Annotated in this window: 54 protein-coding genes (1 of these 54 running past the window's edge); 29 read left to right on the top strand and 25 right to left on the bottom strand. The window is 68.2% G+C overall.

The window, feature by feature from the left end:
• The 10 genes from P3W75_RS03220 to P3W75_RS03175 form a co-directional block, all read left to right on the top strand.
• On the top strand, positions 1-664 hold the 3' portion of the coding sequence (locus tag P3W75_RS03220; RefSeq protein WP_276225934.1) for a DUF1513 domain-containing protein. Its footprint begins 434 nt before the window's first position; only the last 664 of its 1,098 coding nucleotides appear in the window; its start codon lies off the left edge, out of view; it ends in the stop codon at positions 662-664.
• Positions 665-1,341: 677 nt separating this feature from the next.
• Positions 1,342-2,430 (top strand): methyl-accepting chemotaxis protein, encoded by a 1,089-nt coding sequence (locus P3W75_RS03215; protein ID WP_430765333.1) that lies wholly within the window; start codon positions 1,342-1,344, stop codon positions 2,428-2,430.
• A 282-nt stretch (positions 2,431-2,712) separates the two neighbouring features.
• A complete protein-coding gene (locus tag P3W75_RS03210; protein ID WP_276225932.1) occupies positions 2,713-3,825 on the top strand; it encodes an efflux RND transporter periplasmic adaptor subunit in 1,113 nt (370 codons plus the stop codon).
• 89 nt (positions 3,826-3,914) lie between these two features.
• Positions 3,915-6,968, top strand: coding sequence for a multidrug efflux RND transporter permease subunit (locus tag P3W75_RS03205; protein ID WP_276225931.1), 3,054 nt, complete (start codon positions 3,915-3,917; stop codon positions 6,966-6,968).
• 212 nt (positions 6,969-7,180) lie between these two features.
• Positions 7,181-7,651: a GspH/FimT family pseudopilin gene (locus P3W75_RS03200; protein WP_276225930.1), complete on the top strand. Its 471-nt coding sequence runs from the start codon at positions 7,181-7,183 to the stop codon at positions 7,649-7,651.
• A 2-nt stretch (positions 7,652-7,653) separates the two neighbouring features.
• Positions 7,654-8,184, top strand: coding sequence for a type IV pilus modification protein PilV (gene pilV / locus P3W75_RS03195; RefSeq protein WP_276225929.1), 531 nt, complete (start codon positions 7,654-7,656; stop codon positions 8,182-8,184).
• 8 nt (positions 8,185-8,192) lie between these two features.
• A complete protein-coding gene (locus P3W75_RS03190) occupies positions 8,193-8,948 on the top strand; it encodes a PilW family protein (protein ID WP_276225928.1) in 756 nt (251 codons plus the stop codon).
• Positions 8,945-9,523: a pilus assembly PilX family protein gene (locus P3W75_RS03185; protein ID WP_276225927.1), complete on the top strand. Its 579-nt coding sequence runs from the start codon at positions 8,945-8,947 to the stop codon at positions 9,521-9,523. Before P3W75_RS03190 ends, P3W75_RS03185 begins: the two co-directional genes overlap by 4 nt.
• Positions 9,524-9,535: 12 nt before the next feature.
• Complete coding sequence (locus P3W75_RS03180; RefSeq protein WP_276225926.1) at positions 9,536-13,387, top strand: pilus assembly protein; 3,852 nt, start codon at positions 9,536-9,538, stop codon at positions 13,385-13,387.
• Entirely contained in the window at positions 13,384-13,821 is a 438-nt protein-coding gene (locus P3W75_RS03175) for a type IV pilin protein (RefSeq protein ID WP_276225925.1), read from the top strand. Before P3W75_RS03180 ends, P3W75_RS03175 begins: the two co-directional genes overlap by 4 nt.
• 9 nt (positions 13,822-13,830) lie before the next feature.
• Here the strand turns inward: P3W75_RS03175 and P3W75_RS03170 are convergent, their stop codons facing one another.
• From P3W75_RS03170 to P3W75_RS03155, 4 genes are all read right to left on the bottom strand, one after another.
• Positions 13,831-15,201, bottom strand: coding sequence for a spinster family MFS transporter (locus tag P3W75_RS03170; RefSeq protein ID WP_276225924.1), 1,371 nt, complete (start codon positions 15,199-15,201; stop codon positions 13,831-13,833).
• A 171-nt stretch (positions 15,202-15,372) separates the two neighbouring features.
• Positions 15,373-15,990, bottom strand: coding sequence for an SOS response-associated peptidase (locus tag P3W75_RS03165; protein WP_276225923.1), 618 nt, complete (start codon positions 15,988-15,990; stop codon positions 15,373-15,375).
• A gap of 18 nt (positions 15,991-16,008) precedes the next feature.
• On the bottom strand, positions 16,009-16,275 hold the full coding sequence (locus P3W75_RS03160) for a DUF2007 domain-containing protein (protein WP_276225922.1): 267 nt from the start codon (positions 16,273-16,275) through the stop codon (positions 16,009-16,011).
• Positions 16,275-16,457, bottom strand: a complete 183-nt coding sequence (locus P3W75_RS03155; protein WP_276225921.1) for a CPXCG motif-containing cysteine-rich protein — start codon at positions 16,455-16,457, stop codon at positions 16,275-16,277. Before P3W75_RS03155 ends, P3W75_RS03160 begins: the two co-directional genes overlap by 1 nt.
• A gap of 136 nt (positions 16,458-16,593) precedes the next feature.
• On the opposite strand from P3W75_RS03155, the gene P3W75_RS03150 reads away from it, so the two are divergent.
• On the top strand, positions 16,594-17,751 hold the full coding sequence (locus P3W75_RS03150; RefSeq protein ID WP_276225920.1) for a 1-acyl-sn-glycerol-3-phosphate acyltransferase: 1,158 nt from the start codon (positions 16,594-16,596) through the stop codon (positions 17,749-17,751).
• Between the two features lie 59 nt (positions 17,752-17,810).
• Here the strand turns inward: P3W75_RS03150 and P3W75_RS03145 are convergent, their stop codons facing one another.
• A complete protein-coding gene (locus P3W75_RS03145) occupies positions 17,811-18,098 on the bottom strand; it encodes a hypothetical protein (RefSeq protein WP_276225919.1) in 288 nt (95 codons plus the stop codon).
• A gap of 270 nt (positions 18,099-18,368) precedes the next feature.
• Between P3W75_RS03145 and P3W75_RS03140 the strand changes: the two genes are divergently transcribed.
• The gene (locus tag P3W75_RS03140; protein ID WP_276225918.1) at positions 18,369-18,578 is read left to right on the top strand and encodes a hypothetical protein; all 210 of its coding nucleotides are present in this window, start codon (positions 18,369-18,371) and stop codon (positions 18,576-18,578) included.
• A gap of 58 nt (positions 18,579-18,636) precedes the next feature.
• Here P3W75_RS03140 and P3W75_RS03135 read toward each other — a convergent pair whose 3' ends face one another.
• A complete protein-coding gene (locus tag P3W75_RS03135) occupies positions 18,637-19,224 on the bottom strand; it encodes a YajG family lipoprotein (RefSeq protein ID WP_276225917.1) in 588 nt (195 codons plus the stop codon).
• A gap of 501 nt (positions 19,225-19,725) precedes the next feature.
• Here P3W75_RS03135 and mqo point away from each other — a divergent pair.
• Entirely contained in the window at positions 19,726-21,228 is a 1,503-nt protein-coding gene (mqo, locus tag P3W75_RS03130; RefSeq protein ID WP_346429848.1) for a malate dehydrogenase (quinone), read from the top strand.
• 60 nt (positions 21,229-21,288) lie between these two features.
• On the opposite strand, the gene P3W75_RS03125 is transcribed toward mqo, so the two are convergent.
• From P3W75_RS03125 to P3W75_RS03115, 3 genes are all read right to left on the bottom strand, one after another.
• Positions 21,289-21,690 carry a glyoxalase/bleomycin resistance/extradiol dioxygenase family protein gene (locus P3W75_RS03125; RefSeq protein ID WP_276225915.1) on the bottom strand — a complete coding sequence of 134 codons (402 nt, stop codon included), beginning with the start codon at positions 21,688-21,690 and terminating at the stop codon, positions 21,289-21,291.
• A gap of 163 nt (positions 21,691-21,853) precedes the next feature.
• Positions 21,854-22,141, bottom strand: coding sequence for a PA4642 family protein (locus P3W75_RS03120; RefSeq protein WP_276225914.1), 288 nt, complete (start codon positions 22,139-22,141; stop codon positions 21,854-21,856).
• An 82-nt stretch (positions 22,142-22,223) separates the two neighbouring features.
• The gene (locus P3W75_RS03115) at positions 22,224-22,709 is read right to left on the bottom strand and encodes a hypothetical protein (protein ID WP_276225913.1); all 486 of its coding nucleotides are present in this window, start codon (positions 22,707-22,709) and stop codon (positions 22,224-22,226) included.
• 144 nt (positions 22,710-22,853) lie between these two features.
• On the opposite strand from P3W75_RS03115, the gene P3W75_RS03110 reads away from it, so the two are divergent.
• The gene (locus tag P3W75_RS03110) at positions 22,854-23,765 is read left to right on the top strand and encodes a LysR family transcriptional regulator (RefSeq protein WP_276225912.1); all 912 of its coding nucleotides are present in this window, start codon (positions 22,854-22,856) and stop codon (positions 23,763-23,765) included.
• A gap of 59 nt (positions 23,766-23,824) precedes the next feature.
• On the opposite strand, the gene P3W75_RS03105 is transcribed toward P3W75_RS03110, so the two are convergent.
• The 3 genes from P3W75_RS03105 to P3W75_RS03095 all read right to left on the bottom strand — a co-directional run bounded on the left by P3W75_RS03105 (position 23,825) and on the right by P3W75_RS03095 (position 26,471).
• Positions 23,825-25,249 (bottom strand): aldehyde dehydrogenase family protein, encoded by a 1,425-nt coding sequence (locus tag P3W75_RS03105; protein ID WP_276225911.1) that lies wholly within the window; start codon positions 25,247-25,249, stop codon positions 23,825-23,827.
• A gap of 187 nt (positions 25,250-25,436) precedes the next feature.
• The gene (locus P3W75_RS03100) at positions 25,437-25,910 is read right to left on the bottom strand and encodes a WbuC family cupin fold metalloprotein (RefSeq protein WP_276225910.1); all 474 of its coding nucleotides are present in this window, start codon (positions 25,908-25,910) and stop codon (positions 25,437-25,439) included.
• 3 nt (positions 25,911-25,913) lie between these two features.
• Positions 25,914-26,471 carry a hypoxanthine-guanine phosphoribosyltransferase gene (locus tag P3W75_RS03095; protein WP_276225909.1) on the bottom strand — a complete coding sequence of 186 codons (558 nt, stop codon included), beginning with the start codon at positions 26,469-26,471 and terminating at the stop codon, positions 25,914-25,916.
• Positions 26,472-26,685: 214 nt separating this feature from the next.
• Between P3W75_RS03095 and upp the strand changes: the two genes are divergently transcribed.
• The 3 genes from upp to P3W75_RS03080 all read left to right on the top strand — a co-directional run bounded on the left by upp (position 26,686) and on the right by P3W75_RS03080 (position 29,814).
• Positions 26,686-27,324 (top strand): uracil phosphoribosyltransferase, encoded by a 639-nt coding sequence (gene upp, locus P3W75_RS03090; RefSeq protein WP_276225908.1) that lies wholly within the window; start codon positions 26,686-26,688, stop codon positions 27,322-27,324.
• A 3-nt stretch (positions 27,325-27,327) separates the two neighbouring features.
• Entirely contained in the window at positions 27,328-28,617 is a 1,290-nt protein-coding gene (locus P3W75_RS03085) for a uracil-xanthine permease family protein (protein WP_276225907.1), read from the top strand.
• A 195-nt stretch (positions 28,618-28,812) separates the two neighbouring features.
• Positions 28,813-29,814, top strand: a complete 1,002-nt coding sequence (locus tag P3W75_RS03080) for a lysylphosphatidylglycerol synthase transmembrane domain-containing protein (protein ID WP_276225906.1) — start codon at positions 28,813-28,815, stop codon at positions 29,812-29,814.
• Between the two features lie 194 nt (positions 29,815-30,008).
• Here P3W75_RS03080 and P3W75_RS03075 read toward each other — a convergent pair whose 3' ends face one another.
• The 3 genes from P3W75_RS03075 to purU all read right to left on the bottom strand — a co-directional run bounded on the left by P3W75_RS03075 (position 30,009) and on the right by purU (position 32,241).
• On the bottom strand, positions 30,009-30,992 hold the full coding sequence (locus P3W75_RS03075; protein ID WP_276225905.1) for a zinc-dependent alcohol dehydrogenase family protein: 984 nt from the start codon (positions 30,990-30,992) through the stop codon (positions 30,009-30,011).
• 26 nt (positions 30,993-31,018) lie between these two features.
• Complete coding sequence (locus P3W75_RS03070; protein WP_276225904.1) at positions 31,019-31,204, bottom strand: hypothetical protein; 186 nt, start codon at positions 31,202-31,204, stop codon at positions 31,019-31,021.
• Positions 31,205-31,389: 185 nt separating this feature from the next.
• A complete protein-coding gene (purU, locus tag P3W75_RS03065; protein WP_089389731.1) occupies positions 31,390-32,241 on the bottom strand; it encodes a formyltetrahydrofolate deformylase in 852 nt (283 codons plus the stop codon).
• A 250-nt stretch (positions 32,242-32,491) separates the two neighbouring features.
• Between purU and mvaT the strand changes: the two genes are divergently transcribed.
• Positions 32,492-32,866, top strand: coding sequence for a histone-like nucleoid-structuring protein MvaT (gene mvaT, locus P3W75_RS03060; protein ID WP_276225903.1), 375 nt, complete (start codon positions 32,492-32,494; stop codon positions 32,864-32,866).
• Positions 32,867-32,947: 81 nt separating this feature from the next.
• Here the strand turns inward: mvaT and sbcB are convergent, their stop codons facing one another.
• The gene (gene sbcB, locus P3W75_RS03055; RefSeq protein WP_276225902.1) at positions 32,948-34,381 is read right to left on the bottom strand and encodes an exodeoxyribonuclease I; all 1,434 of its coding nucleotides are present in this window, start codon (positions 34,379-34,381) and stop codon (positions 32,948-32,950) included.
• Positions 34,382-34,500: 119 nt separating this feature from the next.
• Between sbcB and P3W75_RS03050 the strand changes: the two genes are divergently transcribed.
• The 7 genes from P3W75_RS03050 to P3W75_RS03020 all read left to right on the top strand — a co-directional run bounded on the left by P3W75_RS03050 (position 34,501) and on the right by P3W75_RS03020 (position 42,303).
• The gene (locus tag P3W75_RS03050) at positions 34,501-35,262 is read left to right on the top strand and encodes a hypothetical protein (protein ID WP_276225901.1); all 762 of its coding nucleotides are present in this window, start codon (positions 34,501-34,503) and stop codon (positions 35,260-35,262) included.
• A 144-nt stretch (positions 35,263-35,406) separates the two neighbouring features.
• Positions 35,407-36,162 carry an RDD family protein gene (locus P3W75_RS03045; RefSeq protein WP_276225937.1) on the top strand — a complete coding sequence of 252 codons (756 nt, stop codon included), beginning with the start codon at positions 35,407-35,409 and terminating at the stop codon, positions 36,160-36,162.
• The gene (locus P3W75_RS03040; protein WP_276225900.1) at positions 36,159-37,142 is read left to right on the top strand and encodes a stage II sporulation protein M; all 984 of its coding nucleotides are present in this window, start codon (positions 36,159-36,161) and stop codon (positions 37,140-37,142) included. The genes P3W75_RS03045 and P3W75_RS03040 overlap by 4 nt, the downstream gene beginning before the upstream one ends.
• Positions 37,129-38,700, top strand: a complete 1,572-nt coding sequence (locus P3W75_RS03035) for a DUF4129 domain-containing protein (RefSeq protein WP_276225899.1) — start codon at positions 37,129-37,131, stop codon at positions 38,698-38,700. The genes P3W75_RS03040 and P3W75_RS03035 overlap by 14 nt, the downstream gene beginning before the upstream one ends.
• On the top strand, positions 38,697-39,971 hold the full coding sequence (locus P3W75_RS03030; RefSeq protein WP_276225898.1) for a DUF4350 domain-containing protein: 1,275 nt from the start codon (positions 38,697-38,699) through the stop codon (positions 39,969-39,971). The genes P3W75_RS03035 and P3W75_RS03030 overlap by 4 nt, the downstream gene beginning before the upstream one ends.
• Positions 39,968-40,975, top strand: a complete 1,008-nt coding sequence (locus P3W75_RS03025) for an AAA family ATPase (protein ID WP_276225897.1) — start codon at positions 39,968-39,970, stop codon at positions 40,973-40,975. Before P3W75_RS03030 ends, P3W75_RS03025 begins: the two co-directional genes overlap by 4 nt.
• Entirely contained in the window at positions 40,972-42,303 is a 1,332-nt protein-coding gene (locus P3W75_RS03020; RefSeq protein ID WP_276225896.1) for a DUF58 domain-containing protein, read from the top strand. The genes P3W75_RS03025 and P3W75_RS03020 overlap by 4 nt, the downstream gene beginning before the upstream one ends.
• A gap of 272 nt (positions 42,304-42,575) precedes the next feature.
• On the opposite strand, the gene P3W75_RS03015 is transcribed toward P3W75_RS03020, so the two are convergent.
• The 3 genes from P3W75_RS03015 to P3W75_RS03005 form a co-directional block, all read right to left on the bottom strand.
• The gene (locus tag P3W75_RS03015; protein WP_276225895.1) at positions 42,576-42,935 is read right to left on the bottom strand and encodes a PilZ domain-containing protein; all 360 of its coding nucleotides are present in this window, start codon (positions 42,933-42,935) and stop codon (positions 42,576-42,578) included.
• Positions 42,936-42,994: 59 nt separating this feature from the next.
• A complete protein-coding gene (locus tag P3W75_RS03010) occupies positions 42,995-43,420 on the bottom strand; it encodes a DUF4124 domain-containing protein (RefSeq protein WP_276225894.1) in 426 nt (141 codons plus the stop codon).
• Between the two features lie 75 nt (positions 43,421-43,495).
• Positions 43,496-43,867 carry a hypothetical protein gene (locus P3W75_RS03005; protein ID WP_276225893.1) on the bottom strand — a complete coding sequence of 124 codons (372 nt, stop codon included), beginning with the start codon at positions 43,865-43,867 and terminating at the stop codon, positions 43,496-43,498.
• Between the two features lie 99 nt (positions 43,868-43,966).
• Here P3W75_RS03005 and P3W75_RS03000 point away from each other — a divergent pair, with 99 nt between their 5' ends.
• The 3 genes from P3W75_RS03000 to pyk all read left to right on the top strand — a co-directional run bounded on the left by P3W75_RS03000 (position 43,967) and on the right by pyk (position 47,275).
• Positions 43,967-44,773, top strand: a complete 807-nt coding sequence (locus P3W75_RS03000) for a tetratricopeptide repeat protein (RefSeq protein ID WP_276225892.1) — start codon at positions 43,967-43,969, stop codon at positions 44,771-44,773.
• A 66-nt stretch (positions 44,774-44,839) separates the two neighbouring features.
• The gene (locus P3W75_RS02995) at positions 44,840-45,769 is read left to right on the top strand and encodes a universal stress protein (RefSeq protein WP_276225891.1); all 930 of its coding nucleotides are present in this window, start codon (positions 44,840-44,842) and stop codon (positions 45,767-45,769) included.
• A gap of 54 nt (positions 45,770-45,823) precedes the next feature.
• Entirely contained in the window at positions 45,824-47,275 is a 1,452-nt protein-coding gene (pyk, locus tag P3W75_RS02990; RefSeq protein WP_276225890.1) for a pyruvate kinase, read from the top strand.
• A gap of 630 nt (positions 47,276-47,905) precedes the next feature.
• Here pyk and P3W75_RS02985 read toward each other — a convergent pair.
• Genes P3W75_RS02985 through P3W75_RS02975 form a run of 3 tightly spaced genes read right to left on the bottom strand, consistent with a single transcriptional unit; the run spans position 47,906 to position 50,780 of the window.
• A complete protein-coding gene (locus tag P3W75_RS02985; protein ID WP_276225889.1) occupies positions 47,906-48,679 on the bottom strand; it encodes an enoyl-CoA hydratase-related protein in 774 nt (257 codons plus the stop codon).
• Positions 48,680-48,727: 48 nt separating this feature from the next.
• Positions 48,728-49,660: an iron-sulfur-binding ferredoxin reductase gene (locus P3W75_RS02980; RefSeq protein WP_276225888.1), complete on the bottom strand. Its 933-nt coding sequence runs from the start codon at positions 49,658-49,660 to the stop codon at positions 48,728-48,730.
• Complete coding sequence (locus tag P3W75_RS02975; RefSeq protein WP_276225887.1) at positions 49,653-50,780, bottom strand: GGDEF domain-containing protein; 1,128 nt, start codon at positions 50,778-50,780, stop codon at positions 49,653-49,655. Before P3W75_RS02975 ends, P3W75_RS02980 begins: the two co-directional genes overlap by 8 nt.
• Positions 50,781-51,044: 264 nt before the next feature.
• On the opposite strand from P3W75_RS02975, the gene P3W75_RS02970 reads away from it, so the two are divergent.
• Complete coding sequence (locus tag P3W75_RS02970) at positions 51,045-52,568, top strand: fumarate hydratase (protein WP_276225886.1); 1,524 nt, start codon at positions 51,045-51,047, stop codon at positions 52,566-52,568.
• Between the two features lie 241 nt (positions 52,569-52,809).
• Here P3W75_RS02970 and P3W75_RS02965 read toward each other — a convergent pair whose 3' ends face one another.
• The 3 genes from P3W75_RS02965 to P3W75_RS02955 form a co-directional block, all read right to left on the bottom strand.
• Positions 52,810-53,112 carry a ribbon-helix-helix domain-containing protein gene (locus tag P3W75_RS02965; protein WP_276225885.1) on the bottom strand — a complete coding sequence of 101 codons (303 nt, stop codon included), beginning with the start codon at positions 53,110-53,112 and terminating at the stop codon, positions 52,810-52,812.
• Positions 53,113-53,144: 32 nt separating this feature from the next.
• Positions 53,145-53,726 (bottom strand): DJ-1/PfpI family protein, encoded by a 582-nt coding sequence (locus P3W75_RS02960; RefSeq protein WP_276225884.1) that lies wholly within the window; start codon positions 53,724-53,726, stop codon positions 53,145-53,147.
• 93 nt (positions 53,727-53,819) lie between these two features.
• Positions 53,820-55,475, bottom strand: a 1,656-nt coding sequence (locus tag P3W75_RS02955) for a GMC family oxidoreductase (protein WP_276225883.1), incomplete at its 5' end; no start/stop codon positions are given.

Below are 55,475 nucleotides of genomic sequence, written 5' to 3'. Positions count from 1 at the left end.
CGAGAAGCTGCTGCACAGTGGCGAAGTGCCGACCCACGGCCTGGGCCCCCACGAGGTGGCCTGGCTGCCCGACGGCGAGACCCTGGTGGTGGCCAACGGCGGTATCCGCACCGAAGCGGAGAGCCGGGTGGAGATGAACCTCGACGCCATGGAGCCGAGCCTGGTGCTGATGCGCCGCGACGGCGCGCTGGTCTCCAAGGAAACCCTGGCGCAGCAGATGAACAGCGTGCGCCACCTGGCCATCGCCGCCGACGGCACCATCGTCGCCTGCCAGCAGTACATGGGCGACGCCCATGAGCGCGCCGACCTGCTCGCGATCAAGCGCCCGGGCCAGGACTTCCAGCCCTTCCCGCTGGCCGACGAGCAGCGCCAGGCCATGCTCCAGTACACCGCCAGCGTGGCGGTGCACGACGAACTGCGCCTGGTGGCGCTGACCGCGCCGCGTGGCAACCGTTTCTTCATCTGGGACCTGGACAGCGGCGCCCTGCGCCTGGACGCGCCGCTGCCCGACTGCGCCGGCGTCGGCGCGGTGAAGGACGGCTTCGTGGTCACCTCCGGCCAGGGCCGCTGCCGTGTCTACGACTGCCGCGCGCAGGCGATCTCCATGCAGGCCCTGCAACTGCCCCCGGCCTTCTGGGACAACCATCTGCACCTGGCGTCCTGAATTCACGCCGGCTATCCACGCCAGCGTCATCCAGGCCCGCGACAATACTCCCGCCGCTCGTCCGTCGCCGCTCATGAAGCGGCGCGGGCGGCCGATTCCTGTTACGACCGATACCCACTCCGCGTCCACGAGGCGTTCCCACGATGTTCCGAACCTCCCTGCGCATGCAGATTCTCTCTCTGCTGGGCGGCAGCCTGCTGCTCGTCCTGCTGGTGGCCCTGGCCTGCTTCCAGTTCCTTTCCGGCGGCATCGGCGCCTACCAGCGTCTGCTCGACGGCCCGCTGCAATCCTCGCAACTGGTGGACCAGGCCAACCTGGCCTTCAAGGTCCAGGTGCAGGAATGGAAGAACGTGCTGCTGCGCGGCCAGACCCCGGCCGACCTGCAGAAATACTGGGGCCAGTTCGAGGACCAGGAACGCAACGTCCAGGACATCCTCCAGCGTCTGCAGCAACAGGCCGCCAGCGACCCGGCGCTGAGCCAGCAGGTCGCCCGCCTGCGCGACGAACACCGTCAGCTCGGCCAGGCCTACCGCAAGGGCCGCGACGCCTACCTGGCCGCCGGCAGCGAGCCGCGCGCCGGCGACGCCGCGGTCAAGGGCATCGACCGCGCCGCCAGCGAGCAGATGGCCGCGCTGGTCGGCAGCCTGCACCGCAGCAGCCAGGAACAATCGCGCAGTATCGCCGCAGAAGCGCAACGTACCGTCGTGGTCGGCAGCCTGGTGCTGGTGCTCGCCGGCGTGCTGCTCGGCCTGCTCAGCCTGTGGCTGGTCAACCGCAACCTGATCGGGCCGATCTCGCGGCTGATCGAACACATCGCCCAGCTCGCCCAGGGCAACTTCGGCGAGCGCGTCGACGCCAGCCGCCAGGACGAACTGGGCCGCCTGGCCCGCGCGGCGAACACCCTGCGCGACTTCCTCGCCGACACCTTCAACCGCCTCAAGCGCAGCACCAACGAACTGGACAGCGCCAGCGGCGAACTGAACGCCATCGCCACGCTGATGGCCGAAGGCACCCGCGAGCAGTTCTCGCGCACCGACCAGGTGGCCACGGCGATGCACGAGATGTCCGCCACCGCCCAGGAAGTCGCGCGCCACGCCGCCGACGCCGCGCACGCGGCCGACGACGCCGACCACCACGCCCAGGCCGGCGAGCAGGTCATGCAGTCGACCATCGACACCATCACCCGGGTCAGCACCGAGATCGCCAGCACCGCCGACGTCATCCGCCGCCTGGAGGCCGACAGCGGGCGCATCGGCAAGGTTCTCGAAGTGATCCGCGGCATCGCCGAGCAGACCAACCTGCTGGCGCTCAACGCCGCCATCGAGGCCGCCCGCGCCGGCGAGCAGGGCCGCGGCTTCGCCGTGGTCGCCGACGAGGTGCGCACGCTGGCCCAGCGCACCGCTGAGTCCACCGCCGAGATCCACCAGATCATCGACACCGTGCAGACCGGCGCGATCAACGCCGTGCGCGCCATCCAGGACGGCCAGACCCGCAGCGAGGAAGGCCTGGAGCAGGTGACCCAGGCCGGCAGCATGCTGCAGAACATCACCCAGGCGGTGGAAGCCATCCGCGACATGAATCGGCAGATCGCCACCGCCGCCGAGGAGCAGACCTCGGTGGCCGAGGATATCTCGCGCAACCTCACCGAAATCACCGCCATCGGCGCCACCAACGAAGAAAACGTGCAACGCACGCAGAAGGCCAGCCAGCGCCTGCACGGCCTGTCCGGCGAGCTCAGCGACGTGACCCACCGCCTGGGCGCCTGACCCCGGCCCGCCACAGGGACGTGGCGCCCTCCCCGCGATGAGCGCGCGAGGCCCGCTCTAACCCGATACTTCGCGACCGCTTCGCCGACGATGCGCAATCTCTTGCAACTCAGGCGCTTTGACGCGCCGGCCGTCTGCGTCTAATGTGCGCACTTCCGCCTCGCAACGAGGCGGTCCCGAAAGGCTCCGGGAATCGAAGCAGTCCCGCGCACGCAGGGTCGGCCGACCAGGAAGGGCCCCTCGCGGCGCCGAGCCGCCAGGCATTCACCAAGGAACAGGAACATGTTGCGCCGCATGCTGATCATGCTCGGCGCGGTCGCCGTCATAGTCGCGGTGCTCGCCGGCTCGAAATACCTCTCCATCCAGAAGCAGATCGCCCAGTTCAGCGCGCCGCGCCCGCCGGTCAGCGTCACCGCGGCGAAGGCCGAGGAACTCACCTGGCACAGCCGCCTGCCGGCCATCGGCACGCTGCGCGCCAACCAGGGCGTGGTGCTCACCGCCGAAGCCTCGGGCACCGTACGCGAAGTGCTGTTCCAGTCCGGCGAGAAGGTGCGCGTGGGCCAGCCCATCGTGCAGCTGGAAAGCGACGTCGAAACCGCCACCCTGCACACCGCCGAGGCCGACTTCGGCCTGGCCCAGGTGGAGTTCGAGCGCGGCCGCAGCCTGGTCGGCCGCCAGGCCATCTCCAAGAGCGAATACGACCGCCTGGCCGCGCAGCTGCAACGCTCCAGCGCCACGGTCGCGCAACTCAAGGCGGCGCTGGCGAAGAAACGCCTGCTGGCGCCCTTCGGCGGCACCATCGGCATCCGCCAGGTGGACGTCGGCGACTACGTCTCGCCGGGCACCCCGGTGGCCACCCTGCAGGACCTGTCGACGCTGCTGGTGGACTTCTTCCTGCCGGAACAGGACTTCCCGCGCCTGAAGGTCGGGCAGAGCGTGCTGGTCACCGTCGCCGCCTACCCCGGCCAGGTGTTCGAAGCGCGCATCCAGGCGCTGAACCCGCGGGTCGACAACGAGACGCGCAACCTGCAGGTACGCGCCGGCATGGCCAACCCCGACGGCAAGCTGCTGCCGGGGATGTTCGCCAACCTGGAAGTGCAGCTGCCGGATTCCGCGCAGCGCGTGGTGGTGCCGGAAACCTCGGTGGCCTTCACCCTGTACGGCAACTCGGTGTACGTGGTGGCCCCGAAACAGGACAAGGACGGCAAGCCGCAGGCCGACGCCAAGGGCGAGCCGCAGCTGGCCGTGGAGCGCCGCTTCGTCAAGGTCGGCGAGCGCCGCGAAGGCAAGGTGGTGATCCTCGACGGCCTGAAGGCCGGCGAACAGGTGGTGACCAGCGGCCAGCTCAAGCTGGACAACGGCACCCCGGTGGCCATCGTCGACGACGTACGCTGACCGGCAAGCGCAGCACGAGGGCGGCCCGCGCGGCCGCCGAACCCCGCCCGGCCACGGCCGCGCGGGCGCAATGACAAAGGACTGGAACCATGGCCTTTACCGATCCCTTCATCCGCCGCCCGGTACTGGCGACGGTGGTCAGCCTGCTGATCGTCCTGCTCGGCATGCAGGCCTTCAGCCGCCTGGTGATCCGCGAATACCCGCAGATGGAAAACGCGCTGATCACCGTCACCACCTTCTATGCCGGCGCCAACGCCGAGACCATCCAGGGCTACATCACCCAGCCGCTGCAGCAGAGCCTGGCCAGCGCCGAGGGCATCGACTACATGACCTCGGTGAGCCGGCAGAACTACTCGGTAATCTCGATCTACGCGCACATCGGCGCCAACACCGACCGTTTGGTAACGGAGCTGCTGTCGAAGATCGGCGAGGTGAAGACCCAGCTGCCGCCCGACGCCGAAGACCCGGTGCTGGACAAGGAAGCCGCCGACGCCTCGGCGCTGATGTACATCAGCTTCTTCAGCGAGCAGATGGACAACCCGCAGATCACCGATTACCTGTCGCGGGTGATCCAGCCCAAGCTCGCCACCCTGCCGGGCATCGCCGAGGCGGAGATCCTCGGCAACCAGGTATTCGCCATGCGCCTGTGGCTGGACCCGGTGAAGATGGCCGCCTACGGCATCACCGCCAGCGACATCGACGACGCCGTGCGCAAGTACAACTTCCTCTCCGCCGCCGGCGAGGTGAAGGGCGAGCTGGTGGTCACCAGCGTCAACGCCGCCACCGACCTGAAGTCGCCGGAAGCCTTCGCCGCCATCCCGCTGAAGACCCTGGGCGATCGCCGCGTGCTGATGAGCGACGTGGCGCGGGTGGAACTGGGCGCGGCCAGCTACGACGCGGTCAGCTCGTTCAACGGCATCCCCTCGGTGTACATCGGCATCAAGGGCACCCCCAGCTCGAACCCGCTGGACGTGATCAAGGAAGTGCGGGCGAAGATGCCCGAGCTGGAAGAACAGCTGCCGCCGAACCTCAAGGTGTCCATCGCCTACGACGCCACGCGCTTCATCCAGGCCTCCATCGACGAGGTGGTGAAGACCCTCGGCGAGGCCATCCTCATCGTCATAGTGGTGGTGTTCCTGTTCCTCGGCGCGTTCCGCTCGGTGCTGATCCCGGTGGTGACCATCCCGCTGTCGATGATCGGCGTGCTGTTCTTCATGCAGCTGATGGGCTACTCGATCAACCTGCTGACGCTGCTGGCGATGGTCCTGGCCATCGGCCTGGTGGTGGACGACGCCATCGTGGTGGTGGAGAACATCCACCGCCACATCGAGGAGGGCAAGTCGCCGTACCAGGGCGCCATCGAGGGCGCGCGGGAGATCGCCGTGCCGGTGGTCACCATGACCATCACCCTGGCCGCGGTGTACGCCCCCATCGGCTTCCTCAGCGGCCTGACCGGCGCGCTGTTCAAGGAGTTCGCCTTCACCCTGGCCGGCGCGGTGATCATCTCCGGCATAGTCGCGCTGACCCTGTCGCCGATGATGTGCTCGCGCCTGCTGCGCCACGACGAGAACCCCAGCGGCCTGGCGCATCGCCTGGACCTGATCTTCGAGGCGCTGAAGCGCCGCTACCAGCGCGCGCTCCACGCCACCCTGGACAGCCGTCCGGTGGTGCTGGTGTTCGGCGCGCTGGTGCTGGCGATCATCCCGCTGCTGCTGATGTTCACCCACAAGGAACTGGCGCCGGAGGAAGACCAGGGCATCGTCTTCCTCATGGCCAACGCGCCGCAGACCGCCAACCTCGACTACCTGAACAAGTACACCAGCGAGTACGAGCGCATCTTCCGCAGCTTCCCCGAGTACTACTCGGCGTTCCAGATCAACGGCTACAACGGCGTGCAGTCCGGCATCGGCGGCATGCTGCTCAAGCCCTGGGACGAGCGCCAGCGCAGCCAGATGGACCTGCTCCACGCGGTGCAGGCGGAGCTGGACAAGATTCCCGGCCTGCAGATCTTCGGCTTCAACCTGCCGTCGCTGCCGGGCACCGGCGAAGGCCTGCCGTTCCAGTTCGTGATCAACACCGCCGCCGACTACCAGTCGCTGCTGCAGGTGGCCGAGCGGGTCAAGAAGCACGCCGAGGAGTCCGGCAAGTTCGCCTTCCTCGACCTCGACCTGGCCTTCGACAAGCCGGAACTGGTGGTCGACATCGACCGCGCCAAGGCCGCGCAGATGGGCGTGTCCATGCAGGACCTCGGGGTGACCCTGGCCAGCCTGCTGGGCGAGGGCGAGATCAATCGCTTCACCATCGACGGGCGCAGCTACAAGGTGATCGCCCAGGTCGAGCGACGCTTCCGCGAGAACCCCGACTGGCTGGGCAGCTACTACGTGAAGAACACCCGCGGCGACCTGCTGCCGCTGTCCACCGTGGTGACCCTGCACGAGCGCGCGCGGCCACGCCAGCTCAACCAGTTCCAGCAGCTGAACTCGGCGATCATCTCCGGCATGCCGCTGGTGAGCATGGGCGACGCCATCGACACCGTGAAGCAACTCGCCGAGGAAGAATCGCCGCGCGGCTTCGCCTTCGACTACGCCGGCGCCTCGCGGCAGTTCGTGCAGGAGGGCAACGCCCTGCTGCTGACCTTCGGCCTGGCCCTGGCGGTGATCTTCCTGGTGCTGGCGGCGCAGTTCGAGAGCTTCCGTGACCCGCTGGTGATCATGGTCACGGTGCCGCTGTCGATCTGCGGCGCGCTGGTGCCGCTGTTCCTCGGCCTGTCGAGCCTGAACATCTACACCCAGGTGGGCCTGGTGACGCTGATCGGGCTGATCAGCAAGCACGGCATCCTCATCGTCGAGTTCGCCAACCAGCTGCGCCACGAGCGCGGCCTGTCGGTGCGCGAGGCGGTGGAGGAAGCCGCGGCCATCCGCCTGCGTCCGGTGCTGATGACCACCGCGGCCATGGTCCTGGGCGTGATCCCGCTGCTGATGGCCAGCGGCGCCGGCGCGGTGAGCCGCTTCGACATCGGCATCGTGATCGCCACCGGCATGAGCGTGGGCACCCTGTTCACCCTGTTCGTGCTGCCTTGCGTGTACACGCTGGTGGCGAAGAAAGACCTGTCGCCAGCGGCCGAACCGAGCCCGGCGCACTGAACGGAAAAGCCCCGCCGATGCGGGGCTTTTTTCATGTTCCAGGTCACGCGGCGGACGCGCCGGGATGCCACTCAGGCACCCCTTTCGACCGCTCGCGGCTTTGTGTAGCGCTCGATACATAGGCTAAACACGCCCAATACATCCCTAGGCTATCCCTGCGCGGACATCGCGGGACCACTCCGGTTCCCCGCCCTTCTTCGCTGGAATCCGCCATGCCGGGAAAAGCCGCCAGTCCAGGCTTCACCCTCGTCGAACTGATGGTCACCATCGCCGTGCTGGCGATCCTGGCGAGCATCGCCACGCCCATGTTCGGCAGCCTGATCCAGAAGAACAAGCTGGATGCCGCCAGCGGCGAGCTCACCCACCTGCTGCAGTACGCGCGCACCGAGGCGGTGACCCGCGGGGTGAGCGTCACCGTGAAGACCAGCGACAGCAACTGGGTCGGCGCCGTCAGCGTCGCCACCAGCAGCGAGACGCTGCGCCAGTACGGCAGCGAAGGCATCAACGGCGCCAGCGGCGTCAGCGCCAGCGGCACCGCCACCAGCCTGACCTTCCGCCCCTCCGGCACCCTCAGCGGCAGCGCCATCAGCATCACCCTCTGTACCCTCGATGGCGGCAGCAGCGGGCGCGTGCTGAGCGTGTCCGGCAGCGGCCTCATCAGCAGCACCAGCAAGGAGTGTTGAGCGTGAACGGCCAACGCGGATTCACCCTGCTCGAAGTCCTGGTCAGCCTGCTCCTGGTGAGCGTCGGCGCCCTGGGCATGGCGGCGCTGCAGGCCAAGAGCCTGCGCTACACCCAGGATGCGGTGCAGCGCAACGGCGCCATCCTGCTGGCCAACCAGTTGCTGGAGCAGATGCGCAGCAACCCCAAGGGCGCCCTGACCTCCAACAAGTTCACCATCGGCTCCGGCTACTACAAGGCCGCCGGCAGCGCCTTCGCCAGCACGTCGCGCACCGACTGCAGCACCCGCAGCCGCGGCGCCGGCGGCAGCGACGTGGCCAGCGCCGACCTCGCCTGCTGGGTGCAGTCGGTGAAGGCCACGCTGCCGGTCACCAGCGCGATCCTCGCCAGCGACTTCACCATCTGCCCGAGCCAGGCCGACGGCAGCTGCACCGACACCGCCAGCTCGGCGGTACTGATCCGGATCGCCTGGCAGGACCCCACCGGCCAGTGCGACGACAACCTCTGCACCTACAGCCTGCGCGGCGAACTATGAGGCCCGGCATGCCCACTCCCTACCGCCGCCAGCGCGGCCTGTCCCTGGTCGAGCTGATGGTCGCCCTGGTCATCGGCAGCCTGCTGATCCTCGGCGCCACCCAGCTGTACCTCAACAACAAGGCGCATTTCCGCTTCCAGCAGGGCCAACTGGTCAACCAGGAAAACGGCCGCTACGCGTTCCTGCTGCTCGACCAGCAACTGGCCCGCACCGGCTACCGCTACCTGCCCCAGGACAGCCTGGAGAGCGCCTTCCCGTCCCTGGGCAGCAGCAACGGCTGCCCGGCCTTCAGCGCCGGCCAGACCTTCCAGCTGACCAGCGACGGTAATGGCATCTGCCTGCGCTACCAGGGCGCCAGCGACGAGACGACCCAGTCCAGCGGCTCCACCGGCGTGCGCGACCAGTACGATTGCCAGGGCAACTTCATTCCCCGCGGCGCCAGCATCCTCACCCGTATCAGCTATGTCGCCGGCAGCACGCCGGACACCGGCAGCCTGACCTGCAGCGCCCAGGGCGCCACGGCGCAGACGCTGATCACCGGCCTCGCCGGCTTCGTCTTCTTCCCCCTGCCCGCGAAGACCGAGGCCACCCTGTCGGCCAGCTACGCCGCGCTGCTGGCCAGCGGCGCGGTGAATCGCGGCGGCATGGCCAGCGACGTCGCCAGCCGCTGGAAGACCTTCACCGGCAAGACCCTCAGCGAAGACACCAGCTACGCCTACCAGATCGCCCAGGGCAGCGTGATGTTCAGGAACCTGATGCCATGACCCCACGCCACACCGCACGCCGCCAGGCCGGCGCCACCTTGATCATCGCCCTGGTGATGCTGCTGCTCGGCACCCTCATCGCCCTCAGCAGCATTCGCGGCACCACCCTGGAAACCCGCATCATCGGCAACCTCAGCGAGCAGCAGCACGCGCGCAACGCCGCCGAATCGGCGTTGCGCGAGGGGGAGCGGCGCCTGCAGGCCCAGGGCAGCCTGGACATAGGCGCGGCGAACTGCACCACCAGCGTCGCCAGCCACGCCAACCTGTGCATCCTCTCGGTCGACAAGTACGCGAACAACGCCGACGCCAGCAGTGACTGGTGGGGCAACGACAGCACCGCGATCGACTACCTGGGCATGGACGGCAGCACCCAGTTCGACCCGGTACCGCGCTGGAACACCGCCTACATCGCCTTCGATCCACCGGACTCCCACGGCAACGTCGAGATCACCGACCCCGACGAACGCTCCGATGGCCGCGGCCCGCACTACTACCGGGTCAGCGCGGCCGCCCAGGCCGATGGCAAGCGCCTGATCAGCGTGTTGCAGACCGTCACCATTCGCCGCTACTACTGAGGAGGGTGCCCCTTGTCATCCCGCCACCGCATCAGCCCCTGGCTTCACGGCCTCCTCGGCGCGGCGCTGCTCGCCGCCTCCGCCCTGGCCACGGCGTCCACGCTCACCCTCGGCCAGCAACCGCTGTTCCTCACCGAGGGCGTGGCGCCGAACATCTTCGTCACCCTCGACAACTCGGGGAGCATGGAATACGGCTACACCCCGGACGGCATCAGCAGCTACCGCACGACCCGGCGCGCCAAGTCGTCGACCTTCAACGGCACCTACTACAACCCGTTGGTGACCTACAGCGCGCCCTACAGTGTCAGCTACACCAGCAGCACCCTGACCGTCACCCAGCTCAGCACCAGCTTCACCGCCGCCTACGTCAACGGCTTCAAGACCAGCAAGGGCACGCTCAACCTGTCCACCGGCTACAAGGTGTCCTGGAACTACGACCCCTCCACCACCCTGGGCAGCACCTACGGCAGCAACGGCCTGGCGGAGAACCCCTCGGCGGACTTCGGCGCCAGCACTACCACCTCGAGCAGCACCGGCAGCGCGACGGTGACGACCGGCGTCACCTACAGCACCAACGCCAGCAGTTGCCCCTCGTCGATCAGCAACACCAGCAGCACCAGCACCGGCACGCCCACCACCAGCACCAGCGCGTCGACCGGCGGCACGGTCACCAGCACCCCCAGCACCACGACCGTCACCAGCTATTCCAACATCAGTTGCACCAAGAGCGGCAGCAAGTACACGGTCAAGGTCACCACCACCGCGACACCGACCACCACCACCACGGTCAAGACCACCGACATGACCAAGAGTGCGGTGCCGGCCTACTACTACCTGTACAACACCGCGCTCAGCGGCTGCACCTCGGTGACCACCGATGACAACTGCTACAAGCTGGTCACCGTCTCCAGCACCTCGGGCACCAACGGTACGGACGAGCGGCAGAACTTCGCCAACTGGTACAGCTACTACCGCATCCGCGCCCTGGCCTCGCAGTCCTCGGCGAACATCGCCCTGGTGAACCTGTCGGACAACACCCGCCTGGCCTGGCAGACCCTGGCGGTGTCCGACAGCTGCACCCTGAACAACACCACCTGCAAGGGCATCGACAGCTCCGGCTACGACACCCGCTTGCGCAACTTCTCCGGGCAGCACCGCGCCGACTTCTTCAAGTGGCTGGCGGACATCCCCTATGGCGGCGGCACCCCGCTGCGGACCGCGCTGACCCGGGTCGGCTCTTTCCTGCAGACCACCGGTGTCAACGGCCCCTACGCCTACTCGCTGGGCAGCACGGCCAGCCCGGAATACGCCTGCCGGCCCAGCTACCACATGATGGTCACCGACGGCCTGTGGAACAACGACTCCTACTCCGGGATCGAATACGACAACGCCACCCAGACCCTGCCCGACAAGATCAGCTACTCGCCGATGGCGCCCTACAAGGACAGCACCGGCAACACCCTGGCCGACATCGCGTTCAAGTACTGGGCCACCGACGCGCGCAGCGACATCGACAACGACGTCCCGGCCTACACCGCGGTCTCCAGCACCAACGCCACGACCCAGTACTGGAACCCGAAGAACGACCCGGCCACCTGGCAGCACCTGGTCAACTACTTCGTCGGCATCGGCCTGGGCCAGTCGTTGACCAACCCGGCCTGGGGCGGCGACACCTTCTCCGGCGACTACAGCAAGCTGGCCGCCGGCACTCTGAGCTGGCCGGCGGCGTCATCGGACAGCGCCAACAACGTCTACGACCTGTGGCACGCGGCGATCAACTCGCGCGGTGAATTCTTCAGCGCCGACAGCCCCGACCAGTTGCTCTCGGCGATGCAGAACATCGTCACACGGATTTCCGAGCGCGAGGACTCCGGGGCCAGCCCGGCGCTGATGAGCTCGCCCCTGCTCAACGCCGACAACAGCAGCGACAGCACCCTCTACAGCTACACGCCGAAGTTCAACAGCGCGGACTGGAGCGGCGACCTGATCAAGTACCTGCAGAACACCAGCGCCGGCACCCAGAGCCAGGTCTGGAGCGCCAAGTCGCTGCTCGACGCCACCTACTCCAGCGGCAACAGCGTCTTCTCCAGCCGCGTGGTGAAAATGGCCGACGGCACCAGCACGAGTACCAGCAAGCTCAAGGACTTCACCTGGGCCAACCTCAGCAGCGCCCAGCAGACCAGCCTGAACCTGACCCTGGCGGCGACCGTCGACAGCCTCGGCTCCAAGCGCGTGGACTTCCTGCGCGGCGACCGCAGCAACGAAGGCTCGACCTTCCGCACCCGCAGCAGCGTGCTGGGCGACATCATCGACTCGGCGCCAGTGCTGGTCGGCGCGCCGAGCCGCCTGGCCTCGCTGATGAACGCCACCGTCAGCAGCACCGACACCTCCTACACCACCTTCAAGAGCACCTGGGCCGCGCGCGCCACGCGTATCTACGTCGGCGCCAACGACGGCATGCTGCACGCCTTCGACGGCGACGGTAAGGAAGTCTTCACCTACATTCCCAGCGCGGTGATCGGCAACCTCTACAAGCTCACCGACGCCAGCTACACCAGCAAGACCCACCAGTACTACGTCGACGGCTCGCCGGTGACCGCCGACGTCTACTACGACAACGCCTGGCACACCGTGCTGGTCGGCACCCTGCGCGGCGGCGGCCGGGCGCTGTTCGCCCTGGACATCACCGACCCGGGCAACATCAAGCTGCTCTGGGAGAAGAGCTACAGCGACAGCGACTACAGCGAACTGGGCTTCACCTACTCGCGGCCGACCATCAGCCTGCTGCACAACGGCACCTGGTCGGTGATCCTCGGCAACGGCTACAACGGCACCAACGACAAGGCCGTGCTGTACCTGATGAACATCAAGGACGGCAGCCTGATCAAGGCGCTGACGGTCAGCGACGGCAAGACCACCGCCAACGGCCTGGCCACGCCGCGCGCGGCCGACATCAACGGAGACCTGGTCACCGACTACGTCTACGCCGGCGACCTCCACGGCAACCTCTGGCGCTTCGACCTGATCAGCCCCGGCAGCCTCACCGCCAGCACCACCGCGAGCAACTTCAAGGTGGCCTTCAACGGCACGCCGCTGTACACCGCGACGACCTCGACCGGCCAGGTGCAACCGATCACCAGCGCGCCCTACCTGGTCAAGCACACCTCCGGCACCGGCTACCTCGTCGAGTTCGGCACCGGCAAGTACATCGAGACCGACGATGCCGACCCCAACACCAGCACCACCATGAGCCTGTACGGTATCTGGGACCTGCAGACCGCCGGGCAGAGCGTCAGCAGCACGCCGACGCTGAGCCGCAGCAAGCTGCAGCAGCAGACCATGAAGGAGAGCTCGACCACCACCTCCTTCGACAACAACGGCACGGCGGTCACCCAGACCGTGCGCACGGTCAGCGACACCGCGGTCACCTGGTACGACAGCAATGGCAATGTCTCCAGCTACGGCTGGTACCTGGACCTGCCGGCGACCGGCGAGATGGTGGTGAACAACCTCTACGTCACCGCCGGCGTGCTGATCGCCAGCACCCTGACACCCAACGAGGATCCCTGCGCCGATGGCGTGACCACCTGGCTGATGACCCTCGACCCCTACACCGGCGGCGCCACCGACTTCGCCACCATCGACCTGAACAACGACGGCGTGGTGGATGACAACGACCGCTACAACGGCAGCAGCGTCTCGGGCTTCCAGATGACCGGCCTGAAGGGCGGCTTCACGGTGAGCGCCAGCAGCAGCTCGAGCAACGATCCGGTCGCCTGCGGCAGCGATGGCTGCGTGAGCATCGGCACCGATGCGTCCCAGTCCGGCCGGCAGAACTGGCGCAATATCCTGGAGCAGGAATGAACACGAACAGACGACAGCAGGGCTTCACGCTCATCGAGATGATGGTGGTCGTGGTGATCCTCGGGATCCTCGCCGCCATCGCCTTCCCCAACTACCAGGAGTACGTCCTGCGCGGCAAGCGCGCGGAGGGCCAGGCGCTGCTCAACGAGGCGGCGGCCCACGAGGAGCGCTGGTACAGCCTCAATCCCGGTTCGGGCTACATCACCAGCCAGTCGTCGGTCGCCAGCCTGGCGCTGAACCACACCACGGGCACCAGCGTCACGTCCGACACCGGCCTGTACAACCTCACGGTCGGCACCAGCGGCAGCGACGGTGGCTACACCCTCACCGCCACGCCGACCTTCAGCGACAGCAAATGCAGCCTGCTGACCCTGACCGCGCAAGGCGTCAGGGGCAACAGCGGCACCGGCAGCACCAGCGACTGCTGGCGCTGACCACGCGCCTCAGGCGGGCTGCCGTTGCATGCCGCCGCGGCCCTGCTCGGCGTCGCGGCGCAGGCTCCAGTTCTGCAGGTGCTCGCGGCTCTGCCGGTAGGGCTTCAGGCCCATGCCCAGCAGCACCACGCCGCCGAGCAGGGCCAGGCCGGTGACGATCAGCAGCGAGTAGCGCAGGGCCAGGTCGTCGTGGAACACGAAGTCGGTGACCAGCGCCACCGCCGTGGGGCCGACGCCCAGGCCGAACAGGGTGACCACGAACAGGTAGATGGCCGAGGCCTGGCCGCGCATCGAGTTGGGCATGATCTCCTGGATCGCCGCCGGCGCCACGCCGAAGGGCATGCTCAGGCAGAACACCATGGGCGCCATCAGCGCGGCGACCAGGTTGGCGTTGTCCAGCAACGGGTAGAGCAGCGCCAGGGGCAGGGCCAGGCAGGCCGCCAGCAGGCCGACGCGCATGTTGGCGTCGGTCTTGCCGCGCTTGGCCCAGTGGTCGGCCAGGCGCCCGCCGAAGACGATGCCCAGGCAGCCGAACACCGCCACGATGCTGCCGTACACCACGCCGACGTGGCCGGCGTCCCAGCCATAGGTGCGGACGAAGAAGGTCGGCACCCAGGCGCCGGCGCCGTAGCTGGCGAAGGAGATGCAGGCGAAGCCGAAGTTGTGGCAGATCACCGTCTTGCGGTTGGCCCGCAGGTAGGCGCCGACTTCACGCATCGGCACTTCGACGCCAGCCCCCACGCCGTGGCGCTGGGGTTCCTTCACCGCCAGCATGAGCAGGGTGAAGAGCACCCCGGCGGCGCCGAGGATGAGGAAGATCAGCTGCCATGGGCGCACTTCGCCGAGCACCGGCAGCAGCACGTCGCCCTGGGCCGAGGCGAACTTGATCACCAGCCCGCCGAGCAGGAAGGCCAGCCCGGAGCCCAGGTAGATGCCCATGGAATAGACGCTGATGGCGGTGGCGCGGCGCTGCGCCGGGAAGCTGTCGGCGATCAGCGAATAGGCCGCCGGCGACAGCGCCGCCTCACCGACGCCGACGCCGACGCGGAACAGCAGGAACTGCCAGTACTGGCGAGCCAGGCCGCAGGCCGCGGTCATGGCGCTCCAGATCAGCACGCCGACGGTGATCAGCCCGCGCCGGCTGCGGCTGTCGGCCATGCGCCCGAGGGGGATGCCGCAGAGCGTATAGAACAGCGCGAAAGACAAGCCCATCAGCAGGCTCATCTGCGTGTCGCTGATGGCCAGGTCGCGCCGGATCGGCCCGACCAGCAGGTTGAGGATCTGTCGGTCGATGAACGACAGGACGTAGGCGATCATCAGGATCGCCACCGTGGACCAGGCCACGGTACTGGAGGGGTAGCCGTTGTTGTTGTTGTGCATGCCGGACTCCTGAGTCGCCGCCAACGCGGCCAGAGCGATGGGGAGAGGCTGGAGCTTAGGCAAGGTGAATAGCAGCGTGCTCTCACTATCAGGTAGCTGAATGCGAGTGGCGACCTCTGGCTGATGAAGCGGATGGCGGGGAAGGCCTTTCGCAGGAGCGAGAGCCGGCACCTAGGCGGGCGTCAGGCACTCCGGCCCGTCGCAGGCGGGATCGTTGACGATGGTCGCCAGCGCCTGCTCGCGCAGCCCCGGCTGCGGCCGCGCCAGCAAGCTCAGCAGCTTGGGCTGCGGCGCCCCCGCGTCGAGCCAGAGCCCGCGGTCGTCCTCTTCCTGGAGCAGCAGCGGACGGCGCAGGTCGCCGGCGGCGCGGGTCACCAGGGCCAGGCTGAGCCAGGTGTGACCATCCACCGGGTAGGCTTCCCAGATGCCGGCGAAGTAGCTCAGGCCACCGCTCGCGGCCACCCAGTAGGGGCGCTTGCGCACACCGCGCCACTCGTAGAAGCCGTTGGCCGGCACCAGGCAGCGGCGGCGGGCGAAGGCCTCGCGGAACATCGGCTGCTCGTGCAGGGTCTCGGCGCGGGCGTGGGCCGGGGTGCGCGACAGGTCGGTGAGCCAGGCCGGGGTCAGGCCCCAGCGGGCCAGGTCGGCGCGGCGCACGCCAGCCTCCTCGCGCAGCATCAGCAGCTGCGCGCCGGGGGCGAGGTTCCAGTGCGGCGGGTGGTTCTTCGGAAAGCCCGGCAGCTCGGCGAGCTCGCGGGTCCAGCGGAACAGGGCGAAGCGGGCGGTCATCGACGCTCCAGGGCGGCCTCAGCAGAGCAGGATGCCGCTGGCCGGGCCGAACTCGTCGGCCGGGCCGGGCAGCGGTTGCGCGGCATTGTACGCCGCGATCAGGTCGCGCGCCCGTTGTGCGTCCTCGTCGTCGACCCACAGGTGCAGCAGGCCGTGCAGCGGCAATTCGCCGATACCGCCGAGCAGGTGGCGGCCGTGGAGGTGGCAGGCTACGCCCTCGCTGGCCAGCACGCCGGTCAGCAGCTCGGCCTCGGCCAGGTCGGCCGGTTCATAGACTCGTTGCATCAGTCGTCCTCCCGATGGGCCTCCAGCGTCCAGTCGACGCCGTCGGTGTACAGCTGGAACAGGATCGGCCGGCAACACACCGGACAATCCTCATAGTAGCTCTGGTCGCCGGCGGAGAGGTCGAGCACCGCCTCGACCGGCTCGCCGCAATAGGGACATTGGTACGCCTGGGTCTCGAGCATCTGAAGGTTCCCGTGTGACTTCCGTTATACTCCCGCGGTCTTTTTACCCGGCCGCGCCCGCGCGCGACGCCGGATTCCGGGGGAAAGGCCCGCGCCAGACGCGGGCCGCGCCAGTTACACCCATGAACAAGAGAGCATGATGGGCGAGTTCGAAGCCATCCGACCGTACAACGACGCCGAAGTCCCGGCCGTTCTGCAACGCCTGCTGAGCGATGACACCTTCCTCAGTATTCTGGCGCGCTATCGCTATCCGCGCCTGTCGCGCCCCTTCGGCTGGCTGCTGCGCCCGCTGATCGCCCACCGCCTGGCCCGCGAGGTCACCGGCATCCGTAGCGTGGTGGAGCTGCAGGACAAGTTCGAGCCCTACGTCGACCGCACCATCGAGCACGCCACCGACGGCGTGACCTACTCCGGCGTGGAAAACCTCAAGCCCGGCCGCGCCTACCTGTTCATCGCCAACCACCGCGACATCGTGATGGACCCGGCGTTCTGCAACTACGCCATCTACCACGCCAGGCTGCCGACGCCGCGCATCGCCATCGGCGACAACCTGCTGCAGCGACCGTTCGTCAGCGACCTGATGCGCCTGAACAAGAGTTTCATCGTGCACCGCTCGATCAGCGGCCGGCGCGAGAAGCTGGCGGCGTACAACACGCTGTCGGCCTACATCAACCATTCGATCCGCGAGGACGGCGAGTCGGTGTGGATCGCCCAGGCCGAAGGCCGCGCCAAGGACGGTGACGACCGCACCGATTCGGCGATCCTCAAGATGTTCCACATGAGCCGCAAGGGCGAGCCCTTCGCCGAGGTGGCCCGCGAGCTGCACCTGATCCCGGTATCGATCAGCTACGAATACGACCCCTGCGACGCCGCCAAGGCCCGCGAGCTGTTCACCCGCGCCAGCACCGGCGAGTACCGCAAGGCGCCGGGCGAGGACGACGCCAGCATCGCCCAGGGCATCACCGGCTACAAAGGCCGCGTGCACATCAACTTCGGCCCCGAGATGGACGGCGACTACGACGACGCCAAGCAACTGGCCGCCGCCCTGGACCGGCAGATCCTCGGCAACTACCGGCTGTTCCCGGTGCATTACCTGGCCTACGAGATGTCCACGCTGCGCGACCCGGCCCTGGGCGTGCCGAGCGCCGCCAGCCTGTTCGGCGCCGAGGAACTGCAACGCGCCCGCGCGCAGTGGCAGGAGCGCCTGGACGCCTGCCCCGAAGAGCAGCGCCCCTACCTGCTGCTGCAGTACGCCAACCCGGTGCTCAACCAGTACCGCCTCAAGCAGGACTGATCGCCGCGATGAACGAAAAGGGCGCCCTCGGGCGCCCTTTTGCATCGCTTCGGTGCGGCTCAGCCCGCCAGGTGCGTGCTGTAGCGGCTCAGGACCACGGCCAGCGCCAGGCAGGCGAAGCCGAAATGGTAGAAGAAGCGGTTGATCCGCGCGGTCGAGGGCTCGGCCTCGGCCAGGCTCACGGCCTCGCCGTCGGCGCCGGCCAGCAGCCGTTGCAGGGCCAGGCGCTCGCGCCGGCGGGTGGCCAGCAGCAGCCAGGCGCCAGCCAGGCAGAAGAACAGCGCCAGGTCATTGAGAACCCGGGCGGGGTGGGCCTGGAACAGATTCCAGAGCGCCTGCAGCGACATCACGACCTCCACACTTCAGGACTGCGCACCCCGAAGCAAGAAAGCGCCAAGGCCAGTTCTGTACATTGCGACGAACCGCAGAGGGTGCGTCACGGGACTGAAAGAAACGCCGCCGATTGTATCTCCCAGGCAGAAGCCGCAGCCAGTTCGGTCATCTTATTCACGACGAACGTCAGCGTTATCGAGAAGGGTTCTAAGTCGTCCGCGCCACCTGGCACATGACTGGCTAGGTCCCTTTCGCCATCCGGTTCATCACCTAGGAGAGACATCATGCTCGAGATCGTTCCCCACGAAAGCGCGTACCTGATCGAACACCTGGAAGAAATCGAAGCCGTGGTCACCGACCTGTCCTTCAACGTCCAGGACGACCATTGGCTGGTGTACACCCAGGCCTGCGGCCACGAGCACCTGGACCTGCCGGAAGCCGACGAACGCCAGCCGGCCTACGAGAACGACCCGTTCCACCAGGCCGCCGCCTGAATTCCGCTGCATGAAAAAAGCCCGGCACTGGCCGGGCTTTTTCGTGCGCACCTGGAACTCAGCGCGTATTCAGGGTCTGGCCGATGCTCGGGTCCTTGAACACGCGGTTCAGGGCGTCGCTGAGCACATCGCTGACCAGCTTGGTGTTGGTCGCCTGGTTCGGCGCCATGCCGAAGCTCTGGTCCAGCGAGGAGCCGTAACGGCCGCTGTAGTTGCGCCCGCCGCTCTGCACGTCGACACGGAAGGTCGCGCCGATGGTGGCCTGGGTCACGTAGACGCCGTCCTTGGGCGACTGGTACTTCAGATCGGCCAGGGTCAGGGTCAGGGTCGGGGCGTTGTAGGCGTTCGGCGACGGGGTGAAGCCGAGCAGGCGTACCGCCACCTCGGCCTGCGCCTGCAGCTTGGGAATCACGTCCTGGCTGCGCACGGTGACCGCGCTGGTCTCCGAGTAGAGACCGCCGCGGGTGCCGAGCTCGGTGCTCTGGCGGCCGTCGACCACCTTCACCACCACCGGCTGGCCTTGGCCGACGGCGACCGGCTGGCCGCTGAACTGCGGGTCCGGATTGAGTTGTTGCGGGCTGAGGGCACAGCCGGACAAGGCCAGGGTGCCGGCGGCGATCAGACTGAGCAACAGGCGCTGCAACATGTTCGTGTCTCCATGGGTTGGGCTCGAAGCGGCGGGCAGTATACCGGCCGTCGGAGCGCCCTGATAGCGCTCTGCAGGTTGGACGCTGGCACTTTGTTTCAGGTTCCTCGGCACCGATATATTGCCCTGGGAAAACGCACCAGCATGGTGCAATCCCAGGTAATCCGGTGACCAGGACTCGGAAAAAAGTCTAAGTTCGAGGGCTTTTTTCGCATTTCGTCGTTATAATCGCCCCCCGATTATAAGGACGCCTCCTGATCGGGTCCCACAGTTCGACGGCCTTGCGTTCGTCCTCCTGTCACGCCCTCCTAGAGAGTCGCCAATCGCGCGGCGGCCACGGGCCCCCTGCGCTTTGTACCGATCGTTGCGACGACACTTTCAGGCAAGGATTGCCGCGAGTCCCCTCCGTACCGAGACCGGACCCGCCCGCAGCGACGACCCCCTTTGAGCTTCACGTCTCCATAAGAGCGTGATTTGAAGGTTTTTCACTACTTCACGAGAGTGTGGCGAGCGAGAATGGCGCAGAACGAACACGAAGCTTTGGATGTGCTGCTGGTTGGCGCCGGCATCATGAGCGCAACCCTGGCGACCCTGCTGAAGGAAGTCGAGCCGGGCATCCGCCTGGAGATCGTCGAACTGCAGGAGTCCGGAGCGATCGAGAGCTCCAACCCCTGGAACAACGCCGGTACCGGCCACGCCGGGCTCTGCGAGCTGAACTATACGCCGCAGGCCGCCGACGGCAGCATCGACATCAAGAAAGCGGTGCAGATCAACGCCCAGTTCGAGGTGTCCAAGCAGTTCTGGGCCCACCTGGTGGACAAGGAAGGCTTCGGCAATCCGCGCAACTTCATCAATCCGGTGCCGCACCTGAGCTTCGTTCGCGGCAAGGACGTGGATTTCCTGAAGAAGCGCTTCGAGAAGCTCAGCCAGCACCACGCCTTCGAGTCCATGGTCTACACCGAGGACCGCGAGCAGCTGGGCCAGTGGGCGCCGCTGACCACGCCCGGCCGCCCGGCCGACGAGCGTGTCGCCGCAACCCGCGTCGAGCACGGCACCGACGTCAACTTCGGCGCCCTGACCAACCAGCTGCTGGCCCGCCTGGGCAAGCAGGATGGCGCGAAGGTCAGCTACTTCCAGAAGGTCGTGGGCCTCGAGCGTGACGGCCAGGACTGGATCGTCGACGTCAAGAACACCCAGAACGGCCAGTCGCGCAAGATCCGCACGAAGTTCGTCTTCCTCGGCGCCGGCGGCGGCGCGCTGCCGCTCCTGCAGATGTCCGGCATCCCGGAAAGCAAGGGCTTCGGCGGCTTCCCGGTGAGCGGCCAGTGGCTGCGTTGCGACAACCCGGAAGTGGTCAGGCAGCACCAGGCCAAGGTCTACAGCCAGGCCGAGGTCGGCGCCCCGCCGATGTCCGTGCCGCACCTGGACACCCGCGTGGTCGACGGCAAGAAATCCCTGCTGTTCGGGCCCTACGCCGGCTTCTCCACCAAGTTCCTGCGTCATGGTTCGTTCCTCGACCTGCCGCTGTCGGTGCGTGGCAGCAACCTGCTGCCGATGCTCGCCGTGGCCCGCGACAACATGGACCTGACCCGCTACCTGGTACGCGAAGTCATGCAGTCCATGGACCAGCGCCTGGAAAGCCTGCGCAAGTTCTACCCGCTGGCCAACCCGGCCGACTGGCGCCTGGAAACCGCAGGCCAGCGCGTGCAGATCATCAAGAAGGACCCGAAGAAAGGCGGCATCCTGCAGTTCGGCACCGAACTGGTGGCGGCCGAGGACGGCACCATCGCCGCCCTGCTGGGCGCCTCCCCGGGCGCCTCGGTGACCGTGTCGATCATGCTCGGCCTGCTCGAGCGCTGCTTCCCGGCGCAGTACAAGTCCGACGCCTGGGGCGCCAAGCTCAAGGAGATCTTCCCGGCCCGCGAGAAGCAGCTGGAAAGCGACGCTTCGGCCTACCGCGAGATCAACGCCTACACCTGGCAGAAGCTGCAACTGGATCAGTGATCCGGCCATAGCGCAAAAGGCCCGCCATTCGGCGGGCCTTTTCGTTTGCGCGGCGCGGGCTCAGCGGCAGCTGATCATCCAGCCGACGCCGAAGCGGTCGTGGAGCATGCCGAAACGCTGCGCCCAGAAGGTCTTCTCCATCGGCATGTCCACCCGGCCCTCCTCGGCCAGCGCGGCGAAGGCCCGCTCCGCCGCCACCACGCTGTGCAGCGCCAGGTGCAGGCAGAAACCGCCGAGCGGCGCCTCGTGCTCGCCACGGCCGTCGGACATGAGGATCTCGCTCTGGCCGACCTGCAGGCTGGCATGCATGACCTTCTCGCACCAACCGTCGGGCACCTGCAGCGGCCCCGGCGCCTCCTGGTAACGCATCAGCGCGTTGAGCTGCGCCCCCAGCGCCTGCTGGTAGAAGGCGATGGCCTCGTCGCACTGGCCGTGGAAGAACAGATAGGGTTGTACATGCATGGGCTGCGTCCTCGCCTTGTCGTTGTTCTACCTGCAAGTCTAGGCGGGGTTCGCGAGCAAGCTCGCTCCTGCGAAGAGCATTACCTGTGGGAGCGAGCTTGCTCGCGAACCCTCCAGGCATGAAAAAGCCCGCACGCGGCGGGCTTGTTCGCAACGGGGTCGATCAGCCGCGGGCGGCGTCGATCACCTCGATGTAGGGCTCGGCCTGGCGCTGGTCGCGGATCAGGGCGACGAAGTCGTGGCCCTTGGCGTCCTTGGCGGCGAGGTCGTAGCCGGCCTCGACGAAGAATTTCACGAAGCGCTCGAAGTCGTCGATGCGCAGGCCACGGTAGGCCTTGATCAGCTTGTGCAGCGAAGGCGGCGTGTCGTCGGCCGGCTCGACCTCGAGGAACAGCTTGATCGACTCATCGCCGATCTCTTCGCCAATCACCTGCTTCTTGTCTTTACGCATCGCTCGCTTCTCTCTACGGCATCCGTCGACGGCCCGGGCCGTCACCAAAGGCGAGCAGTTTAACCCCGCCACGGGCGCCGGCTCAACGCACGCGCACCGCGCCGCTGTGCAGGTCGGCCCAGACGTGGCCGTTGGGGTAGCTGAGGAACTGGCAGTAGACCGGGCCGTGGCGCAGCAGGTCGAGCAGCTGGGTGTAGGAAGCGGCCGGATAGGACAGGCTGAGGGTGCGGCTGGCGGCGTCGTAGCTGGGCTTCTTCAGGCTCTTGCCTTCGCTGTCGAAGCTGATCAGCACCTGAGTCGCCGCACCGCCCTTGTTCAGCGCCTTGCCCTTCAGGCGCAGCAGCGCCGGCGTGGTGATCGGAATCGGCTGCTGGTTCGACTGGCGCTGGTTGCCCAGCACCACGCTGTACTCGGTGACCTGCAGCAGTTGCTGCTGCTCCGGCGCTTCAGCGCGCAGGTTGCCGTCGTCCGGCGGCAGGAACTGGCCGTGGGCTACCGGGGCGTCGGCGGCGCAAAGCGGCCCGGCGCAGGCCAGGAGGGAAACGCAAAGCAGGTGGCGCAACTTCATTTCGGACCCCGCGGCAAAACTCGTCCGGCACTCTAGCATGCACCCGCGAAGCCTCGCACAGGCACTTGGTGAGGCCGTCGATGCATTGATAAGATTTGATGCATTCACCCACTCACATGCCAATGGACGGATGCAGGAACCCACATGCTGCACAACGTATCCGACCTCGACCTGCGCCTGCTGCGCATCTTCGCCAGCGTGGTGCGCTGTGGCGGCTTCTCCGCCGCCCAGGGCGAACTGGGCATGGGCCAGTCGACCATCAGCACGCATATCGCCAGCCTGGAAACGCGCCTGGGCTACCGCCTGTGCGAACGCGGCAAGAGCGGCTTCCGCCTGACCGACAAGGGCGAGCTGGTGCTGCAGCACAGCCAGGCGCTGTTCGCCGCCCTGGGCGACTTCCGCGACCAGGTGCAGTCGCTGGCCGGGCGCCTGGTCGGCGAGCTGCGCCTCGGTCTCGCCGACAACATCGCCACCCTGCCCGAGGCGCGCATCCACGACGCCCTGGCGCGCTTCGGCCGGCGTGACCAGGAAGTGCGCCTGCACCTGTCGATAGGTTCGTCCACCGAGCTGGAGCGCCAGGTGCTGGCCGGCGAGCTGCACCTGGCCATCGCCTGCTTCGGCCGGCAGCTGCCGAACCTGCGCTACAGCCCGCTGTACAGCGAGCGCGTGGCGGTGTTCTGCGGGCGCGGCCATCCGCTGTTCGAGCACCCCGCGCCGAGCCAGCAGGACCTGGAAGCCTGCGCCTGGGTGCAGTACGGCTACGCCCAGGCCGACGTCCAGCTGCCGGCCGACCCGCGCCGCAGCACGGCGCTGGCCAGCAACATGGAAGCGGTGGTGCACGCGGTGCGCGCCGGCAGCCACCTGGGCTACCTGCCAACGCACTACGCGCAACGCTGGGTGGAACTGGGCGAGATGCGCGCGCTGCTGGCCGAACAGTTCGGCTACGGCATCAGCCACAGCCTGCTGCTGCGCGACGACGCGCACCACAACCAGGCCCTGCAGGCGCTGGTGGAGGACATCCGCACCGTGCATGGCGCAGGCGAAACGCCCACGTAACGGCCCGTTTTTCGTAGGAGACAGCGGCCTGACCGGCGCAACCGGCCAGGCAATCGCCCTTAGCGCGGCGCGGTGATGTGCTTGATCCCGAGGAACGCCGACAGCCCCCACGGGCCCAGCTCGCGGCCGATGCCGCTGGCCTTGCCGCCGCCCCAGGAGGTCTGCGGGAACACCGCCTGCGGCGAGTTCAGCCAGACGTGGCCGGCCTCCAGGCGCTCGGCGACGCGCTGGGCGCGCTGCAGGTCGGCGCTGGCCACGGTGGCGGCCAGGGCGAAGTCGCAGTCGTTGGCCTGGCGCAGGGCGTCGGCCTCGTCGCTGAAGCGGCGCACGCAGAGCACCGGGCCGAAGATTTCCTCGCGCCACAGGCGGCTGTCTTGCGCCACGTCGGTGTAGACGGTCGGCTGGATGCACCAGCCCTCGCCCACTTCGCCGCCGGTCAGGCAGGCCAGGCCTTCGTCGCGGGCGATGGCGAAGTAGTCCTGCACCTTGCGGAACTGCGCCTCGCTGGTCATCGGGCCCATGTCGGTCTCGCCGGCCAGCGGGTCGCCGATGCGCAGCGCCTCGACGGCCACCTTCAGGCGCGCCAGCAGTTCGTCGGCGATGCTCTCCTCCACCAGCAGGCGCGAGGTGGCCGAGCACATCTGCCCGGCGTTCCAGTAGACGCCGGCGATGATCCACTGCACGGCGTCGTCCAGGTCGGTGTCGGCGAACACCAGGATCGGCGACTTGCCGCCCAGCTCCAGGCCCACCGGCAGGGTGCGCGCGGCGGCGGCCTGCATGACCTTGCGGCCCACGGCGTTGCTGCCGGTGAAGGACAGCTTGTCGATGCCGGTGTGGCTGCTGATGGCGGCGCCGACGTCGGCCAGGCCCGGCACCAGGTTCAGCACGCCGGCCGGCAGGCCGATGGCGTCGGCCACTTCGCCCAGCGCCAGTTCGATCAGCGGGGTGATTTCCGAGGGCTTGAGCACCACGGTGCAGCCGGCGGCCAGGGCCGGTGCGACCTTCCAGGCGCTGGTCACCAGCGGGAAGTTCCACGGCACGATCAGCCCGGCCACGCCCACCGGTTCGAAGCGGGTCTGCGAACGGAAGCCGGCGTCGGGCAGGGCCACTTCGGCGTTCTGCCGGGCATCCAGGCCGGCGGCCAGCTCGGCGTAGTAGGCGAAGGTGGCGATGGCGTCGCCGATGTCGATCTCCGCCTCCAGGCGCGGCTTGCCGCTGGCGCGCATCTGCAGCTCGATCAGCGCTTCGCGGCGGGCGTCCAGCTGCTCGGCGAAACCGCGCAGGTAGACGGCGCGCTCGGCGCCGGTGGTTTCACGCCAGCTGGCGAAGGCGCGACGGGCGGCGGCCACGGCCAGGTCGACCTCGGCGGCGCCGGCGGCGGCTACCGCTTCCAGCGGCTGGCGGGTGGCGGGGTTGATCGGCTGCAGGGTGGCGCCGCTGGCGGCGTCGCGCCATTGGCCGTCGATATAGAGCTGGGTGCGCATGGTGACCTCGGGGGGTGATTTCAGCGAGGTCGGCAGGATAGGCAGGGGATGGATCGGTAAAAATGCATATCGACGCATGCATGCATCGACACAGGCCGATGTGTACGCAGGGCGCATAACGCGCCAGCGCTATCCGCCGTTTCGCCGCGCCGGGACGCCGGCGAATAACCGCGAACGGTTATTCGCCCTACGGGAACTGCGCCCGCATCCAGGCCAGGTACTCGCCGGTGCCCGCCTCGCCTTCACGCGGCGCCCAGGCGCCGCGCTCGTCGTCGGCCAGCAGTTGGTAGGGGCCGGCCTTGCATTCGAACATCAGGCTGTCCGGCTCCAGCGCCACCAGGGCGTGGAAGGTGCCCGGCGGCAGGTCGACGCCGGCGCAGTCGCCGGCGGGCGAGAGCTCGCGGGTGGCAAGCAGTTCGCCGGCCGCGGAGAACACCAGCAGACCCAGACGGCCCCGGAGCACGATGATGCTCTCGGCCTTGTTCGGGTCGCGGTGGCAGTGCGGCTGGATATAGGTGTCCGGCTGCAGCGCGTTGAGCAGGCGATTACACGGCTCGTTCTGCTCGTGCAGGTTGTGGTGCTGGCGCAGGCGCGGGCTGGCGGCCGCCTTCCCGGACAGCTCGGCGAACAGGGCCTGGTCGAGGAAGCGCGGCGCGGCCATGGCTCAGAGCCCCTTGACCGCGAAGATGCCCGGCGCGTTGCGCCAGTAGCCCTTGTAGTCCATGCCGTAGCCGAAGATGTAGCGGTCCACGCAGGACAGGCCGACGTAGTTGGCCTTCAGGTCCGGGCGCGCCTTGCGGTCGTGGTCCTTGTCGATCAGCACCGCGGTGTGCACTTCGCGGGCGCCGGCGTGGCGGCAGAAGTCGATGATCGCCGACAGGGTATGGCCCTCGTCGAGGATGTCGTCGACGATCAGCACGTCGCGGTCGATGAAGGAGATTTCCGGCTTGGCCTTCCAGAACAGCTCGCCGCCGGTGGTTTCGTTGCGGTAGCGGGTGGCGTGCAGGTAGGACAGTTCCAGCGGGAAGTTCAGCTTCGGCAGCAGCTTGCCGGAGAAGATCAGGCCGCCGTTCATCACGCAGAAGACTACCGGGTTGCGTTCGGCCAGCTCAGCGTTGATCGACTCGGCGACGCGGCCGATGGCGGCGTCCACTTCGGCGTCGTTGTACAGGCAGTCGGCTTCGGCCATGACTTGGCGGATATGCGCGAGATCGACGGACATTGGCGGGCTCTCCCGGAAAAAGTGCGCAAAGGTACTCATCCGACTGCCCTGGGGCAAGTGCTGGCGGACGAAAGACGCAGACAATCCTGCCCCAGGTCAGCCCGAATGTGCAGGCATTTTTCAGCGGCGCTTTTTCGCGCGGCAACTGCCAACTGCCCCTAAGATGCATTACGCTACCGCAATTTTTTGCCAGCCCCACCCGGAGACCCCGCCCATGCCCGTGCACGAGATTCGCCATCCCCTGATCCGCCACAAGATCGGACTGATGCGCCGCCACGATATCAGCACCAAGAATTTCCGCGAGCTGGCCCAGGAAGTCGGCGCCCTGCTGACCTACGAAGCGACCGCCGACCTGCCGCTGGAATTCTACGAGATTCCCGGCTGGGCCGGCCCGGTGCAGGTGGAGAAGATCGCCGGCAAGAAGATCACCGTGGTGCCGATCCTGCGCGCCGGTATCGGCATGCTCGACGGCGTGCTCACCCTGATCCCGGGGGCCAAGGTCAGCGCCGTGGGCGTGGCGCGCAACGAGGAAACCCTGGAAGCGCACACCTACCTGGAAAAGCTGGCGCCGGACATCGCCGAGCGCCGCTCGCTGATCATCGACCCGATGCTGGCCACCGGCGGCTCCATGGTCGCCACCATCAACCTGCTGAAGAAGGCCGGTTGCAAGGACATCCGCGCGATGGTCCTGGTGGCCGCGCCGGAAGGCATCAAGGCGGTCGCCGACGCCCACCCGGACGTCACCATCTATACCGCCTCGATCGACCAGGGCCTGAACCAGCACGGCTACATCATTCCCGGCCTGGGCGACGCCGGTGACAAGATCTTCGGCACCAAGCAGAAGGACACCTGATCCATGGCCGATGAATTCAACGAGCCGCTCTGGCGTCAGGTGATCTCCGGCGCGCAGATGCTCTTCGTAGCCTTCGGCGCGCTGGTGCTGATGCCGCTGATCACCGGGCTGGACCCGAACGTGGCGCTGTTCACCGCCGGCTTCGGGACCCTCATGTTCCAACTGGTGACCGGGCGCCAGGTACCGGTGTTCCTGGCCTCCAGCTTCGCCTTCATCACCCCGATCATCCTCGCCAAGGGCCAGTTCGGCCTGGCCGCGACCATGGGCGGGGTGGTCGCCGCCGGCTTCGTCTACACCTTCCTGGGCCTGGCGGTGAAGATCAAGGGCACCGGCTTCATCGACCGCCTGCTGCCGCCGGTGGTGATCGGCCCGGTGATCATCTCCATCGGCCTGGCCATGGCGCCGATCGCCGCCAACATGGCCATGGGCAAGGCCGGCGACGGCACCGAGCTGATCCCGTACCGCACCGCCATGCTGATCTCCATGCCGGCGCTGGTCACCACCCTGATAGTCGCGGTATTCGGCAAGGGCATGCTGCGCCTGGTGCCGATCATCAGCGGCGTGCTGGTGGGCTATGCGCTGTCGCTGGCGTTCGGCGTCGTCGACATCGCCAAGATCGCCGCCGCGCCCTGGCTGGAGCTGCCGAAGTTCACCACGCCGGAGTTCAACTGGCAGGCCATCCTGTTCATCGTCCCGGTGGCCCTGGCCCCGGCCATCGAGCACATCGGCGGGGTCATCGCCGTCGGCGGGGTGACCGGCAAGAACTACCTGAAGACCCCCGGCCTGCACCGCACCCTGCTCGGCGACGGCATCGCCACCTCCGCCGCCGGCCTGTTCGGCGGCCCGCCGAACACCACCTACGCGGAAGTCACCGGCGCGGTGATGCTGACCAAGAACTACAACCCGAAGATCATGACCTGGGCGGCGGTGTTCGCCATCGGCCTGGCCTTCATCGGCAAGTTCGGCGCCATCCTGCAGAGCATCCCGGTCCCGGTGATGGGCGGCATCCTCTGCCTGCTGTTCGGCACCATCGCCTCGGTGGGCATGAACACCCTGATCCGCCACAAGACCGACCTGTCGCAGGCGCGCAACCTGTGCATCGTCTCGGTGACCCTGGTGTTCGGCATCGGCGGCGTGTTGATCGGCTCGGGCACCGGCCCGGACGACTTCGGCCTGAAGGGCATCGCCCTGTGCGCCATCGTCGCGATCATCCTCAACCTGATCCTGCCCGGCGAGGAAGGCTGGCAGAACAAGGCGCTGGACGAAAGCGCCAACGAGGGCGAGTCACAGTGAGCCGGAGCGCCCCGGCCCTTCACGGGACGGGGCGCGCGCCTCAACCGCCCCTGATTGTGTCGAACGCCCGCCGCCCACGGCAGTCCACACCCGTTGGAAGCGCACGGCACTGGAGGTAAAGGTCATTTCTGCCCGTAGTCATATCCCGCGCCGGCCCACGCCGGCGCTGGCATCCAAACTCCCCGGAGCGCGTCCATGAGCCGCGCCTGGTGGTTGCTGGTGGCCCTGCTCGGCGCCTCGCTGGTGCCGCTGGTGCTGGGCGGCCGGCCGATGCTCGCGCAGCTGGCCAGCTACCCGTTGGACAGCCTGCTGCTGATGCTCGGCATGATCCTGCTGTGCTGGCTGATCAACGCCCAGAAGCTGCGCGTGCTGCTCGCCGGACGCGCCGGCCCGCTGAGCCAGCGCCAGTCGATCGGCATCGTCATGGCCTCGGAGTTCGCCTTCTACGCCACCCCCGGCGGCAGCGGCGCGCCGCTGACCCTGATGGCCCTGCTGGCCCGCCGCGGCCTGCGCCCGGCGCAGAGCAGCGCGATCTTCGCGGTCGACCAACTGAGCGACCTGCTGTTCTTCCTCAGCGCGCTGCTGGTGGTGCTCTGCTACACGCTGTCGCACAGCCTGAGCCCGAGCCTGGAAGCCTCGCTGCTGGTCAGCGCGGTGCTGCTCGGCGGCATCCTGGCCGGCGTGGTGCTGCTGGCGCGCTTCCAGCGCCGGGTGATCCGCGCCAACGGCCGCCTGCTGGCGCGCCTGGGCGTCGGCCCGCGGCGGCGCCTGCACTGGGCGCGCAAGCTGCTGCACTTCCGCGACAGCATCGTCACCAGCCTCAAGCAACCGCGCCGGCGCCTGCTGCTGGTGTTCCTGCTCACCAGCTGCCACTGGCTGCTGCGCTTCTCGGTGCTCTACATGATCCTGCTGGCCATGGGCGTGGAGCTGCACTGGGCCTGGACCTTCCTGATCCAGCTGCTGTCCCTGGCCGCCGGCCTGGCCACGCTGCTGCCCGGCGGCGCCGGCGGCACCGAGTTGACCTCGCTGGCGCTGCTCAGCCCGCTGGTGGGCAAGCCGACGGCGGCCGCGGCCATCCTGATCTGGCGGGTGGTGACCTACTATTTCTACCTGGTGGCCGGCGCACCGGTGTTCGCGCTGATGGCCGGGCGCCCGCTGCTGCGCCGCCTGATCGGCCTGCGCAACCGCGACGCCTAGCGCCGGAGCCTCCGGCTATCGCGGACAAGCCCGCTCCTGCGCTCCCTGGCAACCCCATCGCCATGATCCGATGGGTATCGCAAGCTCAATCCATCCGGGGAAAAGCCCCTCGGCGCAGTCGGTAAACAGTTGCTCCTGCCGTACGGACAGGCACGGCGTCTCGCAGGAGCGGCCTCCGCGCAAGCCTCCGCCCTTTACGGCACCAGCACCGCCGCCCCCTGGAAGCGACCGTGACGCAGGTCGTCCAGCGCCTGGTTGGCCTGCTCCAGCGGGTAGCGCCGCACCTCGGTGCGCACCCCGGCGCGGGCGGCGACCGGGAAGAACTCCAGGCCGTCGCGGCGGGTCAGGTTGGCCACCGAGAGCAACTCACGCTCGCCCCACAGGATCGAATAGGGGAAGCTCGGAATGTCGCTCATGTGGATGCCGGCGCATACCACCCTCCCCCCCTTGCGTACGGCGCGCAAGGCAGTGGGCACCAGCTCGCCGGCCGGGGCGTAGATGATCGCCGCATCCAGCGGCTGCGGCGGTGCCTGGTCGGACGGGCCGGCCCAGGCGGCGCCCAGGGAGCGCGCGAACGCCTCGGCAGCGTGATCGCCGGGGCGGCTGAAGGCGTGGACCTCACGCCCCTGCCAACGCGCCACCTGCAAGACGATGTGCGCCGCCGCGCCGAAACCGTAGAGCCCCAGACGACGGCCCTCGCCGGCCTTGACCAGCGAACGCCAGCCGATCAGCCCAGCACAGAGCAGCGGCGCCAACGCCGCGTCGTCACCTTCCTCGCCCAGGGCGAAGGTGAAGCGCGCGTCGGCCACCACGTATTCGGCGTAGCCGCCCGGTCGGGTATAGCCGGTGAACTGCGGCGCCTCGCAGAGGTTTTCCCGGCCCTGGGTACAGGCCGGGCACTGGCCGCAGGTGTGCCCCAGCCAAGGCACGCCGACTCGCTGGCCGAGGACGAAGCCCTCGACCTCCGCGCCCAGCGCATCGACATAGCCGACGATCTCGTGACCGGGGATCACCGGCAGCGGCGCCGCCGGCAGTTCGCCGTCGACCACGTGCAGATCGGTACGGCACACCCCGCACGCCGCCACGCGCACGCGCAGCTCGGCGGGACCGGGTTGCGGCACGGGCAGCTCGCGCAGTCGCAGCGGCTGGCCCACCTGTTCGAGCAGCATGGCGCGCATGGGTCACCTCCACACGGGCGAATCGGCTAGGGCTTCTTCGGCGGCACCTCGGGGGGCGCCCCGTCATTCTGCAATTCGCGCCAGAGTTCGGCGGCGCCGGGGAACTCGGTGCCGTCGTCCTCGCTCAGGGCGTCGAGGTCGTAACGGCTGGTACAGCCTTCGCCCAGGGTGGGCGGCGGGGTGGCGGTACCGGGGGCTTTCTGGTCGGACATGGCCGGGCTCTCCTGCAAAGCGGGTTCGCCCGGCCGGCGGGGCTCAGGGCCTGTTCACGATCTCGCGAGCTAGAGCAGAACAAGGCAGAAACGGGCGAGTGAGCGCAGTTTAGTCCGCTAAATGAGCATCGCTCGCCTGTTTTTAACGCAGTTATGCCGACGCGCAGCAGATCGTGGACAGGTTCTCAGTCGAACACCACGGTCTTGTTGTCATGCACCAGCACGCGGTCTTCCAGGTGATAGCGCAAACCGCGCGCCAGCACCATCTTTTCCACGTCCTTGCCCAGGCGCACCATCTCTTCGACGTTGTCGCGGTGGCTGACGCGCACCACGTCCTGCTCGATGATCGGGCCGGCGTCGAGTTCCTCGGTGACGTAGTGGCAGGTCGCGCCGATCAGCTTCACGCCGCGCAGCGACGCCTGGTGGTACGGCTTGGCGCCGATGAACGAGGGCAGGAAGCTGTGGTGGATGTTGATCACCTGGTGGCGGTACTTCTGGCACAGGTCCGGCGGCAGGATCTGCATGTAGCGCGCCAGCACCACGTTGTCGGCCTGGTGCTCGTCGATCAGCCGCGACACCTCGTCGAAGGCCGGCTGCTTGTTCTTCGGGTCCACCGGCACGTGGAAGTACGGGATGCCGTGCCACTCGACCATGCTGCGCAGGTCGTCGTGGTTGGCGATCACGCAGGGAATCTCGCAGTCCAGCTCGCCGCTGTGCCAACGGTGCAGCAGGTCGGCCAGGCAGTGCGATTCGCGGCTGGCCATCAGCACCACGCGCTTCTTCACCGCCGAATCGGTGATGCGCCAGACCATGTTGAACTCGCGGGCGATCGGGGCGAAGGCCTGGCGGAACCCGTCGAGGTCGAACGGCAACGAGTCGGCGCGGATCTCGTGGCGCATGAAGAACCAGCCGTTGTCGTTGTCGGAGTGGTGACTGGCCTCGGTGATCCAGCCGTTGTAGGTGGCCAGGAAATTACTCACCTTGGCGACGATGCCGACCCCGTCGGGACAGGCGATCACCAGTCGGAAAGTGCGCATGGGTGTAGCTCCAGATACTTCGCGAAGGCCGCCATTCTAGCGGCTGCCCGGGAAAACCGCGACACGCGCCGCCCGGCGCCTATCGTGGCCAGGCCTAATTGCGGCGCAAATGAAATTTGCGCGACAACTTAAATATTCCGACATGTAACGACAAAACTTTGCAGCGCGGTTTACTTGAACAACTTCGCTGACTATTATTGGTGGCACTAATATTTCGTCAACGCTTGACCTCAAGACAAGGTACCCCGACATGTCGCTGATCAATGAGTACCGCGCCACCGAAGAAGCCATCAAGGAACTTCAAGAGCGCCTCAAGTCCCTGGAAAAAGACGACAAGCTGAAGAAGGAACTGGAGTTCGAAGAGAAACTCCGCGCGCTGATGGGCAGCTACGGCAAGTCCCTGCGCGATGTTCTCGCCCTGCTCGATCCGGATGCCAAAGTCGGCAAGGCGCCGCGCGCCGCCAAGGGCACCGGCAGCAAGCGCGCGCGCAAGGTCAAGCAATACAAGAACCCGCACAACGGCGAAGTCATCGAGACCAAGGGCGGCAACCACAAGACCCTCAAGGAATGGAAGGCCAAGTGGGGCGCCGACACCGTCGAGAGCTGGGCCACCCTGCTGGGTTGAGCCCGTCGCGGTCAGCGGACGATTGCAGCAAACGCCAGCTTTGGCTGGCGTTTTTTATTGCCCATTGAATATAAGCGGACACTACAGGCGATAACGCCCGCGCAAGTTCTGCACGTATCGTTGCCACTCTTGCAGCACGCCGCCCGCGGCCTCCGGGGATTTTTCCAGCTGTTCGGCGAGCGCCACTTCGAAGTTCGCCAGGGTATTGGGCGCGCCGTACTCCGGGAGCATCAGCCGGCAGCGGCAGAATTCCCGCCATTGCGCCTGCTCATCCACCGACAAAGTTTCGGGGAAATTCCTCGCCCGATATCGGAACAACAGCGGCGGCAGGCGCGGATCGTCGAATGGCCATTGTTCTTTGCCGAGGCGAACCGGGTCGGCATTGCGTACCTGTTCGCAAAGCCGGCGATCGCGGTCGCCAATAAATCCGTCATATAGCTGCTGTTCCGGATCGTCCACGCCGGCGAAGTCTTCTTCGGCATATATCGGCGCCAATTTGTCCTGCCAGGCGCCGCGTTGCTCTAGCAGCGTGCGCTCGTGCTGGCGATAGAGCTCCAGGTCCATGCCCAGGCGCTGGCTGTCCTGCTCGCGCAGCACCGCCATGGGCGCCAGTACCGGACAGCGGTTGACGTGCACCAGCTTCAGCGGCACCGGCAGCTCGCCCTCGGCCAGGTTCTCGCGGCGGGTGTAGAGACGCTGGCGCAGGGTCTCGGCGTCCAGTGCCAGCAGCGGCGCCGGGTCCAGCCCGAGGTCGCAGACGATCAGGGCGTTGCGGTTGCGCGGGTGCCAGGCCAGCGGCAGCACCAGCGAAACGTAGCCGCGCGCCGCCGAGAAACGCCCGGAGACGTGCACCAGCGGCTTGAGCAGTTGTATCTGGTCGAGCACCGCATGCTTGCCGCGCAGGCGGTAGAGGAAGTCGTAGAGCTTGGGCTGGCGCTGGCGGATCAGCCGGGCCAGGGCGATGGTCGCGCGCACGTCGGACAGCGCGTCGTGGGCCTGGCCGTGCTCCAGGCCGTTGGCCTGGGTCAGGCGCTCCAGCTTGAGCGACACCACGCCCTCTTCATTGCGCGGCCACTCGATGCCTTCCGGGCGCAGGGCGTAGGCCGTGCGCACCATGTCGATCAGGTCCCAGCGGCTGTTGCCACCCTGCCACTCGCGGGCGTAGGGGTCGAAGAAGTTGCGGTAGAGGCTGTAGCGGGTGACCTCGTCGTCGAAACGCAGGGTGTTGTAGCCGGCCACGCAGGTGCCTGGCCGCGACAGCTCGGCGTGCAGCCGGGTCATGAACTCGGCTTCGCCCAGGCCTTGCTCTTCCAGGCGCTGCGGGGTGATGCCGGTGATCACGCAAGCCGCCGGGTGCGGCAGGATGTCGTCGCTGGGCCGGCAGTAGAAATTCAGCGGCGCCTCGATCTCGTTGAGCGCCTCGTCGGTGCGGATGCCGGCGACCTGCAGCGGGCGGTCGCGGCGCGGGTCGATGCCGGTGGTTTCGAAGTCGTACCAGAAGATGCTGGCGGTCATGGCGCTCTCCCTTGGCCTGGCCGGGCAGTCTACCACCCTCCTCCGGCACTGCCCCGGGGGCTGGCCATCGGCTATGGTGTAGGGACATTTCCTTCCATCATCACCAGGGATTCGGTCACATGAGCCAGGAATTCGAGCAAAACCCCTACGCCACGCCCACCAGTCAACTGCAGCGCGAACAGCCCGCCGCCGCGACCGCCAGCATCGAAGAGATCCTCGCCCGAGGCTACGACTTCCGCATCGGCGAGGTCATCGGCGAGGCCTGGCACAAGGTCAAGGGCATGAAGGGCACGCTGGTGGTCGCGGCGATCATCTACGGCGTGGCGGTCAACCTGCTCAGTTTCATCATCGCCTTCGTCCTCGCCCTGCTCGGGGTGATCCACGAATCGGCGAGCGGCAGCGGTCCACTGGAGATCCTCGTCAGCGTGTTCGCCGGCGCGCTCTGCTACCCGCTGCTGGCCGGGCTGAACATGATCGGCATTCGCCGCGCCGCCGAGCAGCCGGCGACCATCAACGAGATGTTCGCCTACTTCGGCCTGTTCACCCCGCTGCTCATCACCGGCCTTGCCGTCACCTGCCTGACCTACGTCGGCATTTTCCTGCTACTGCTGCCGGGCATCTACCTGGGCGTGTCCTACGCCCTGGCGATCCCCCTGGTGGTCGAGCGCGGGCTGTCGCCGTGGAAGGCCATGGAGGCGTCGCGCAAAGCCATCGGCCAACACTGGTTCAAGGTCTTCGGCCTGTTCGTCGCGCTCGGCCTGATCCTGCTGGTCAGCGCCATCCCGCTGATGATCGGGCTGGTATGGACGCTGCCGCTGGCCTTCATCGCCCTCGGCGTGCTCTACCGCACCATTTTCGGCGTGTCGCCGCCGGCCAACTGAGACACCACCTGGAAATGCCCGCCGCCCTTGTTGCCTCGACGGGCGGCGCAGTAGGGTCTGTTACCGTTTCAGCGCGGCCGCGACGGAGCCCTTCGGGTTGCGCGGCAACGCGGCTTGCGCTGAAACGGTAACAGCCCCTAGCATCTGACTTTCCCTCATGCGACCGCCAAGCCCTTGATCGCCGCCGCGCCACCCCGTCCCGCCAGCCCGCCGCTGGATACCCGCTACCAGGTGGAAACCCCGGAAGGCATCGACCTGCTGCTGCGCCCGGCCGGGCCGGTGGCGCGTGGCCTGGCCTACCTGATCGACCTCGGCATCCGCGTCCTGCTGATGCTGGTGATGTACATCCTGCTGGCGTTCCTCGGCCAGCTCGGCACCGGCCTTGGCCTGCTGCTCACCTTCCTCGTCACCTGGTGGTACATGGTCCTGTTCGAAGTGCTCAACCAGGGGCGCTCGCCGGGCAAGCAGGTGATGGGCCTGCGCGTGGTCCATGACGACGGCACGCCGGTGGGCTGGTCGGCCTCGTTGCTGCGCAACCTGCTGCGCTTCGCCGACATCCTGCCGTTCGGCTACGCCCTGGGCCTGCTGGCCTGCCTGTCCAACCCGGCGTTCAAGCGCCTGGGCGACCTCGCCGCCGGCACCCTGGTGATCTACCGCGACCCGGCGCCCACCCGGCCCTCCGTGCCGCAGGTGCCGCCGCTGCTGCCGCCGTGCCCGCTGAGCCTGGCCGAGCAACGCGCCGTGACCGGCTTCAGCGAACGCGCCGGCGGGCTCTCGGCGGCACGCCGCGAAGAGCTCGCCGGGATTCTCGCCGAGCCCCTGGGCGTGCCCCCGGCGCAGGCCGAGGCGCGCCTGGCCGGCATCGCCAGCGGCCTGCTCGGCGGAGGCCTGGCCTCGTGAAGCAGAGCCTCTTCGAACAGCGCCACCGCAACGACTGGAAGCGCTTCGCCAAGCGCCTGGAACAACTGGAAGGCGGCAAGCGCGAGGAGTCCACCCGCGCCGGCGACTTCGCCGCCGACTACCGCGCCATCTGCCAGCAACTGGCCCTGGCCCAGGACCGCGGCTACAGCGGCCACCTGATCGACCAGTTGCAGCAACTGGCCATGCGCGGCCACCAGCAGTTCTACCGACACCGCAGCCACCTCGGCGCGCGCCTGCTCGGCTTCCTGCTCGCCGGCTTCCCGCGCCTGGTGCGCGAGGAGTGGCGCGTCATCGCCCTGGCCAGCCTGCTGTTCTACGGCAGCCTGCTGCTGATGGGCGTGCTGGTGTACTGCTTCCCCGACCTGGTCTACAGCCTGCTCAGCCCCGAGCGGGTGGCCGAGATGGAGACCATGTACGCCCCCGACGCCAGCCGCCTGGGCCCGCTCGGCGAGCGCGGCGCCGGAGACAACTGGCAGATGTTCGCGTTCTACGTGATGAACAACATCGGCATCGCCTTCCAGACCTTCGCCAGCGGCCTGCTGTTCGGCCTCGGCAGCCTGTTCTTCCTGTTCTTCAACGGCCTGATGATCGGCGCGGTGGCCGGCCACCTGACGCAGATCGGCTACGTGCAGACCTTCTGGTCATTCGTCATCGGCCACGGCGCCTTCGAGCTGACCGCGATCAGCTTCGCCGGCGCCGCCGGCCTCAAGCTCGGCTGGGCGCTGCTCGCCCCCGGCCGCCTGAGCCGGGGCGAGGCACTGCGCCAGGCGGCGGCCAAGGCCATCGGCCTGGTCGCCGGGGTGATCCTGCTGCTGCTGATCGCGGCCTTCATCGAGGGCTACTGGTCCTCGCTCACGCGCTTCCCGGCGACGGTCAAGTACGCCGTGGGCGCCGCACTCTGGCTGCTGGTCGGCAGCTACTTCCTGTTCGCTGGACGCCAACGCCATGCGCCTGACTGACGCCAGCGTGGCGATCCGCCCGCGCAGCGCCTGGGAAGCGCTGGACCTCGGCGTGCTGCTGGCGCGCCGCCACGCCGGCCTGCTGATGGCCAGCTGGGCGCTGCTGACCCTCCCCGTATTCGCCCTGCTCAGCCTGCTGCTGTGGGACTACTCCAGCCTGGCCATCCTGATCTTCTGGTGGCTCAAGCCGGCCTTCGAGCGCCTGCCGCTGTACATCCTCTCCCGCGCCCTGTTCGGCGACACCCCGAGCCTGGGCGAAGCCCTGCGCGCCTACCCCGGCCTGCTCAAGCGCCAGCTGCTGCCCAGCCTGCTGTGGCGGCGCTTCAGCCCGACGCGCAGCTTCGACCTGCCGGTGCAGCAGCTCGAAGGCCTGTCCGGCGCGGCGCGCGGCCAGCGCCTGGTGGTGCTGGGCCAGCGCAACGCCGGCGGCGCCACCTGGCTGACGGTGATCGGCATGCACTTCGAGCTGGCGCTGTACCTGGGGCTGATGGCGCTGCTCTACCTGCTGCTGCCGCAGCAATGGCTGTCGGACTGGAAATGGCAGGCCCTGCTCAACGCCCTGCAAGGCGACTGGCAATGGCTGGAGCACCTGTCCAACCTGCTCTACGCCCTGGCCCTGGTGGTCTGGGAGCCGGTCTACGTGGCCTGCGGTTTCAGCCTCTACCTGAACCGCCGCACCGAACTCGAGGCCTGGGACATCGAACTGGTGTTCCGCCGCCTGCGCCAACGCCTGGTCGGCAGCGCCTACGCCCTGCTGCTGGTATTCGCCGGCGCCCTCGCCATGCTGCCCGCCGGGCACGGCTGGGCGGCGGAAAGCGCCAGCAGTTGCCCGCTGCCCAACCAGGACCCGAACGGCCCGGAAGCGCCGCGCCTGCTGCAGCAGAAACTGACCAGCGAGCAGTCGCGGCAGTCGGTGCAGGCGCTGCTCGACGCCCCGCCCTTCCGCAACAGCGAGACGCTGACCCGCTGGCGCCTGGGCGACCCGGCCAGGGAAAAGACCGCCAAGGGCAACCAGGACGACCTCAAGGCGTTCTTCGACGCCCTCGGCCACTGGCGCCCGCTGGGCTTCATCGTGCAATCGCTGCAGGCGCTGCTGTGGGCCGCGCTGATCGCCGCCGTGGCGCTGCTGCTGTGGCGCTACCGCGAATGGCTGCGCCTGTTCGCCGGGCGCCTGGGCCTGCCGCAACGCCCGCCACGCAGCGCTCCGAGCGTGCTGTTCGGCCTGGAACTGACACCGCAGAGCCTGCCCGAAGACATCGCCAGCGAAGCCGAACGGCTCTGGGACGAACAGCCGCGCGCCGCCCTCGGCCTGCTCTACCGCGCGCTGCTCAGCCGCCTGCTGCATGACTACCGCCTGCCGCTGCGCGACTCCAGCACCGAAGGCGAAGTGCTGAGCCAGGTGGAAGACCTGCAACGGCCCGAACTGGACGACTACGCCCGCGAGCTGACCGGCCACTGGCAGGCCCTCGCCTACGGCCACCGCCTGCCCGCCGCCACGTCGCGGCCGAGCCTGTGCGACGGCTGGCGCCGGTTGTTCGGCCAGGGGGCGCAGGCATGAGCCGCTCGACCCGCTGGCTGCTCGGCCTGCTGCTGGTCGTGGTGGGCGCCGCCGTGGCCTGGTACCTCTACCAGCACCTGCGCCCCTACCCGGAGAAAGTCGAGCACGGCCCCTCCCCCGAGGCGCGCGCCAATCCCTACCTGGCCGCCGAGCGCTTCCTGCGCGGGCGCGGCCTGCACGTCGCCAGCGCCAAGGGCCTGGAGGTTCTCGACGGCCTGCCCGCGCGCGGCAACACCCTGATCCTGCTGGGCACCCGCGAGAACGTCACGCCCAGCCAGAGCCGCCAGCTGCTCGACTGGGCCCGGCGCGGCGGCCACCTGATCGTCACCGCCGAACGCCTGTGGGACGACAAGGACGGCAAGAGCGGCGACCTGCTGCTCGACCCGCTGGGCGTCCAGCAGTACCTCACCGAGGACCTCGACAAGAGCACCCCGGCCGGCCCGGACAAACCCGACGCCGGCAACGAGCCCAGCCCGCCGCGCAGCGTGCCGCCGCCCAAGGGCAGCGAACCGGCCGACGCCCCCGCCGCGGCCGACGAGGCCAAGGCCGCGGAAGAAGACGACTACCCGGACCTGACCAAGCTCTACCTGGAGAACGAGCAGGCGCCGGCCTACGTCGACTTCGACACCGAGTACCACCTGTACGACGCGAAGAACCTCGCCTACGCCTGGGCCAACAGCCACGACGCCACCCACCTGCTGCAGTTGCAGCTGGGCGACGGCCTGGTCACGGTGCTGACCGACAACTGGATCTGGCAGACCGCCAACCTCGACCACTACGACAACGCCTGGCTGCTCTGGTACCTGACCCAGGACAGCGCCGTCACCCTGGTCTACCGCGCTGACGGCGACAGCCTGCTGAACCTGCTGCTGCGCAATTATCCCCAGGCCCTGCTGGCCCTCGCCCTGCTCCTGGCGCTGGCCCTGTGGCGCGCCGGCATGCGCCAGGGCCCGCTGCAGCCGGTGCCCAGCCGCGCGCGCCGGCAACTGGTCGAACACCTGCGCGCCGGCGCCGACTTCCTGCTCCGCCAGCGCGGCCACGTGGCCCTGGTGCAAGGCCTGCAGCGCGACGTGCTGCGCCGCGCGCGGCAACGCCAGCCGGGCTTCGATCGCCTGCCGATCGCCGAACAATGGCAGCTGCTCGGGCGCATGACGCGCCTGCCGGTCAGCGCCATCAGCCAGGCCATGCGGCCTTACCCGGCGCCACGCATGAGCGCCGCCGAATTCACCCGCCAGGTCGCCAACCTGCAAAGCCTCAGGAATGCCCTATGAGCGAACAGACGCCCGAACCCAGCGCCACCCCCGCCAACCCGGCCGCCCAGCGCCAGCGCGCCAGCCAGCTGGCCCAGGCGCTGCGCCACGAACTGCAGAAGGCCCTGATCGGCCAGAGCGGGGTGATCGACGACGTGCTCACCGCCCTGCTGGCCGGCGGCCACGTGCTCATCGAAGGCGTGCCCGGCCTGGGCAAGACCCTGCTGGTGCGCGCCCTGGCGCGCTGCTTCGACGGCGCCTTCGCGCGCATCCAGTTCACCCCCGACCTGATGCCCAGCGACGTCACCGGCCACGCCGTGTACGACCTCGCCAGCGAGCAGTTCAAGCTACGCAAGGGCCCGGTGTTCACCAACCTGCTGCTGGCCGACGAGATCAACCGCGCGCCGGCCAAGACCCAGGCGGCGCTGCTGGAAGTGATGCAGGAACGCCAGGTGACCCTGGAGGGCCGCGCCCTGGCGGTGCCGCAGCCGTTCATGGTGCTGGCCACGCAGAACCCCATCGAGCAGGAAGGCACCTACCCGCTGCCAGAAGCCGAGCTGGACCGCTTCATGCTCAAGCTGCGCATCGACTACCCGCAGGAGGCCGAGGAGCAGACCCTGGTGCGCCAGGTGACCCGCTCGGCGCGCAGCGACATGCTCGACGTGGCGCCGCTGCGCCCGCTGCTCAAGGACAAGGACGTGCTGGCGCTGCAGAAGATCGCCGCCGACCTGGCGATCGACGATCAGGTGCTCGACTACGCCGTGCGCATCGCCCGCACCACCCGCAACTGGCCGGGCCTGGCGCTCGGCGCCGGGCCGCGCGCGTCCATCGCCCTGGTGCGCTGCGCCCGCGCCCGCGCGCTGCTGCGCGGCGGCGACTTCGTGATCCCGGATGACGTCAAGGGCTGCGCCCTGGCCGTGCTGCGCCACCGCGTGCGGCTGTCGCCGGAGCTGGATATCGAAGGCCTGTCGGTGGACCAGGTGCTGCAACAACTGCTCGACCAGGTACCGGCGCCGCGCCTATGAAGCCGTCGCGCGCCCTGCTCGCGCTGCTCGCCGTGCTCGCCGTCGCCGCCCTCGCCCTGGGCAGCGCGACGGCGCTCGGCAGCCCGCCGCCGGGTTGGTTGCAGCAGCTCTGGTGGGGCCTGCTGCTGGCACTGCTCGGCCTGGCCCTGGCCGACGCCCTGTGGCTGCGCCGCCTGCCCACCCCGCGCCTGCAACGCCAGTTGGCCGGCAACCTGCCGCTGGGGCGCTGGAGCGAGGTGCGCCTGAGCCTGCACCACGGCCTGCGCCAGGGCACCCGGGTGACCCTGTTCGACCACTTGCCGGCGGGCATGGCCTTCGAGCACCTGCCCCAGGCCGTGGAACTGCGCCCCGGCGAAGTCACCCAGCTCGGCTACCGCGTGCGCCCGCTGCAACGCGGCCACTTCGTGCTGCCGCGCTGCGAACTGGAACTGCCCAGCCCGCTGCACCTGTGGCGCGGCCGGCGGTTCCTCGAAAGCCGCGACGAAACCCGCGTGTACCCCGACTTCGCGCGCATCTACGGCGCCGAGCTGATGGCCGTGGACCACTGGCTCAGCCGCATCGGCGTGCGCCCCGGCCAGCGTCGCGGCCTGGGCCTGGAGTTCCACCAGCTGCGCGAGTTCCGCGACGGCGACACCCTGCGCCAGATCGACTGGAAGGCCACCGCGCGCAAGCGCACGCCGATCGCCCGCGAATACCAGGACGAGCGCGACCAGCAGATCCTCTTCCTGCTCGACTGCGGCCGCCACATGCGCAGCAAGGATGGCGACCTCTCGCACTTCGACCACGCCCTCAACGCCAGCCTGCTGCTCGCCTACGTGGCCCTGCGCCAGGGCGACGCGGTGGGCCTGCAGACCTTCGCCGGCGAACGCCCGCGGCACCTGGCGCCGGCCAAGGGCAACGCCCAACTCGGCGCGCTGCTCAACGCCGTCTACGACCTCGACAGCAGCCAGCGCCCGGCCGACTACGCGGCGGCGGTGCAGGCCCTGCTCGCGCGCCAGCGCCGCCGCGCGCTGGTGGTGCTGGTGACCAACCTGCGCGACGAAGACGATGAACAGCTGCTGGCGGCGGTGCGCCATCTGGGGCGCCAGCACCGGGTGCTGGTGGCCAGCCTGCGCGAGGAAATCCTCGACGACCTGCGCCAGGCCCCGGTGCAGGGTTACGAGGAAGCGCTGACCTACTGCGGCGCGCTGGACTACCTGAACGCCCGCGCCGGCCTGCACGAGAAACTCCTGGCCAACGGCGTGCCGGTGCTGGACGCCAGGCCCAGCCAATTGGGGCCGGAACTGGTCAGCCGCTACCTGGGCTGGAAGCGCGCGGGAGCGCTGTGACGGACGACCCGTACGGCGTTATCCGCCATTTCCCTCGGGCACCGGCGCTGCGGCCAACGGCGGATAACCGCGAACGGTTATCCGCCCTACGTCTGCTGGAAACCATGACGCACGCCGATTGACCCCGTAGGGCGCATAACGCCTACGGCGTTATCCGCCGAATCGCGGACGGAGTCCGCTCCTACGGTTTCAGGGAAGCACGGGTGTAGGAGCGAATCGTGCTGTTTCCTGCCGTTCACTACCGCCCAGGTCGGTTCAGCGCATCCTGCGCTTCACACCGACTCCACCTGGCGGCGAAAACTGAAATAACGGCGCAGCGCGTCGACCAGCTCGACGTACTCCGCCGGTGGCGCCAGCAGGCTGAACCCGGAGTCGAAGTTGCCCGGCGTCACGTCCTCGCGGCACCACTGGCAGGTGCCGGTGAAGTCGATGTGCTGGACCTTGCCGTCCTGCCCGGGAATCTTCAGGCGCATGTCGAAGCGCCCGCCCACCAGCATCGGCAGCTGGCTGATCAGCAGCATACCGTCCAGCGAGACGTTCCCCAGGTAACCCATGGGCTTGTCGGTGATGCTATTGAACACCTTCAGGTAGTACGGCAGCTGATGGCGCTCTATGTGTCGTTGATGACGCATAATGGCTATTCGCTATGAGGTCCGTTCAGTATGACCATACCGTCGCTCAAGAGCCAGCGTTAACGGCAGCCTTGCTCCAGCCTCGCGGCCAGGGAACGACGAGCGGTGTCTATCTGTGCATCGGTATAGTAGACGCGCTCGCCGCTTGCATCCGTGGAATAGTAGCGCCCGCCGTGTTCGAGGGTTGCCAACTGGTCGCGCAGTTGCGCGCACTGGGCGTCGACCTTGGCCTGCTGCTCGGCGGCGCGCGAGTTCGCGCTGGCCTGCTCCTGGGTGCGCGCCTCATAGAACTGGCGGGTGCGTTCCTCGCGCTCGCGGGTGGCGGCGTCGCGCTCGACCACCTGCGGCTTCACCTCGACGCGCTGCGCGCCGGGCGGCGGGGTCGCGCTGAAATGCACCTTGCCCTGGGCGTCGGTCCAGCGATAGATGTCGGCCGAAGCCAGCAAGGGAGCCAGGCCTGCGCACAGGCACAGCAGCAAACGCATCGGAACCTCCTACCGGGAGCCGGAAACCTGAGCATAGCGAGCGGCCCTGCCGCTCGAGGCGACGACGACCGCTGGTCAGGGACGCGCCGGCGACGGCTGCGCGCCGTCGGCGGACGTGCGGCCGTTGAGCCGTAGTGTCTCAAGCCGCGCCTTGGCCCGGTAGGCGTATTCGCTGGTCGGGTAGCGGGCGATGATGAAAGTGTAGGTCTGCGCAGCGTCGACATAGTATTTCTCGCGTTCCAGGCACAGGCCGCGGAGCATCGAGATTTCCGGCTGCAGCCAGGGGCGCGCGCGGCTGACGCGCTCGGTGCGCGACAGTTCGAGCATCACCTGGGAACAGTCGCCACGGTCGTAGGCGCGGTAGGCGTTGTCCAGGTTCTTGTTGGTCGACCAGCTGTTGCAGCCGGTAACACTCGCCGCCAGGGCCAGGACGCACAGTATTCGCATGGGGCATATCCTCCGTTGGGAACTGTATCGGCGCGCCTTGGCCGCGCTGAAGGGCGTCACTAGACTGCCGAGGGAACACGCCCCGGCCAAGGAGATGCCATGCGTTCGTCCCCCGCCCTGCCCCTGGCCGCGCTGCTGGTCCTGCTGGCCGCCTGCTCGCCGACCACGCCGCTGTTCGTCGCCCAGGTCACCACCGGCGAAGTCGCCGAGTACAAGAAGCTCAAGAGCGACCGCATGACCGCCGCGGTAGAGGAGGAAGGCGACCTGCTCACCTACAGCGCCCAGGCCATCCGCGACGGCAAGAGCGCCGAGGCGGAGAAGCTCTACCTCACCGGTTACGACAATAGCCGCTACAGCCCCGACGTGCGCGCCATCGCCCTGTACCAGATCGGCCTGATCTACATGAGCCGCTACAACGACCAGCGCAACGACGCCAAGGCCCTGGACTACTTCCAGCGCATCGACCGCGAGTTCCCCGGCACCGCCGCCGCCAGCCACGCCGACGCGCGCATCCTGGTGATCCGCCAGCGCGCCAAAGAGCCGGTGCAGAAGAACGCCCGCGAGCTGCTGGCGACCTGGAAGCCGCAGCAGAACCTCGACCTCAACAAGCCCAGCCTCGACCCGGACATGACCCTGCTGTCGCGCCGCGCGGTGCTCAAGGACCGCGTCGGCGAGGCCGAGCAGCTGTACCTGCTGGCCGTCAACGACCCGGCCATCCCGCCGGACATCCGGCAGAAGGCGCTGTACCAGCTGGGCCTGATGTACATGGCCGCGGACAACCCCCGGCGCAGCCGTGACAAGGCCATCGGCTACCTGCGCCAGTTGCTGCTCGACTACCCCAGCGGCGACCTGGCGAACAAGGCGGCGCGCCACCTCGACCAGGCGCTGAACCAGACCGGCAACTGACCCAAATCAAGCCACGCCGGCTACGCTTGCACTGCAATGGCAGCCAGCCAAGCGAGGAAGCCGAGCATGAAACTGCAGCACCTGCTGGTGGTCGTCGACCCCACCCGCGACGACCAGCCCGCCCTCACCCGCGCCCAGTGGATCGCCGAACGCGGCGGCGCCAGCGTCAGCCTGCTGGTATGCGACTACAACCCGGCGCTGGACAACGGCCTGCTGATCCCCCAGCGCGAGCTGGAGCGGGTACGCATCCTGCAGCAGGCCGAGCGTCTGGACTGGCTCGAGAAACTGGCCGCGCCGCTGCGCCAGGCCGGCATCGACACGCGCTGCCACACGCGCTGGGGCAAGCCGCTGTACCGCGAGATCCTCGCCGCCGTGGCCGAGCACCAGCCGGACCTGGTGCTCAAGTCGAGCAGCCGCCACGGCCTGCTCAAGCGGCTGTTCCTGACCAACACCGACTGGCAGCTGATTCGCCAGTGCGAGGCGCCGCTGTGGCTGGTCCACCATGGCGGCTGGGAGGGTCGCGAGCTGTGCGCCGCCCTCGACCCCCTGCATGAAAGTGACAAACCGGCGGCACTGGACCGCAAGCTGATCGCCGCCGCCCTGGAACTGCAACGGCGCCTGGGCCTGCGGGCGAACTTCCTGCACGCCTTCATGGCGCTGCCGCAGACCCTGGCCTTCGACGCCCAGCTGCTGGGCAACTACGAAGAACACCTGAAGGCCGTCGAGGCCCAGCACCGCCAGGCCCTCGACGCGCTGCTGGCGGCGCACCCGGCCATGCTGCGCGAGCGCACCCGGCTGCTGCAGGGTTTCCCCGAGGAAGTGATTCCCGAGTTCGTCCGCGCCCAGGGCATCGACCTGCTGCTGATGGGCGCGGTGGCCCGTGGCCAGCTGGAGAGCGCGTTGATCGGCCATACCGCCGAGCGCGTGCTGGAAGAAATCGAGTGCGACCTGCTGGTGCTCAAGCCCGCCCGCGAACCGTCATCGGAAAAGGGGTAAGATGGCGCCGGGCCGACCCGTCCGCCGGCCCGCTCGTCTTCCAAGGAGTCCCGCATGTCCGTCCGCCGCACCAAGATAGTCGCCACCCTCGGCCCAGCCAGCAATTCCCCTGAAGTTCTGGAGCAACTGATCCTCGCCGGGATCGACGTCGCCCGCCTGAACTTCTCCCACGGCACGCCCGACGAGCACCGTGCCCGCGCCCAGCTGGTCCGCGACCTGGCCGCCAAGCACGGCCGCTTCGTCGCCCTGCTCGGCGACCTGCAGGGGCCGAAGATCCGCATCGCCAAGTTCGCCAACAAGCGCATCGAACTGGCGGTCGGCGACAGCTTCCGCTTCTCCACCAGCCACCCGCGCGACGCCGGCACCCAGGAAATCGTCGGTATCGACTACCCGGACCTGGTCAAGGACTGCGGCGTGGGCGACGAACTGCTGCTGGACGACGGCCGCGTCGTGATGCGCGTGGAGGAAGTCAAAGCCGACGAACTGGTCTGCAAGGTGCTGATCGGCGGCCCGCTGTCCGACCACAAGGGCATCAACCGCCGTGGCGGCGGCCTCACCGCGCCGGCCCTGACCGACAAGGACAAGGCCGACATCAAGCTGGCCGCGAGCATGGACCTGGACTACGTCGCCGTGTCCTTCCCGCGTGACGCCAAGGACATGGAATACGCCCGCAGCCTGCTCACCGAAGCCGGCGGCAGCGCCTGGCTGGTGGCCAAGATCGAACGCGCCGAAGCGGTGGCCGACGACGAGGCGCTGGACGGCCTGATCCGCGCCAGCGACGCGGTCATGGTGGCGCGCGGCGACCTCGGCGTGGAAATCGGCGACGCCGAGCTGGTGGGCATCCAGAAGAAAATCATCCTGCACGCGCGCCGCTACAACAAGGCGGTGATCACCGCGACCCAGATGATGGAGTCGATGATCCACAACCCGATGCCGACCCGCGCGGAAGTCTCCGACGTGGCCAACGCCGTGCTCGACTACACCGACGCCGTGATGCTCTCGGCCGAGAGCGCCGCCGGCGAGTACCCGGTGGAGGCCGTGCAGGCCATGGCGCGCATCTGCGCCGGCGCCGAGAAGCACCCGACCACCAAGAAGTCCAGCCACCGCCTGGGCCAGACCTTCGAGCGCTGCGACGAGAGCATCGCCCTGGCGGCCATGTACACCGCCAACCACTTCCCCGGCATCAAGGCGATCATCTGCCTGACCGAGAGTGGCTACACCCCGCTGATCATGTCGCGCATCCGTTCCTCGGTGCCGATCTTCGCCTACTCCCCGCACCGCGAAACCCAGGCCCGCGTGGCGCTGTTCCGCGGCGTCGAGACCATCCCCTTCGACCCGGCCGCGCTGCCGCCGGAGCGGGTCAGCCAGGAAGCCGTCGACGCGCTGCTGCAGCGTGGCGTGGTGACCAAGGGTGACTGGGTGATCCTGACCAAGGGCGACAGCTACACCACCCAGGGCGGCACCAACACCATGAAGGTGCTGCACGTGGGCGACCTGTTGGTCTGACCGGCGAGTTGTCCGGCAGAGGCCGCCTTCGGGCGGCCTTTGTCTTTCCGGCGTAGGAGCGCGCCATGCGCGCGATCGCGGGCATGGCCCGCTCCTACTCCCGGATAGATAGCGAGGGCCGTAGGGCGCATAACACCCCAAGCGTTATCCGCCGTCCCATTCGCAGCGCCGGCCACGGCGGATAACCGCGAACGGTTATTCGCCCTACCCTGAACCAACCACCCACGCCTTCCCCGTAGGGCGCATAACGCCCCAAGCGTTATCCGCCGTCCCATTCGCACCACAGGTCACGATGGATAACCGCAAACGGTTAGTCTGAGCAAACGCCGAACACCCCGCGCAAAGCCAGCAACCACGCGCCTCGCGCCCATTCGCCCCAAGCTTATCCACAGGCCTTCCCACAGTTATTGTGGGCAAGCGCCGTGCGCTGATCGCACGCCCATGGCGCGCGACCAGGTGTAGGACAATCCAACGGAATCAGGCACTTGCGGCACCTTGCGGGGGCCACGCGGGGCACGGCGGGTCAAATACCGCACAACCGTGCGCAGCCCAGGCCGGGCGGGCGCCCGGCCGGTTGACCCCAAGGTTATGCACAGTTCTGCCCACAGTTTCTGTGGGCAGTCGGCGGGCTCAGGCGAGGCGCGAGAAGTCCGGCTGGCGGCGCTGGGTGAAGGCGCTCAGGGCCTCCAGGGCTTCCGGCGAGCTGAGGCGCTGGACGAAGAGCTCGCCCTCCTCCGCCACCACCTGGCGCAGTTGCTCGATGTACGGCGCCTTGAGCAGGCGCTTGCTCAGCGCCAGGGCCGCCGGCGGCAGCGCCTGCAGGCCGAGGCCGACCTCGCGGGCGCGCTGCAGGGCGGCGGCGCCGTCGGCCAGCGCTTCGTTGGCGATGCCGTAGGCCACCGCCTGCTCGCCGTTGAAGCCATCGCCACGCATCAGCAGGCTGGCGGCGCGCACGTGGCCGAGCAGGCGCGGCACCAGGAAGCTGGAGCCGAACTCCGGGCACAGGCCGAGGTTGACGAAGGGCATCTTCAGCTTGGCGCCACGGGCGACGAAGACCTGGTCGCAGTGCAGCAGCAGGGTGGTGCCGATGCCCACCGCCGGGCCGGCCACCGCCGCCAGCACCGGCTTGCTGAACTCCATGAGCGCACGCATGAAGCGGAACACCGGGCTGTCCGAGCCGCTGGGCGGGTGCTGGAGGAAATCGTGGATGTCGTTGCCGGCGGTGAAGCACTCGGCGTCGCCGGCGATCAGCACCGCGCGCACGTCGCGGTCGATCTCGGCGGCCTCCAGGGCGTCGGCCAGGGCCGCGTACATTTCCCGGGTCAGCGCGTTCATCTTGTCCGCGCGGTTAAGGCGCAGGCTCAGCAGGCCCTGTTCGCGCTCGACGAGAATCTGTTGGCTCATGGCAACTCCTTGGCAGCAGGCTTTGGCGGCTGGGCTCTGCGGCCCGGCTCAGGCGTGGGAGAGGAACAGGTCGGCCAGGGTCTGGCCGCGCGGCACCCCGGCCAGGTACAGGTGGCGGGCGAAGCGCTCGACGCTGGCGGGCTGGCCGCAGAGTAAGGCGACGCTGCGCCGCGAGACAAGACGGAATTGCGCCAGATGCGCGTCCAGATCGGCCGGCAGCGCCAGGCTCACCTGCAGGTCCGGGTGGGCCGCCGACAGCGCCGCCAGCTCCGCCGCCAGGTAGTGTTCGGCCGGGGTGCGCGCCAGGTGCAGCAGGCGGATCGGCCCCTGGTGCGCGGCCTGCAGTGCCTGCCGCAACACGCCCCACAGCGGCGCCAGGCCGGTGCCGCTGGCAAGCAGCAGCAACGGCCGCTCCTGCCACTCGGGGTCGTAGTGCAGCGCGCCGCCGCGCAGCTCGCCCAGGCGCAGCTCGTCGCCCACCCGCAGGTTGCGCGCGGCGTCGCAGAAGGCGCCGGGCGCCTGGCAGGCGATGTGGAATTCCAGCCACGGCTCGCCGGGCAGGCTGGCCAGGGAATACGGCCGCGCCACCTCGCCGTGCCACAGCACCAGGTGCTGGCCGGCGCTATAGCGCAACGGGCGTTGCGGCTGCACCCGCAGACGCAGGATGTCGGCGGCCGGCCAGTGCAGCTCGGCCACCGTCGCCGGCAGGCCGTCGCGCAGCGGGTCGAACACCTCCACCGTGCTGTCCGCCTGCACCCGGCACTGGCAGGCCAGGCGCCAGCCCTCGGCGCGGCGCGCGGCGTCCAGCGCCTCGGGGCGGGCGTCGAGCAGGCCGTCGCGGGTGCAGCGCACCAGGCAGGCGTGGCAACTGCCGGCGCGGCAGCTGAAGGGAATGGCGATCCCCGCGCCGCGCAGGGCGTCCAGCAGGTTGCTGCCGGCGGCCACCTCGCAGAGCTGGCCGCCGGCGCGTAATTCAGGCATCGAGCTCCTCCCATGCCGCTTCGCAGCGATTGCGTCCGCTGCGTTTGGCACGGTAGAGCGCCTGGTCGGCCCGCTGCAAGGCCTCGTCGAGATCGTCGCCGCCTTCGAGCAGGGTCATGCCCGCCGACAGGCTGAGCACCTCCACCTTCACGCCCATCGGCTCGGCCGCCGCGTAGGCCTGGCGCAGGCGTTCGCAGCAGGCGGTGAGGCGGTCGCTGTCGGCGTGCGGCAGCAGCAGGACGAACTCCTCGCCGCCGTAGCGCGCCAGCACGTCGCCCTCGCGCAGGCAGGCCCGCGCCACGGCGGCGAAGGTCTGCAGCACACGGTCGCCGGCGGAGTGGCCGTGCACGTCGTTGATGCGCTTGAAGTGGTCCAGGTCGATCAGCGCCAGGCCGTGCTTGTGGCCCAGGCTCATTTCCTCCAGCGCGCGGCTGGCCAGGCGCAGGAAGTGCCGGCGGTTGAACAGCCCGGTGAGTTCGTCGGTGGCTACCAGGTCTTCCAGCTGGCGCATCATCCCGCGCAGGGTGTCCTGGTGCGCCTGCAACGCGTAGCGGCGTTGGCGCATGCGCTGGCGCAGGGCCTGCACGTAGCCGGCGAACAGGGTCAGCCAGACCAGCACGATGAACAACACCAGCAGTTGCAGGATCGCCTGCTTGGGCAGCTCCAGGCGCTGCAGGAAGGCTTCGCTGAGGTTGAGCCCGGCGAACAGGATGAAGGTCAGCCCGGCGCAGCGGGCGAACACCCGTGGGTGCAGCTGGAACACGCCGAACAGCAGGATCAGCACGTAGAGCACCACCAGGGTGCCGCGCACGCTGTCGACATGGGCGAGGAAGAAGGTGTTCCAGAGCAGCGCCACCAGCACCTGTGGCTCGGTCAGGCTGGCGTCGACGAAGCGCTGGTTGCGGCCGCTGGCGAACAGCCAGAGGAACACCGCCTGGCTGGCCATCGCGCCCAGGGTGGCGCCGGCGGCCAGCGCCATCGATCCGTGATAGAAGTCGCCGATCACCGTCAGCCAGAGCAGTAGCAGGGCCATCGCGTAGGTGCCGAGGGCCATGCCGAACCGCCTGAGAAGGAGTTTCTGGAGGGCGCGCTGCTTCAGCGGTGTACTCGGTGTGCTCATGGGGCTCCGTCCCGTAATGGCACCTGGCCTTCACTGTACTATCAAAGCCCAACCCTGCCTAGCCGGCCGGAATGTGGGCGCTAGCCGCCCCTGCCGACCAAGGTCGGATCGCCGGCGCGTGCGCCGGGAGTGGGCTCGGCGCTATACTACGGCGCCCTTTTTGCGCCGGTGCCTGACCGGACGCGCTCGGCACGCGGCACCGCCGCCAGAATTACCCGCCCGGCTTTCCCGCCTGACATTCCTGCCTGAAGAGGACCGTGCTCCATGGCCGTGATCAAGCAAGACGACCTCATCCAGAGCGTCGCCGATGCCCTGCAGTTCATCTCCTACTACCACCCGGTCGATTTCATCCAGGCCATGCACGAGGCATACCTGCGCGAAGAATCGCCGGCCGCCCGCGATTCCATGGCGCAGATCCTGATCAACTCGCGCATGTGCGCCACCGGCCACCGCCCGATCTGCCAGGACACCGGTATCGTCACCGTGTTCGTCCGCGTCGGCATGGACGTGAGCTGGGCCGGCGCCACCATGAGCGTCGACGACATGATCAACGAAGGCGTGCGTCGCGCCTACAACCTGCCGGAGAACGTCCTGCGCGCCTCCATCCTGGCCGACCCGGCCGGCGCGCGTAAGAACACCAAGGACAACACCCCGGCGGTGATCCACTACTCCATCGTTCCCGGCAACACCGTGGAAGTGGACGTCGCGGCCAAGGGCGGCGGCTCCGAGAACAAGTCGAAGATGGCCATGCTCAACCCGTCCGACTCGATCGTCGACTGGGTGCTGAAGACCGTCCCGACCATGGGCGCCGGCTGGTGCCCGCCGGGCATGCTCGGCATCGGCATCGGCGGTACCGCCGAGAAGGCCGCGGTGATGGCGAAGGAAGTCCTGATGGACCCGATCGACATCCACGAGCTGAAGGCGCGCGGCCCGCAGAACCGCATCGAGGAAATCCGCCTCGAGCTGTTCGACAAGGTCAACCAGCTGGGCATCGGCGCCCAGGGCCTGGGCGGCCTGACCACCGTGCTCGACGTCAAGATCATGGACTACCCGACCCACGCCGCCTCGCTGCCGGTGTGCATGATCCCCAACTGCGCCGCCACCCGTCACGCCCACTTCGTGCTCGACGGCTCCGGCCCGGCCGAACTGGAAGCGCCGTCGCTGGACGCCTACCCGGAAATCGTCTGGGAAGCCGGCCCGAGCGCGCGCCGCGTGAACCTGGACAGCATCACCCCGGAAGAAGTGCAGAGCTGGAAACCGGGCGAGACCATCCTGCTCAACGGCAAGATGCTCACCGGCCGCGACGCCGCGCACAAGCGCATGGTCGACATGCTGAACAAGGGCGAAGAACTGCCGGTGGACCTGAAAGGCCGCTTCATCTACTACGTCGGCCCGGTCGACCCGGTAGGCGACGAAGTGGTTGGCCCGGCCGGCCCGACCACCGCCACCCGCATGGACAAGTTCACCCGCCAGATCCTGGAAAGCACCGGTCTGCTGGGCATGATCGGCAAGTCCGAGCGTGGCCCGATCGCCATCGAGGCGATCAAGGACAACAAGGCCGTGTACCTGATGGCCGTCGGCGGCGCCGCCTACCTGGTGGCCCAGGCGATCAAGAAGTCCAAGGTCCTGGCCTTCGCCGAACTCGGCATGGAAGCCATCTACGAGTTCGAAGTGAAAGACATGCCGGTGACCGTGGCGGTCGACACCAACGGCGAGTCGGTGCACATCACCGGCCCGGCGATCTGGAAAGACAAGATCGCCCAGAGCCTGGCGGTGGAAGTGAAGTAAGCCTTCACCTTCGCCCCATGAAAAAGCCCGGCCATGCGCCGGGCTTTTTCATGCCCGCGGAAACCGTAGGGCGCATAACGCCCCGGGCGTTATCCGCCGCCAGCCCCGCGCCCACGCCATCGGCGGATAACCGCGAACGGTTATCCGCCCTACGAACGGCGAAACCGTAGGGCGCATAACGCCCCAGGCGTTATCCGCCGCCAACCCCGCGCCCACGCCACCGGCGGATAACCGCGAACGGTTATGCGCTGCGCGGCACCCGGCTCAATTCCACGACCTTGTCGCGGCGCTGGGCCAGAAAGCGGGTGCAGCTCACCCGCAGGAAGGAGGCGAAATTGACCACCTCGCCGCGGTAGTCCATCACCTCGTCGTAGAGCTTGGCGATGAGCTGGTTGGTGGTCATGCCGTCGACCTCGGCGATCTCCCGCAGGATGTCCCAGAACTGGTTCTCCAGGCGCAGCGTGGTGACCACGCCGCGAATGCGCAGGGACCGCGAGCGCGACTCGTAGAGGATCGGGTCGGCCTTCACGTAGAGCTCGCACATGCGCTGCCTCCTTCTGAAACGCGAACGCCAGTCTACAGGCTGATCCGGGTGCCGAGCACTTCGAGGAACTTCGCCAGCCAGGCCGGGTGCGCCGGCCAGGCCGGGGCGCTGACCAGGTTGCCGTCGACGTGGGCGGCGTCCACCGGGATGTCCACGTACTCGCCACCGGCTAGTTTCACTTCCGGGGCGCAGGCCGGGTAGGCGCTGCAGGCGCGGCCCTTGAGCACGCCGGCGGCGGCCAGCAGCTGGGCGCCGTGGCAGACGGCGGCGATGGGCTTCTTCGCGGCGTCGAAGGCCTGCACCAGTTCGATCACCTTGGCGTTCAGGCGCAGGTATTCCGGGGCGCGGCCGCCGGGAATCACCAGGGCGTCGTAGTCCTCGGCGCGTACCGTGGCGAAGTCGGCGTTGAGGGCGAAGTTGTGCCCCGGCTTCTCGCTGTAGGTCTGGTCGCCTTCGAAATCGTGGATGGCGGTGCGCACGCTCTGCCCCGCCTTCTTGTCCGGGCATACCGCGTGGACCACGTGGCCGACCATCTGCAGCGCCTGGAACGGCACCATGGTTTCGTAGTCCTCGGCGTAGTCGCCGACCAGCATCAGGATCTTCTTCGCGGCCATCGCAGCCTTCCTCCGGGCAAGGGCCCGGCCATGGGCGGCCGGGCATGCCAGACAGGTTAGCCACTCCCCGCCGGGGCGGGTAATAGGCCGCTACTACACCGCCAGGCGCTGCACCGGCGCCTGGGCCTGGGCCTGCATTTGGCGAGCGTCTTCGAGGATCAGGTCGGCGCCCTTTTCCGCCACCATCATCACCGCCGCGTTGGTGTTGCCGGAGGTGACGTTGGGGAAGATCGACGCATCGACCACGCGCAGCCCCTCGACACCGTGCACCCGCAGGCGCTGGTCGACCACGCTGGACTGCGGGTCGGCGCCCATCGCGCAGCTGCCGCACAGGTGGTAGATGGAGCCGCAATTCTCGCGGAAGTACTGCAGCATGGCCTCGTCGGATTGCACCGCCGCGCCCGGCAGCACTTCTTCCACGGTTACCGCCCTGAGCGCCGGGGCGTTCATGATCCGGCGGATCAGCCGGCTGCCCTGGATGGCTTCGTCGATGTCCTTCTGCGTGCTCAGGTAGTTGGGGTCGATCAGCGCCGCGTCGGCCGGGTTCTTCGAGGCGATGCGCACCTCGCCGCGGCTGGTCGGCCGGCACGGATTGAAGCACAGCAGGAAGCCCGAGTACGGCTCCGGCTTGAGGCTGGCCTTGCTGCTCTTGGGAATCTGGTAGGACAGCGGGTTGAAGTACAGCTGCAGGTTCGGGTGCGCCTGGCCTTCGTCGCTGCGGAAGAAACCGCCGCTCTGGTTGACGCTCATCGACAGCGGGCCCTTGCGCGTGAACAGGTACTCCAGGCCCAGCTTCGCCTGGCCCAGCAGCGAGCCGAAGTCGTCATTGAGGGTGCGCACGTTGGCCTTGTAGTAGTAGCTGACGCACAGGTGGTCCTGGAGGTTCTTGCCCACCGCCGGCAGGTGCAGCACTTCCGGGATGCGATGCTGGCGCAGCAACTCACGGTCGGCCACGCCGGACAGCTGCAGCAGCTTCGGCGAATCCACCGCGCCGGCCGCCAGGATCACTTCGCGGCGCGCGCGGAATTCGCGCTGCACGCCATGCTGGCTGAGGCTCACGCCGACGGCGCGCCGGTTCTCGTCGAACAGCACACGCTCCACCTGGGCGTGGCGCTCGATGTTCAGGTTCGGCCGGCCCAGCGCCGGGTGCAGGTAGGCGAAGCTGCTGGAGCAGCGCTGGCCGTCGCGGGTGTTGACGTCGTAGATGCCGGCGCCTTCGAAGTCGGCGCCGTTGAAGTCCTCGCTGCGCGGGTAGCCGAGCTCCCCGCAGCCCTTGAGGAAGGCGTCGCAGATCGGGTGGGTCTGGCCCTTCATCGGGCTGATGCGGATCGGCCCGCTGGCGCCGTGGTACTCGCTGTCGCCCAGCGGGTGCGACTCCAGCTTGCGGAAGTACGGCAGCACCTCCTTGAACGACCAGCCGTCGTTGCCGTTCGCCGCCCAGTCGTCGAAGTCATGGGCCTGGCCGCGCACGTAGATCATCGCGTTGATCGAGCCGGAGCCGCCCTGCACCTTGCCGCGCGGCGCGTACAGCTGGCGCCCGGCGAGCTGCTTCTGCGGCTGGCTGTAGTACATCCAGTTGAAGGTCGGGTTGTAGTAGAGCTTGGCGAAGCCCACCGGCACCTTGAACCAGGGCGAGGAATCCTTGCCGCCGGCCTCCAGCAGCAGGACGTTGTACTCGCCGGACTCGCTCAGGCGGCTGGCCAGGATGCAGCCGGCGGAACCAGCGCCGACGATGATGTAGTCGTAAGT

It is taken from the genome of Pseudomonas citronellolis (assembly GCF_029335315.1).
Classification (GTDB): Bacteria; Pseudomonadota; Gammaproteobacteria; order Pseudomonadales; family Pseudomonadaceae; genus Pseudomonas; species Pseudomonas citronellolis_A.
Note: the sequence above shows the minus strand (reverse complement) of the source record. Positions and strands in the feature narration are given on the sequence as shown.

Excerpts from the sequence above, each read along its gene's own strand:
- P3W75_RS03210 (WP_276225932.1), top strand. The coding sequence starts at position 2,713 with ATGTTGCGCCGCATGCTGATCATGCTCGGCGCGGTCGCCGTCATAGTC.
- P3W75_RS03205 (WP_276225931.1), top strand. The coding sequence starts at position 3,915 with ATGGCCTTTACCGATCCCTTCATCCGCCGCCCGGTACTGGCGACGGTG.
- P3W75_RS03200 (WP_276225930.1), top strand. The coding sequence starts at position 7,181 with ATGCCGGGAAAAGCCGCCAGTCCAGGCTTCACCCTCGTCGAACTGATG.
- P3W75_RS03190 (WP_276225928.1), top strand. The coding sequence starts at position 8,193 with ATGCCCACTCCCTACCGCCGCCAGCGCGGCCTGTCCCTGGTCGAGCTG.
- P3W75_RS03185 (WP_276225927.1), top strand. The coding sequence starts at position 8,945 with ATGACCCCACGCCACACCGCACGCCGCCAGGCCGGCGCCACCTTGATC.
- P3W75_RS03175 (WP_276225925.1), top strand. The coding sequence starts at position 13,384 with ATGAACACGAACAGACGACAGCAGGGCTTCACGCTCATCGAGATGATG.
- P3W75_RS03170 (WP_276225924.1), bottom strand. The coding sequence starts at position 15,201 with ATGCACAACAACAACAACGGCTACCCCTCCAGTACCGTGGCCTGGTCC.
- P3W75_RS03165 (WP_276225923.1), bottom strand. The coding sequence starts at position 15,990 with ATGACCGCCCGCTTCGCCCTGTTCCGCTGGACCCGCGAGCTCGCCGAG.
- P3W75_RS03160 (WP_276225922.1), bottom strand. The coding sequence starts at position 16,275 with ATGCAACGAGTCTATGAACCGGCCGACCTGGCCGAGGCCGAGCTGCTG.
- P3W75_RS03155 (WP_276225921.1), bottom strand. The coding sequence starts at position 16,457 with ATGCTCGAGACCCAGGCGTACCAATGTCCCTATTGCGGCGAGCCGGTC.
- P3W75_RS03150 (WP_276225920.1), top strand. The coding sequence starts at position 16,594 with ATGATGGGCGAGTTCGAAGCCATCCGACCGTACAACGACGCCGAAGTC.
- P3W75_RS03145 (WP_276225919.1), bottom strand. The coding sequence starts at position 18,098 with ATGTCGCTGCAGGCGCTCTGGAATCTGTTCCAGGCCCACCCCGCCCGG.
- P3W75_RS03140 (WP_276225918.1), top strand. The coding sequence starts at position 18,369 with ATGCTCGAGATCGTTCCCCACGAAAGCGCGTACCTGATCGAACACCTG.
- P3W75_RS03135 (WP_276225917.1), bottom strand. The coding sequence starts at position 19,224 with ATGTTGCAGCGCCTGTTGCTCAGTCTGATCGCCGCCGGCACCCTGGCC.
- P3W75_RS03125 (WP_276225915.1), bottom strand. The coding sequence starts at position 21,690 with ATGCATGTACAACCCTATCTGTTCTTCCACGGCCAGTGCGACGAGGCC.
- P3W75_RS03120 (WP_276225914.1), bottom strand. The coding sequence starts at position 22,141 with ATGCGTAAAGACAAGAAGCAGGTGATTGGCGAAGAGATCGGCGATGAG.
- P3W75_RS03115 (WP_276225913.1), bottom strand. The coding sequence starts at position 22,709 with ATGAAGTTGCGCCACCTGCTTTGCGTTTCCCTCCTGGCCTGCGCCGGG.
- P3W75_RS03110 (WP_276225912.1), top strand. The coding sequence starts at position 22,854 with ATGCTGCACAACGTATCCGACCTCGACCTGCGCCTGCTGCGCATCTTC.
- P3W75_RS03105 (WP_276225911.1), bottom strand. The coding sequence starts at position 25,249 with ATGCGCACCCAGCTCTATATCGACGGCCAATGGCGCGACGCCGCCAGC.
- P3W75_RS03100 (WP_276225910.1), bottom strand. The coding sequence starts at position 25,910 with ATGGCCGCGCCGCGCTTCCTCGACCAGGCCCTGTTCGCCGAGCTGTCC.
- P3W75_RS03095 (WP_276225909.1), bottom strand. The coding sequence starts at position 26,471 with ATGTCCGTCGATCTCGCGCATATCCGCCAAGTCATGGCCGAAGCCGAC.
- upp (WP_276225908.1), top strand. The coding sequence starts at position 26,686 with ATGCCCGTGCACGAGATTCGCCATCCCCTGATCCGCCACAAGATCGGA.
- P3W75_RS03085 (WP_276225907.1), top strand. The coding sequence starts at position 27,328 with ATGGCCGATGAATTCAACGAGCCGCTCTGGCGTCAGGTGATCTCCGGC.
- P3W75_RS03080 (WP_276225906.1), top strand. The coding sequence starts at position 28,813 with ATGAGCCGCGCCTGGTGGTTGCTGGTGGCCCTGCTCGGCGCCTCGCTG.
- P3W75_RS03075 (WP_276225905.1), bottom strand. The coding sequence starts at position 30,992 with ATGCGCGCCATGCTGCTCGAACAGGTGGGCCAGCCGCTGCGACTGCGC.
- P3W75_RS03070 (WP_276225904.1), bottom strand. The coding sequence starts at position 31,204 with ATGTCCGACCAGAAAGCCCCCGGTACCGCCACCCCGCCGCCCACCCTG.
- purU (WP_089389731.1), bottom strand. The coding sequence starts at position 32,241 with ATGCGCACTTTCCGACTGGTGATCGCCTGTCCCGACGGGGTCGGCATC.
- mvaT (WP_276225903.1), top strand. The coding sequence starts at position 32,492 with ATGTCGCTGATCAATGAGTACCGCGCCACCGAAGAAGCCATCAAGGAA.
- sbcB (WP_276225902.1), bottom strand. The coding sequence starts at position 34,381 with ATGACCGCCAGCATCTTCTGGTACGACTTCGAAACCACCGGCATCGAC.
- P3W75_RS03050 (WP_276225901.1), top strand. The coding sequence starts at position 34,501 with ATGAGCCAGGAATTCGAGCAAAACCCCTACGCCACGCCCACCAGTCAA.
- P3W75_RS03035 (WP_276225899.1), top strand. The coding sequence starts at position 37,129 with ATGCGCCTGACTGACGCCAGCGTGGCGATCCGCCCGCGCAGCGCCTGG.
- P3W75_RS03030 (WP_276225898.1), top strand. The coding sequence starts at position 38,697 with ATGAGCCGCTCGACCCGCTGGCTGCTCGGCCTGCTGCTGGTCGTGGTG.
- P3W75_RS03025 (WP_276225897.1), top strand. The coding sequence starts at position 39,968 with ATGAGCGAACAGACGCCCGAACCCAGCGCCACCCCCGCCAACCCGGCC.
- P3W75_RS03020 (WP_276225896.1), top strand. The coding sequence starts at position 40,972 with ATGAAGCCGTCGCGCGCCCTGCTCGCGCTGCTCGCCGTGCTCGCCGTC.
- P3W75_RS03015 (WP_276225895.1), bottom strand. The coding sequence starts at position 42,935 with ATGCGTCATCAACGACACATAGAGCGCCATCAGCTGCCGTACTACCTG.
- P3W75_RS03010 (WP_276225894.1), bottom strand. The coding sequence starts at position 43,420 with ATGCGTTTGCTGCTGTGCCTGTGCGCAGGCCTGGCTCCCTTGCTGGCT.
- P3W75_RS03005 (WP_276225893.1), bottom strand. The coding sequence starts at position 43,867 with ATGCGAATACTGTGCGTCCTGGCCCTGGCGGCGAGTGTTACCGGCTGC.
- P3W75_RS03000 (WP_276225892.1), top strand. The coding sequence starts at position 43,967 with ATGCGTTCGTCCCCCGCCCTGCCCCTGGCCGCGCTGCTGGTCCTGCTG.
- P3W75_RS02995 (WP_276225891.1), top strand. The coding sequence starts at position 44,840 with ATGAAACTGCAGCACCTGCTGGTGGTCGTCGACCCCACCCGCGACGAC.
- pyk (WP_276225890.1), top strand. The coding sequence starts at position 45,824 with ATGTCCGTCCGCCGCACCAAGATAGTCGCCACCCTCGGCCCAGCCAGC.
- P3W75_RS02985 (WP_276225889.1), bottom strand. The coding sequence starts at position 48,679 with ATGAGCCAACAGATTCTCGTCGAGCGCGAACAGGGCCTGCTGAGCCTG.
- P3W75_RS02980 (WP_276225888.1), bottom strand. The coding sequence starts at position 49,660 with ATGCCTGAATTACGCGCCGGCGGCCAGCTCTGCGAGGTGGCCGCCGGC.
- P3W75_RS02975 (WP_276225887.1), bottom strand. The coding sequence starts at position 50,780 with ATGAGCACACCGAGTACACCGCTGAAGCAGCGCGCCCTCCAGAAACTC.
- P3W75_RS02970 (WP_276225886.1), top strand. The coding sequence starts at position 51,045 with ATGGCCGTGATCAAGCAAGACGACCTCATCCAGAGCGTCGCCGATGCC.
- P3W75_RS02965 (WP_276225885.1), bottom strand. The coding sequence starts at position 53,112 with ATGTGCGAGCTCTACGTGAAGGCCGACCCGATCCTCTACGAGTCGCGC.
- P3W75_RS02960 (WP_276225884.1), bottom strand. The coding sequence starts at position 53,726 with ATGGCCGCGAAGAAGATCCTGATGCTGGTCGGCGACTACGCCGAGGAC.